Origin of the sequence: Shewanella zhangzhouensis (assembly GCF_019457615.1) — a bacterium.
Classification (GTDB): Bacteria; Pseudomonadota; Gammaproteobacteria; order Enterobacterales; family Shewanellaceae; genus Shewanella; species Shewanella zhangzhouensis.
This window is the reverse complement of sequence record NZ_CP080414.1, coordinates 277501-335171: the sequence shown is the minus strand read 5'-3', so window position 1 is coordinate 335171 and position 57671 is coordinate 277501. Positions and strand designations below refer to the sequence as shown.

Here is a 57671-nt window from a genome sequence, read left to right as displayed (position 1 = left end):
TTTAACTCCATCATGTTCCCCACCATCTTCACCCTGGCCATCCGAGGCCTCGGCCCCTTAACCAGCCGGGGTTCGGGTTTGCTGTGTCAGGCCATTGTGGGCGGTGCCATACTGCCGCTGCTGCAGGGCGTGGTTGCCGACAGCAGCTCGGTGCAGTTCAGTTTTATCATCCCCATGGTGGCGTATTTGTATATCGGCTGGTATGCCCTGCGTGGCAGCAAAGCCTGTGAAAAAGCCAAGATTGTAGAGGCCCAGTCATGAAAAAAATCCTGTGTTTTGGTGAGGCGCTGATTGATTTTCTCAACATAGGCGCCGGCCATCAGGGACCCCTTACCCTCCCGGAGTTCCGTCAGTATCCGGGCGGCGCACCGGCCAATGCCGCCGTTGCCGTTGCCAGACTTGGTGGCCACGCCTGCTTTGCCGGTCAGGTAGGCCAGGACCCCTTCGGGGAGTTTCTGGCGGCCGCGCTGCAGGAATACGGCGTGGATACCCGCTTCCTGCTCAAGCATCCCGAGGCTAAAACCGCGCTGGCCTTTGTGATGCTGGATGCCGATGGCGACCGCAGTTTTTCATTCCATCGCCATGAAACCGCCGATGTGATTCTGACTCAGGAACAGGTAAGCGATGACTGGTTCAGCGGCGACACCATAGTGCATTTTTGCAGTAACACCCTGACCACGCCGCAGATAGCCCAATGCACCCGTCATGTGCTGAATCAGGCCAGAAGCGCCGGCAACCTCATCAGTTTTGATGTGAACCTGCGCCATAACCTGTGGCCCCAGGGTGCGGCCGACCGCGCCCTGGTGAATGAACTGGTAAAACAGGCCGATGTGGTTAAGTTTTCCCGTGATGAGCTGGAGTATCTGGCCGGTGGCGACTCGGATACTTACATCCGTGAATGCCTCGCCAGCCAGTGTCAGCTATTACTGGTAACCGACGGCGCCAACCGTATCGACTATTTCACCGCCGGGCATCAGGGGCACCTGCAGCCACCCAAGGTTAAGGTGGTGGATACCACAGCCGGTGGCGATGCCTTTATCGGCGGCTTCCTCTATGGTCTGGGTTGTATGGAGAATGCCAATGCCGTCTTCGCCGACACCCGGGAGCTGGAGTCCCTGCTGCTGTTTGCCACCCACTGCGGGGCTTACGCCGTGACCCAGCCCGGCGCCTTCCCGGCCCTGCCAGGACTGACCGATATCCAGACACAGGTGACCCAGCATGGGCACTCGATTGCTGCCTTTAACCCCGTTTTATTCCGGAGCCAGGTATGAACTTTTTCTCCCAGACGTTTCTTCTCGAGCATTGCCAGAGCATTTTGGATTTCTACACCGACCGGGTAGTGGACCCCAGCGGCGGCTATCACCAGAACTTTCTGGATGACGGCAGCCTGTTCGATACCCACTTCAAGCAGCTGGTGAGCAGCACCCGTATTCTGGTGAACTATGCCACCGCCGGTATCCTGTTTGCCCGTCAGGATTATCTGGATATCGCCAAACATGGCCTGGAGTATCTGGAGCAGGTGCACTGGCAGGCATCCAGCCAGACCTACGCCTGGACACTGGATAATCACAAGCCGCTGGACATGACCCAGCAGGCCTATGGATATGCCTTTGTGCTGCTGGCCTATGCCGCGGCCCGCAAGGCAGGGCTGGTTGAGAACGACAGCAAGCTGCAGCAGGTATACGACTTGCTGGAACAGCGTTTCTGGCAGGCCGAATATGGCCTTTATGCCGATGAAATCAGCCCAGAGGGCGTGCTCAGTCCATACCGTGGCCAGAATGCCAATATGCACCTGTGTGAAGCCATGCTGGCGGCCTTTGAAGCCACGGGCAAGAGCCAATATCTGGAGCGTGCTACCCTGCTGGCACAGAATATTGCCGTGCGTCAGGCGTCACTGACTGATGATCTGGTGTGGGAGCACTACACCCCCGAGTTCAAACCGGACTGGGATTACAACAGGGACGACCCCAAGAATCTCTATCGCCCCTGGGGCTTTCAGCCCGGGCATCAGACCGAATGGGCCAAATTGCTGCTGATCCTCAATCGCCATGCACCTCAGGCCTGGCAGATTGAACGCGCATCCTCTTTGTTTGACCGCGCCTATCAGCAAGCCTGGGACAGTCAGGATGGTGGCCTGGTTTACGGGTTTGATCCCGAAGGCAACTGGTGTGACGATGACAAATACTTTTGGGTACAGGCCGAAAGCTTTGCCGCTGCCGCCATGCTGCATCAGGTGACCGGCGAAGATAAGTACCTGACCCAATACGATGCCCTGTGGCAGTACAGCTGGGCCCACATGGTGGACCATGAGTACGGTGCCTGGTTCCGGGTACTGAAAAAGGACAACAGCAAGTATTCCAATCAGAAAAGCGCCGCCGGAGCCAAGTGTGACTACCACACCCTGGGCGCCTGCTTCGAAGTCCTGCGCGTGCTCGGCCACCCGGCACTGAAATAAACCGACCAGGAGGCCCGTGGATGCGGGCCTTTGCTTACCTGACTCCATGAGGATGTGATGAAAAAGATTGCCGCACTGCTGCTGACCGCGTCCCTGGCAGCATGCAACCAGCAACCCAGCCAGGTGCAAAGCCACGAGCAAAGCCCGCAACCCACAGCGCTGCCAAACGAGCTCCAACCGGGCGAGGCGCCGGACCCTGTCGCCTACGTCGACCCCTTTATCGGCACCGATGGCAAGGGTAAAACCTTCCCCGGCGCCACCGTGCCCCACGGCATGGTGCAGCTCAGTCCCGACAATGGCCGTACCGGCTGGGACTGGATAGCAGGCTACTTCTACCCCGACAACATCATTGCCGGCTTCAGCCATACCCATTTGTCCGGCACTGGCGCCGGGGATCTCTATGACATCTCCTTTATGCCCCTGACCCGGCCTTTCAAGCGGGTGCAAACCGAGGGCGGTCCGGCGGATGGCACCCTAGTGTCCCATTTCAGCCACGACGAAGAGCAGGCCAGCCCCGGTTATTACCGGGTCAGATTGCAGGACTACGACATCAAGGTGGAGCTGACCGCTGCTGCGCGCTCCGGCCTGCAAAGGTACAGTTTCCCGGCCTCGGCCAATGAAGGCGTGGTGCGGCTCGATTTGGGTTATAGCCGTAACTGGGACAAAACCGTCGCGACCCATGTGGAGATAATCGATGCCTACAGCATTGGCGGGTATCGTAAATCCACCGGCTGGGCCGAGGATCAACGGGTGTATTTTTACAGCCGCTTCTCCCAACCCATCGCCAGTCAGCAGCTGTTTGTAGATGGCAAACTGTCTGTTGATGATAAGCCGGGAGTTCAAACCCGGGCCTCTGCTGAAAATCTGGCGCTGGAACTGAACTTCGATTTCGGCGAAAGCCAATCAAAGGACAGGTCTTTGCTGGTGCACACCGCCATCAGCTCGGTGAGCATAGACAATGCCAGGGCAAACCTTGAGGCCGACGGCAAGCTGCTGGACTTCCCGGGCACCCTGGCGGCCGCAAAAGATGCCTGGCGCGGCGAGCTTTCCAGAGTCAGGGTGTCTGCCTCCGAGGATAACCTCAGGCAGTTTTACACCGCCATGTACCATGCCTCCCTCGCCCCCCGACTCTTCTCGGATACCGATGGCCGCTACAAGGGGCCGGATGGCGCAATCCATAAAGCCGAAGGCCATCCACGCTACGAATTCTTCTCCCTGTGGGATACCTTCCGGGCGCTGCACCCCTGGAAAACCCTTGTCGACCAGGCCCGCACCCGGGAAATGATGGACAGCATGATGGACCATTACAGGGTGGCGGGACGTTTACCCGTGTGGATTTTCCAGGGCAATGAAACCGACATGATGATGGGGTATCACTCGGTGCCGGTATTGGTCGATGCCTATCTGAAGGGCCTTACCGATATTGATGGCGAAGACTTGCTCAATGCCGCCCTGCAGAGCGCACGGCAAGACGCATTTGGCCTGGCGAGTTACCAGCAGCAGGGGTACGTCCCCTACACAGAGCGCAAGTGGAATGTGGCCCTGACGCTGGAATACGCCTTCGATGACTGGGCTATTGCCCGCCTCGCCAAAGCCTTGGGTAAAGACGATATTTATCAGGAATTTGCCACTCGGTCACAGAACTATCGCCGCCATTTTGACTCCCAAACCGGCTTTATGCGCGCCCTGGATGCCGATGGGCAATTCCGTCTCCCCTTCGACCCCAACGCCTATCACCCGGAAGACTACTGTGAGGCCAATGCCTGGCAATACAGCTTCTTTGTGCCACACGATGTGGCGGGTATGGTCGGGATGATGGGCGGCAAGGCCAGTGTCAGTGCCAAACTGGATGCCATGTTCAGTACCGGCCAGGCCGTGGAGGAGTTTCCCGAGTGGATCTCCGGCTATATCGGCCAGTATGTCCACGGCAACGAGCCCAGCCACCACGTGCCCTACCTCTATCAATATCTGGGCGAAGCACATAAAACCCAGCGTCTGGTGCGGCAGATAATGCACGAGCTTTACACCACAGCGCCCGATGGTCTGGCGGGTAACGAAGATGCCGGGCAGATGTCGGCTTGGTACCTGTTCAGTGCGCTGGGCTTTTACCCCGTGGACCCGGTATCCGGTGAATATGTGCTCGGCAGCCCCGAGGTCGACAGCGCCGATATCCACCTTGAAAATGGTAACGTCTTTAAAATTCGCACCATTAATCAAGGATCTGAGCATGTTTACGTCAAACAGGTTACCTTGAACGGCAAGCCATTGAACGGATATATTTTACGACATTCAGATATTCTGGCCGGTGGTGAACTGGTCTTTACCATGAGCCCTCAGCCATGACAGCCAAGCCCAAGTCCTCAGCCATGAACAAATTCCTGTTTGGTCTGCTCCTGACCAGCTGCTCTGCCCTGGGTGGCAACAGCCAGTACGTGAATCCCTTTATCGGTACCTCAAACTTCGGCGCCACCCACCCGGGCGCCCAGTACCCCAATGCCCTGGCTTCGGTGTCGCCCTTCAACGTGGCCCATGGCGGCGAGCAAAACAAGTTTGAAAAAGATGCCGCCTGGAACTCGCGGGTGTATATCCACGAGAACCGTTACCTGACGGGATTCAGCCATTTGAATTTAAGCGGCGTTGGCTGCCCCGATGCGGGCGTATTGCTGCTGATGCCCACCACGGGGCCGCTCGAACTGGATGCCCGGGAGTACGGCAGCAGCTACAGCAATGAGCAAGCCAGTCCCGGCTACTACAGCGCTCGGCTGGACAAATACGCCGTCAAGGCGGAGGTCACCAGCAGCCTGCGCACCGGCTTAAGCCGTTTCACCTTTCCGGCGGGCCAATCCCATGTACTGCTCAACTTGGGGCTGGGATTGACCAACGAAACCGGCGCCAGCCTTAAGTGGGTGTCGGAGCAGGAAGTCGAAGGCAGCCGTATGCTGGGGACCTTCTGCTACCACGACGAAGATGTGCGGCCGGTGTTTTTTGTGGCCCGTTTCAGCAAGGCGCCTAAAACCTTTGGGGTGTGGAAAAAAATGCCCCGTTACCAGAATGTGGAAGCCGACTGGATTGGTTACAACGACAGCATCAAGCCTTACCCAGGTTATCGCCAGACCATGTCCGGCGATGATATCGGCGCCTGGCTGAGCTTTGATACCCGCGAGCAGGAGGCCATAGAGGTCAAGCTGGGCATCTCCTTTGTCAGCATCGAAAACGCCAGGGAAAATCTCGATACCGAGCAGCCCGGGTTTGAGTTCGACAAGCTGAAGGCACAGGCGCAACAGGCCTGGGACGGCCTGCTGGACAGAGTCGAGGTTAAAGGCAGTGATGAGCAAAAGACCTTGTTCTACACCGCCTTGTACCACAGCCTTATCCACCCCAATATCCTGCAGGATGCCAACGGCGATTACCCCTTGATGGGCCAACAGGGCGTTGGCAACAGCAAACAAAACCGCTACACGGTGTACTCACTCTGGGACACCCACAGAAATGTGCATCCCCTGCTGAGCCTGCTCTACCCCGAGCTGCAGGCAGACATGGTGCGCTCGGCGGTGGCCATGGCCAAAGAGAGTGGCTGGCTGCCCAAGTGGGAGCTCTATGGCATGGAGACCCAGGTGATGGTTGGCGATCCTGCCACGGCCATGATTGCCGACAGCTATCTGCGCGGTATCAGGGAATTCGATGTCGAGGCCGCCTATGGAGCCATGGTAAGGGCAGCCGAGCAGCGCGAGCACAACCTGCTGAGGCCGGAAAACCCGGATTATCTGGCGCTCGGCTATGTGCCCGTGGACGATGAAGGCCCCTACGATGGCAGCGTGGCCACCAGCCTGGAATACTACCTGGCCGACTTCAACCTGGCACAGCTGGCATTGGCGCTGGGTAAACAGGCCGACCACGATAAGTATCTCGCCAGGGCGCTGAACTACCGCAAGCTGTTTGATGCCGACACTGGCATGCTCAGACCGAAAAACCGCAAGGGTGAGTGGCTGACTCCCTTCGACCCTGAACTTGGGCGCAACTTCGAACCCGCGCCGGGCTATATCGAAGGCAACGCCTGGAACTATCGCTTTTATGTGCCCCACGATACCCCCGGGCTGATAGAGCTGCTCGGTGGGCCGGATGCCTTTTTACGCCAACTGGATGCCACCTTCGATACCGGCAACTTCGATATGGCCAATGAGCCCGATATCACCTATCCCTTCCTGTATAACTACGTCGAAGGCCAGAGCTGGCGCACCTCCCAGCGCGTCAGAGAGCTGATTGCGGCGCATTTTGGCACTCACCCAGGTGGCCTGCCCGGCAATGATGACACAGGCACCATGTCTACCTGGCTGGCCTTTTCCATGTTGGGGATTTACCCGGTGAGCCCCGGCATTATGGACTATGCGCTGTTTCGCCCAAGCTTCAGCAAGGTCAGGATCAAGCTGGATCCCGACTACTATCCCGGCAAGGAGTTTGTGATTGAACATCGTGCCAGCGAGTCTCGGTCGGATAAAGCCGAAGCCTTCCTATTGAATGGCCGCAGCCTCAACAGACCGTTTTTGAACCATCAGGACATAGTCAAAGGCGGCGTGCTCAGGGTGGAGTAGCCCGATAAGAAGACAAAAAAATAGCCGCCCTTGGGCGGCTATTTTTATTGTCAGGTTAATTCACCCTGGTCACTGTCAGACTGGGTGCCTTGGGGTCTGGGCCTGCTACCGTGAAGCGGTATGTGCCCGCCTCGGCCACATTGAGCTTGAGGTTGGCGCCCTTGGCCGCCAGCGGCTCGGCCAGATCCAGCGCCACATCGGCAACATCGCCCGACAGGGCACCGAAATCCACAGTGCTCCAATCTGAGCTCGCCACCTTAAACTCAACCGTACCGGCGCCGAGGCTGACGTCGGTGCTGTAGACACCCCCGCCCTGATGCATCAGGGGGTTGTCTGTGCCCCAGCCATTCATGCCGCCGCGCAGGTACACCTGGGTGCCGGCAAAAATGTCGGTCTTGTACACGGTCAGCAAAGGCTCGCTGCGGTTCGACAGGTCGAATATAAAGCTGTAACTGGTGTCCTCATCAAAGTTCATGCTGAGGTTGCCACCCTTCACGGCCAGGAATTTCTCCACGCCCAGGGTCACGCTGCCATCGGCCTCACCGCTGCCAAAGTCCACTGTGCTCCAGTCGCTGGAGGCAAGCTTAAAGCCCTTGCTGCCGGCGGTGAGCTGTACATCGACCCGGTAAACGCCGCCACCCAGATAGGTCATGGCGTTGTCGGTGCTCCAGCCGTTCATATCACCGCGCAGGTACACCTGGGTGCCGGGGAACGGCTCCTCGTTGTACACGGTCAGCTGCGGGTTATCCTTGTCACTGGCATCGAGGGAGAACACATAGGTTGCCGCCAGTGCTGCGCTGAATTTAAGGTTGGCACCCTTGGCCGCCAGTTGCTCGGCCACGCCCTCTTCCACATCGGCAACGTCCGCAGACACACCACCAAAGTCCACCGTGTTCCAGTCTTCCGACGCCAGCTTGAACTCATAGTCGCCGGGCGCCAGGGTGATAGCCACCCGGTATTCGCCGTTGCCAACGTATTGCAGCGCATTGCCTGTGCCCCAGCCATTCAGGCTGCCACGGACATACACAGTGGTGCTGCCATAGGGCACCACATCGGGAGCGCCCACAGTGGCATTGGCCGACAGACCTTCGCCCTGCGCCGAGCCCTGGGCCTTAACAAACACGGCCGTGGTGTAGGCAGGCACGGTGAAGGTGCCCTCGCTATCGCCTGCGCTGAAGCTGGCGCCGCGCACCATGGCATCGATGGAAGTCGCCAGCAGCGGATGCAGGCTGAAGCCCGAGGCCGTAGGTACGGTATGGGACTGGCTGCTTGCCGTGCCATTGACCATCACCACAATGGCATCAACTGCGGGGTCGAGATCCGTAAGACCGGCACCATCATCCAGGCTCATCACAATCACACCCTGGGTTTGGCGCTTGCCCACGTTGTGGAAGCCAACCCGGGCGATGATGTCCTCGGCGGTGGTCAGACGGAACAGCTTGCTCTGATGACGGATTTGCAGAAACTCGCCAAACACCTCGGCGGCAAAGCCAATCTCGCTGGCCGAGGCCGCGGTATTGGGGTTGGCCGAAATACCGGAGATGGTATTCCAGTTGCCCTGATTGTCCTGTGCCAGCGGCAGACCCACGTTCCAGTTGTTGCCCGACTGGGTAAAGTCCACATAGTTGAACCAGTCACCGGAGTCGTAGCTGTTACGGTCCATGGACTTGGATCGCAGCATGTCACCGCCCAGCTGCAGGAAGGGAATACCCTGACTCAAGAGCGGTACAGTGGCAGCAATATTCTGGGTCCTAACCCTGTCTTCCAGGCTCATGCCCACGGGGAGGCTGTATTGCAGCTTGTCCCACAGGGTCTCGTTATCGTGCTTGGACACATAGTTGATGATGTCGGCCGGATCGATGGCATAGGCCGTGGGCTGGGAGTTCCAGCTGAAGCTGCTGCCCTTGGCCGAGTTGCCGTTGAAGTCCTTGAGCACATAGTCCTTGAGGTTACCGGCCATGGACAGTCTCAGGGTGTCCTGATCCCGCAGCACTTCGTCCTTGAGTTCAGTCTGGAACAGACTACCACCACGGATGGCCTCACGAATTCTGTCGTTGAAGCTGCCCACCTCGGTGCCGGCCAGATTGGCCTGGGTGGCCTGCTCGAACAGGCGGTTGTCGGCCACCTCGCCGAAGTTCCAGCCCTCACCGTAGAAGTAGGTGTCAGGATCCACAGCACGCACCGCATCCCGCGCCGCCAGCATGGCCGACTTGGGGATATGGCCCATGATGTCGAAACGGAAGCCGTCGAAACCGAAGTCCAGCGCCAGCGACACCAGGGTGTCGTTCATCAGCTTGGCCATCATGGCGTTTTCGGTGGCGGTGTTTTCGCAACAGGTAGAGCGCTGCATGGCACCGGTCACAGGGTCGTAGCGGTGATAATAGCCGGGCACTACCTTGTCGAGCACTGAGTTGTCATACAAGCCGGATGAGCTGGTGTGGTTGTAGACCACGTCGAGCACGGTGCGAAGACCAATGCCGTGCAGCGCCATGTTCATGGCTCTCAGCTCTTTCACTCTGGCCACACCATCGGGGCTGGAGGCATAGCTGCCCTCGGGTGCCAGGAAGTGCTGTGGGTCGTAGCCCCAGTTGAAGCCATCCAGACCACGCATGGCATTCACCAGTGCCTGGGCATCGGCGGAGCCGGGCAGGCTGTCTTCCAGCAGGCTCTGGATAGTGGCGCCCTTGTCCTTGGTCTTACAGGCATCGGCACTGTCGTTTATCTTGCTGCACAGCGTGCCCAAAGTGTCGGTCAGCTCTACCCGCTCATCTTCCAGCTCGTTCACCGTGGCCATGTCGGTCACAGGCAGCACATGGAAGTGGGTCAGGCCCTTTTGTGCCAGTGAACGCAGATGCTCCACAGGGGCCGAACCCTCTTCGGTGAAGGCCAGATACTTGCCGCGGTTGGCGGCGCTGGTGCTCTCGTCACGAATGCTGAAGTCGCGGACATGGCCCTCGTACACCACTATGTCTTCGGGGTCTGCCACCTCGGGCACCGCATGGCCATCCCAACCCTCGGGCATGGTGTCGGTGTCACTGAGGTTAACAAACTGGCTGAAACGGCCATTGGCAGACACGTTCACCGAGTATGGGTCGGTACTCTCGACGGTTTCGAGCTTTTTGCTGACCGGATGATACAGGGTCAGTTCATAGCGGTAATAGCGGCGGTCCAGCCCGGTGCCGGTGAACGACCAGATACCGGTGGCCGGGTCTTCGGTCATGGCCTCGCTACGGGTCAGGTTTTTCGCATCGTCATACACCTTGAGGGTCACGGCCTGAGCCGTGGGGGCCCAGAGTCTCGCGGTAACCGCATCGCCATCGTAGCTGATCCCAAGGTTTGCCTCATTGGCATCGGCATCGCCGGAGGTGTAGAGGTCATCCAGGGCCCGCGCTTGTTGTACAAAGGTGGCGTAAAGGGGCTTTCCGTCGGCATCGAAGGCGGCCATTGCCAGCTGCGCCTTGGCCAAAGATTTGGCTTCTTCGGCGCTGACATCCAAATGATAGGCCTGCCAGGACGCCAGCTCAGGCGCTCTCGCCTGCTGGGCCTCGGTCAGTTCAGTGGCAGTCAGTACATGGCTGCCGCCACTGATGCCGCTGTCATCTATGGTCAGGTCGGCCTTGGCGGAATAGTGCAGCCGCACCTCGGCCACGCCTTCTTCGGTTTGATCCCACAAGAGCGTCTGACGGTCGAGCCAGTGGGCACTCATATTGCTGAACACCGCAGGCTGTGGGCCCAGATTGAGGATGGGATACTCAAATACCGACGGCGTGCCATGGAGGGTAAAGTTCATCCGCACGAACTTTTCGTCATCCTGCTTGAGGGGCATCTTGAAGTCGCCGTCACCCAGGGCCTTGCCGCTGCCCTCGGTGCCCACGTGGATGATGAAGTTACCGCACTCGCCGTAGCCTTCCTTGAGGTTAAGGATCCAGTAGGCGCCGTAGTTGGGGTCTATACCATCAAACTCATGGCCATTGGCCCAGTCGCTGCTGTCGAATGGCGGCGCATAGGCGTCACAGGTGTCGTTGTTCCAGGTGTGCAACCGATAGCCGTCGTAAACAGGATCGTTGGGGCTGTTATCGGCATCCTTGGGACGGTTGTAGTAGATCACCGCCTCGTTGGCCTTGGGGAAATACACAGGGTCAGGCAAGGTGGGATCGGCGCCCACCACACACTGCTCGTTTTTGGCATCGGGCACTGTGGGTGGCGGACACTGGATGGGTGGCGGCGCCACACACTGGGTGCCGGTGGCGTCGGGCACCATGGGCACATTACATGTCAGCAGCACCTCGCCGGGCTCGGATGAATCGCTGCCACAGCCCCACAGCACACTGGCAGCCAAGGCCAGTGCAAACAGTCGGGCAAGTTTAGAGATACTCAGCATGAGTCGTCCCTCGGTAAAAGTGAGTTGATGACCTTGTCGCACCGCCTTGGGGTTACATGGCATAGGTCACCCCCAGGAAGAATTGGCGGCCGAAATACTGCAGGGTGCCTGTCTTGGCCTCGGTGCCGAAGTAGCTCTTGGTGGGCTCGTCGGTGAGGTTGTTGACCTGGAACAGTACCCCGAGATTGTCGTTAATCTGATAGGAGGCCTGATAGTCAATCACGGTTTCGGCATCGTAATTCACCACCTGACTGTTGATGGCCACCTGCTCAGACACGAAGGACGAGCGATAACGGGCGCTGATACGGGTTTCAAAACCCTCGTAGCCATAGAACAGGGTCAGGTTGGCAACGTGCTTCGACAGACCTTCCAGGGTTTGCGGCACACTGTCGCCCCCCAGACTGGTGAGTTTTTGCACCTCACTGTCGGTGTAGGAGTAGCTGGTGTTCACCCCCAGGCCATCGAAGGGACTGGGCAATGACGCAAACACCTGGGTGTAGGCCAGTTCCAGACCGCGGATATAGCCGCCTTCGGTGTTGTTGACCGCCGTGGTGTAGGTGCCGTTGGTGGTGGCTTTCTGCTCACCGCTGTCGGGATCCACTATGTAATCGGGCACGTTGAAGCCGTGGCCGCGGAAGTCAAAGTCGGCGATGGCCACAGTGTCGATAAAGGAGTCGATGTCCTTGTAGAACAGCGCTGCCACCAGCGCGCCTTCTTCGAAGTAGTACTCGTAAGACAGGTCATACTGGGTGGCGTAGAAGGGCATCAGGAAGGGGTTATTGGTACTGGAGCCGTTAATCTCGCCGTCATCGTTAACCGAGGCACTGACATCCCCCGCCAGGCGGTTGATGGGTGGCCGCGCCATCACCTTGGCCGCAGCAAAACGCAGCTGGCTGTCGTCGGTGAGCTTGAGGCTCAGGTTCATGGATGGCAGATAGTCGGTATAGGTCACTCCCACGACTGTTGGGGCATAGAGGTCGTTGACTATGCCGTTTTCATCGACAATGTACTGGGCACCCTGGGCCGGATCGCCGCCCACGTTTTGCAGCATGGTGGCCGACTGATCCGTATCCACAACGCGCAGGCCTATGTTACCGGTCAGCGGCAAGCCACCGATTTCGGTGTCTATGTTGAACATCAGGTAGCTCGCCAGCACCTTCTCATACACTTCGCCGCTTTGCAGCACAGACCAGGAATAGTTGGTGGTGTAACCCATGGGGTCAAGCACCCCATCGGCATTACCCCAGGTTTGCACCGGCTGAGGAATACCATCGGGGAACCAGGCGTTGAGCGCCTTGTCGAGGTCGATGGCCAGATAAGAGGGGAAGTAGCTGAAGTCGCCGCTCCAATCCACTACTGTCACCATATCCTGGGTCAGTCGCAGTGGTGGCTCGGTGCTGGAGAAGCCGCCGTCGTTGCCATACTCAAACACCGAACGGTCGTTGCTGTAGGTTCGGTCTGACCAACGCACGCCAAACTCCACCGACGACAGCCAGTCGCTGTCGAGATCGTATTTGAAGTCCAGGCGATAGGCTTTTACTTCATCTTCGTTTTCATAGGGATAGATACCGTATTTACTCACCATCACCCGGTTGATGTCCGAGAAGGCATCGGCCTGATTGAAGCCCAGATCCGGCAGATCCAGCCCATTGAGCAGGTAGCTGATGGAGACGTTTTCATCGAACAGCGGCTTGTCGGCATTGGCATCCACGGCTACGTTCGACCACAACAGGCCGTTACGGAAATCGCTCTTGGCGGAGGAATAAGACACGTCCGCCGCCACATTCAGGCGGTCGGTAATCTGCCAGTCGGCGTTCACCCCAAAGCTGTTGACCTGGTCAAAGTCCTGGTTGTCATCGTTCACCAGCTCCACCCGGGTGTAGCTTTGGGACGTGCGGTTAAAGGTGCCGCCTATCACTGAGTTACCATCCAGTACGGGATTGGCCACGGCAGTGGTGGGGCCGCCGAGTTTTACCCGGAAACCACGGGCAAAGGCTTCGCTGTCAAAGCGCGACAGGAAGGCATCGGCCTTCAGCTTGAAGTTACTCACCGGCGCCCACTCAATGGCGCCCATATAGCCGTTACGCACCTCGAGCCCGCCCAAGTGCTGCATCTCGAAGCCTTCGCTGATGTATTCGTTGGCGGGATTGGCCTCTGGGCCATTGGTGTCGTCGGCCAGGCCGTCCACATCCTTGTTGTCGCTGTAGGCCAGACCAATAAACTGGGTGGCGACACTGGGCTGCTCGAGGCGGGCATAACCCAGTGCCACGCCCAGGGTTTCATCGAGGAACTTGCCCTGATAGGAAAAACTCAGTCTGTGGCCAAACTCCTCGGCGCCATACACTTCGCTGGCCCTGTCGTTGTACATGCCACGGGCATTGACGGTGACATTTTGATCCTTGTCCGCAGCCAGAGGGCTGGCGGTGGCCAGCTCCACAGTACCGGCCAGACCGCCTTCAATCAGCGATGCTTTTGGCGACTTGTACACGGCTGCCGAGTTGATGAGCTCAGAAGGATATTGGTCGAATTCGATGCTGCGTGAGCCACTGGTGGAGACCTGCTCACGGCCATTGAGGGTAGAAAACACAAAACCGCCGGACATACCGCGGATATTGATTTCTGCTGCCTGGCCACCGGTGCGCACCGCCGAGATCCCGGGCAGGCGCGTGAGGGCGTCGGCCATGGACACATCGGGCAAGGCGCCCAGATCATCGGCAGACAGCTGCTCGGAAACGGTATCGCCAAAGCGTTTGGCATTGAGTGAGTCGATAAGACTGCGGCGGTAACCCGTGACTTCGATGCGTTCCACATCATCCGGATTGAGTTTGGCCTGATTGTCGGTCTCTTTCTCTGAGGCTTCAGCGGCTTGCGTTGGCTCGCTCTGCTGCGGCTCGGCGGCAAATGCCGCTGAATGCAGCATGGCCAAAGGCAAACCGGCAGCCGCCAACGCCAGAGTCAGGACACTGGGTTTGAGCTTGAACATGCGTTTTTCTCCCTGGTCTTACGACACTTGTTGTGGCCAACACCCGCCTGTACCTCAGACACCAAGGAGTATTGGATCCTGTGGCTCCATACTAAGCTTGGTCAAATTATCAGCTCAATCTTATGCATACGTATTCACAACATGCGCGCAACATTTGCAACAATCAGCAACGTCAGGGGAAAGCGAAAAAACACAGTAAAAACAAAGCCGCTAGCGATGAAAGAGCGCGCGCGGCCTGGAAGGGAGAAGGAGCTGGGAAGGGTAAAGGGGCTCGTGAGAGAGCGGCGTCAGGCCAGCAAACGGGCCAGCTCGCTGTGGCAGCGGATCTCCAGATGGGGCTGGATACCCTGCTCAATGACTTTTGCATCTGGGTTGTACCAGCAGGTGCGCAGCCCGGCGTTAAGGCCCCCCAGAATGTCGCTCGACAGGGTATCGCCCACCATCAGCACCCGCTCGCGGGCCGGATTGCCCATGGCATCCAGCGCATGGTCGAAAATGGCCCGGTCGGGTTTGGCAAGGCCCACCTCTTCGGAAATCACCAAGAGTTCAAAATGGTCGGCAAAGCCGGTGCGCTCGAGACGAATCCGCTGCAACTCGGTAAAGCCGTTGGTGATGATGCCAAGGCGGTAACGCCCCTTGAGGCTTTCGAGCAGCTCAGGCACCTCGGGCAAGGGGGCGCAAATGTCGGCCATGGCCGATAAAAATCCCGAGTTCAGCTCTGCCGGGGCCATACCCAGGCGCTCGCCCCACTGGGAAAATCGCTGCTCCTGCAGGGTTTTGGCACTGATGCGCCCCTCCTGGTATTCGACCCACAAGGGCTTGTTGACCTGTTGATACTCCTGATAATGGGCCGCATCAAAGTCAACGCCGAAGCGCTGGAACAGGCGCTTGAGTCCGGCAAAGGCATCGAAATGAAACAGGGTTTCATCGGCATCAAATAGTACCCAGTCAAAACCGAGCGGCTGGCAGTTGGACATCTCACTTCCTGTTAATAACGGCATCAGGGACGCCGATTGTACGCCCAAACACCCCCTTGCCCAAACCCCGCCCGGGACTTTTTCGCCCCTGCTCTGCTTCGGCGGCCTTTAACGCCTTTCCACCGGGTCGTCACTGCCGACTATTTCATCCCCCTGCGATCGCAGGCGGCGGAAGTAATCTTTGGCTGCGGCCCGCACCCGAGGGGCAAGCAGCAGTGCCGCCGTCATGGTGGGAATGGCCATCAGGCCGTAGGCACCATCGATGATATTGACTATGTCGGTGAGGCTATTGGTGGCGGCGAACAAAATCGCCAGTAAATACAAATACAAATACCAGCGCTCGCGCCTTGCACCAAAGAGGAAGGCAAAGCACTGACTGCCGTAAAAGGCCTGGGTGAAGATGGTGGTAATGGCAAAAAAGCACACGCAAATCAGCAGCAGATAAGGGCCAACACCGGGAATGGTTTCGGCAAAGGCGGCGCTGGAAAGGCTGATGCCGTTGGCACCGCCCTGCTCCCACACGCCGGAAATCAGAATAATCAGCGCCGTTGCCGTACACACCAACAGAGTATCGATGGCGGGGCCGAGCATGGCCACCAGCCCTTCTTTCACCGGCTCTGAGGTTTTGGCATTGCCATGCACCATCACCTCGGTGCCAATGCCTGCCTCGTTGGAAAAGGCCGCCCGCTTAACGCCGGTGAGCATGGTGCCCAAAATCCCGCCCGCCACCGACTGCACCGAAAAGGCATCTTCCACAATGCGCCACAGGTGCATTGGCACTTCGCCGAGATGGCTGAAAATCACATAGAAGGCGCAGCCCACGTACAGCAGGATCATCGCCGGTACCACCCGAATCGCCACGGCGGCAATGCGCTTGATCCCCCCCAAAATCACCAGTGCCACCAGGGTCATGATGGCGAGACCCATCCCCAGCTCCAGGGCAAAATGCTCGCCACTGCCCACGGCAACGCCCGTGTCGCCGGGGGAGAGAAACAGATATTCCTTGAGGATTTGTACCAGCTGATTGGTGTTGAACAGCGGGAAGTTACCCACCAGCCCCACCAAACAAAAGAACACCGCCAGCGGCTTCCATTTTTGTCCAAGCCCATGGGTGATGATGTACATGGGGCCGCCGCGCACCCGGCCGGTTTCATCTGTGCCGCGATACATAATCGCCAGGGTGCAGGTAAAAAACTTGGTGGCCATACCCACCAGCGCGCTTATCCACATCCAGAAAATGGCACCGGGGCCGCCCGCCACTATCGCCAGCGCCACCCCGCCGATGTTGCCCATGCCCACGGTGCCGGCCATGGCGCTCGACAGGGCCCCGGCATGGCTGATATTGCCTGCGGCATCGGCCTCGGGATACTTACCGCGCACTATATCGATGGCGTGTTTAAGGTAGCGAAAAGGCGCGAGACCCGAATAAATCAGGAAAAACAACCCGCCACCCACCAGTAGGAACAGCATGTGCGGCCCCCAGGCAAAGGCGGCAAACTGGGCGGCTAAGGAAGCAAAATCAAACGGCGTTTGTTCGTTCATAGTGTTGCTATTATGTTACGCATGATGGTGCTAACTTATCAGGCACGATTCAAGGTTGAAAGTCCGGCCTTTTAACGGCGGCAAACCAGGCAATAACGTCAAAGGGAGAGGAGCAAATGGAAAAGGCAAAAATTCTGGTCATTGACGACGACCCTGTGTGTATTGGCGTGCTCCTGTCGCTGCTGGCGGAACGCTATGAGGTAACCGCGGCCAATTCAGGCACCACCGCACTCGAACTCTTGTCGGTAATGCGCCCCAATATTGTTCTGCTGGATATCACCATGCCCAACATCAACGGCTATCAGGTAATCCGCCAACTCAAGTCTGATACGGCAACCGCTGACATTCCTGTCATTGTGATAAGTTCACTGACAGAAGCCTCGGATCAGGAATTCGCTTTCAAGCTGGGAGCCACCGACTATCTGCCCAAACCCATCATGCCAAACGCCATTTACGGTTTACTGGACAAATACTTAAGCCACTAAGACGCAAACAGGGCAGCCAACAAAAGCAACCAGCACGGCGCCAAACAGTCGCCCAACGCGCGGCTTTGGCTTTGCTCCAAATCGTGTTTTGACAGTGTGTGCCAAACGCTCACCGGCAGCGGCAGCTAAATGGCAGGCGTTCAGCTTTCCTTCAGCCGGGACAGGCTAAAACACTGCCCAAATCACTGATACATGCATACCCAATGCTGCCCTGGCAGCCGATTTTTGAGTTCCGGAGATCGAATGACAACCCAACGTAAATGGCCGCAATTGCTGCTTATCCTCATCGCCCTGGCGCTGCTTATCCCCGGCCTGAGCCTGCCCATGTTGAGCCTCGACGGCCAGGCCGACAAATCCCAGTTTGCCCAAACCACCATAGAACTCATGACCGACGATGGCGAAGTGCGCGGCATTCTGGGCTCAGTATCGGCCTTTTTGGGCTTTAACCAGCTGGAGGGTCAGGTCGAGATTTACCAGAAAAGCCGCAGCATCTTAGGCACCATCAGCGACCTGTTTGACAGCGGCAACCTGCTGGTTGGCATACTCATAGGCACCTTTTCGGTGGTGATCCCTACCCTGAAACTATTATCCCAGGCCGTGCTGCTGTTTGTGTCAGGCACTCTCGCCCGGGGGCTTAAAGGCTTTATCGATGCCATCGGCAAGTGGAGCATGGCCGATGTGTTTGTGGTGGCCATTATCGTCAGCTACCTCGCCGGTAACGCCAAAGGGCAGATGGGCGAGCTCATCATCATGCACGCCCAGTTCGAACCCGGCTTCTGGTATTTCACAGGCTACTGCCTGTTCGCCATCGCCTCGAATGTGATGATGGGCCGAAGGCTAAAAGCGGCGTAAAGAAATGCGGCAGGGTCAACCCCTGCCCTGGCTGTTGGAACCTTGGATCCTGATGGCGTCCGGCGACGGGATTTCCTGATAGTGCTGTTCACCAAGGAGCTAAGCTTTTAGAACGTCTCTCGACAGCTAAGGTATTGATAGCCAAACTTCGTTTGGCAAAGATCGTGGGTCTTCAACCCACACCCGAGGAAAGGGGGCCGTTTCGACTGGCCCCCTTATCCAATCCCCTTGCGACCCCAAACGAAGCCGAGCACTTTGGCCTTATGGGCTGAAAACGAGCACCGAGACCGACTCGCGTCCTGCTCGACGGTCTCTGCCTCAGCGTCCATGCCTCGGCTTGCCCGTTTCACTCAGCCCAACAGCCAAAGCGGCTTCGATGGGGAATAGGCGTATTCCTCGGCTCATGAGTTTTAAGTGTGCTAATTGGCAGGAAAAGGGATTTCCAGATAGTGGCTACCGGACTCAAGCCACTGGGTGATTTGCTTCAGCACCTGAGACTCGGGCAACTTTTCTGTCCCCTTGAGCGCACACTCCCACAACACCAATACCCGCCGCCCAAGCTCGCGGCACTTTTCGATGTTCTCAAGATCCCGCTGCCGATTGCCAATCAGCTTCTCCCGCCACCACTCTGGCCCACGGCCTTTAGTGGAGGAAGATGCAGGGAATTGAAAGAAGCGACATTGGTGCATATGCCAGAAGCAGCCGTTTACAAAGATCACGGCTTGGCTTTTGTAGGTAAATAGGGGGAAAACCAGATCCGGTTTTCCCGGTAAACGTTTGTCGTGCAGCCGATAGCGAAACCCCAATGCATGGAGTCGCTTCCTCAACCACATCTCGGGGTGGGTATCCTCACCCCGAATGCGTGACATTTGTTGGCTTTTGCTAAAAATGCTCATCCAACCAAGTATGACTCAGACAAAAATGTTGAATGAAAAATCTAGATTTTTAACGACAACATCTTACTTTCTTAATCTAATGATTTCCTCAATTCAGACTCAGAAATCCTTTGAGCGTGAACACCATCATGACAAACATTGCAGAGAGTGATGAGATTGTCTTCGGTATTTTCTCCGCCTTTGGCGTGATGTTCCAGGTGGTGGAGTTCCAACATACTGCGTTTATCCGCTGGGTGAGCTTTGGACAAATTCCAGCCACATTGTTTACATGAGAACTTATCCCGTTCTAAGACTTTAACTCGCACAGGGTCAGGTATTCGTCGATCATGAGCTTCAGCCTGTTCATCCGAAGCCAGCACATATACCCCAACTGGTAAGTGTGAAGCGCCTGAATTCTTTGTAAGAATCTGCCATCCGTCCTCAGTTCTTAATTCTCTGACACGTCTAGCCCATTCAGACTTGTTGGATGCCAAATATTGAAGCTCTTCACCGGAGACCTGTTTGCCGACATTCTCCTTCAGAAATTTTAAAATCTTATCCTTAACTGCAATTTTTTCTTTTCTAATTCTGTTCGCGGTATTCCAGCGATACGCTGCGTCTCGATCTTGTGTATCTTCAAGTAGAAAATAATTGTCAGGCCGAATTCTGTTACTATCTATGCCTTGAATATCCCCCTCCTCAGCAATTATGTCTTTCAATGACTTACCGCTGAGAATTGGCCATCCCGCTTCGACTCTGAGCTCCCTAATCCGTCTAGGATATTCACTTATTCCTGCCACTATCGCGAGTTCTGAACCGGCGATTAGTGTTTGAGGATAGCGCCTCATATAGAACAAAATACGCTCTCTCGCCGAGTTAGCATCATCGTCTTTAATCAACGAACTACCGAGATCTCTAAAGGTCTCCGAGATAGGTAATAACGCCAACACTTGCTCACGTAGCTTTCCTTCGACTATTACACTCTTAAAATTTGTTAAGAGTGTAATAGCTCTATCTCTTAACATTTCAGCATCCCTACGTTTAGAGCGCCTCGCCATTTATACCACCTTATATGTCTTTAAATGCCTAGCAACGTGAATACATCTAAACTTTTACTATAAAAGACAGACAATTACCATTAATCAGCAGAGTTATAGGTCTTAGCACACGAAGTGCAAACACAGCTTTCTGCCAGTAATGTATAACCAGACAAAACAACTGTATAAACAGACAGCGTATTGTGCTTGGGTGCAGAGTTAAGCTGGGGTAATATGTCAGCCATTGCTTCAGGGGACATACCAAAAATGAGCGTTAAAGTTATCGATCTATTTTGTGGCGCAGGCGGCTTAAGTGCAGGCTTTTTATACGAAAACGAGTTAAATTTTGAAGGTATCCTCGCCATCGATAACAACCAACACGCTGTTGACACGTATAACGCAAACTTCCCCGGCAACCACTGCATTGCAGTAAATATTGAAGAATGGCTGTCCGAGCAAACGAGCATTCCTGCAGCCGATATAGTGATTGGTGGACCACCTTGTCAGGGTTTTAGCCTTCTTAATAAAAAACGTGAGGGTGATGCACGGCGCGCATTGTGGGAACCCTATATGGATATCGTGGTTCGCTCGGGTGCCAAGATGTTTATCATGGAAAATGTTCCAGGGCTTCTAAAAAGTGAGGAATTCCAAGATATTAAAAAAAGAGCACGTTCTGAAGGCTTCCTACTTCAGTATGATGTACTCAACACAGCTGATTACGGTGTACCTCAAACACGCAAGAGAGCTATCGTAATCGGCTATAACTCAAAGTTCTTCGACGTGTCGGCGCTGCCAGAATTTCCACCCAAACCAACTCATTCGTCGAATCCAGGCTCAGATTCTGATCTAAAAAAATGGAAAGACGTACGTTCGGTTATTTCCGATCTGAAAGATCCAGAAGGCACCGAAATTCGAAGCGTAGCATCACCATACAATCTTCATTTTGGTCGAAACCCAACACCAACGAGTCTTCTACGTTACAAGGCCGTCCCTATTGGCGGGAATCGTTTTGATTTGATGAAAAATGCACCGGAAATTACACCGAAATGTTGGCTAAATAAACCTTCAGGTGGCACCGACCTATTTGGCAGGCTTTGGTGGGATAGGCCTTCTGTGACTATTCGCACTGAGTTTTTTAAGCCAGAAAAAGGGCGGTATCTGCATCCTGAACAGCATCGTCCAATTACACATCGTGAAGCGGCTCGGATCATGACGTTCCCTGACGCCTTTAAATTCGAAGGCTCTAAAATTGAAATTGCAAAGCAAATTGGTAACGCTGTACCTGTTGAATTTGCCAAAGCAATCGCAAAATTTGCTTCAAACGCACTGAGTGGCATTTAAAGTTGGACAGCTAAAGCTATCGATTTACCGAGTCATACACCTCAATCAAGCACTTCTTCCGGTCTGCGCGTACGAATGCGGGCCGGATATTCGGCGTCGATTTCGTATAGAAGCTCCAGAAGAGTGCTCGCGGTGGTGCTTTGATGCAGCATCTGTTCGAGTTCTTCGGCAATACGCTTGCCATGGATCAATACGATGGGGTAGTCATCCTCAAGCACTTCGCGCTGGACACTCTCGGAAAAGTAACTGGTCGTGACGTATGCGCCAAGCCAGCCACGCTTCAATCTGGCGACAGTTCTCGCAATGTGGTTACCGCCAGTGGGGGAATCGAGCTTTTCACACTTGGCTTGGCCTAACACGATTAGTTCAACCTTTGAAAAGCCGCTACCTAAAACGACCTTGCCAACAAAATCGGCACCACCATCGCCAGTGCCTTGCGTGACCCAGCCTTTGCGGTAAATCCCTAATTCTTGGCCAATAACCCGCTCTGTAATTAACTCCGCCAGCGCTTCAAAGTTGTGCTTTTTATTGGCGTAAAAGTCATAAACTGCTTGCAAGGTATGGTGTTGGCTTGTTCCCGGCAATGGTCGCTGCTCGTCGGTTTTTACCACCTTTAGCTTGGAGACTCGCCTACGCAGGTTATTCAGTGCATTGCTGCCAAGCTTCATCCAAGCTTGCCAGCTTTGGGGAGCTATCGCATTTGTGTCGTGCAGCGAAAAGCCTGCATGGCGACGCTGATTTACCCAAGAAAAATCAAATATTTCATGTTCATGCGCCAATGACAGCACCGTGAAATCAAATGCATAGTTGGTGAATGAACGCTGCTTATCGTTATCCCACTGAGTGACCAACTCCACACTGTTGATGACGCCAAAACCCATAAACTTGGGAAAGCCCTTGGGATTGCCATTCACTCTGGCACGCTGAAAAAACACAATTGGCGGGGTTGTTAACCGCAGTTTGGGATCATGAGAGTGAGCCAAACGAAACGCCTCAAGCAAGGCTTTGTTACCGGGTGCGGTCGCGGGGTCTTTTCCGGGCTCTTTGTTGTCGCCAAAGTAGCGAATATGGCCGTTATCGACATCGAAGTAATCTTCCCAAGGCGTTTCGGCACTGCCTTTTTTATTGGGACTACTGGATACCAAAATAACTGGCCGGACTTTGCCTGCCTCTAGCGTACTGATAGCCGCCGACGCATTGATGCCTTTTTCAAGTTGTAGCTTTGCCGCGGCTTTGGATTCGTGGGTTAAGAAATGAAAATTGAGGTGACCGTCTTCATACATGTTCTGATCACAGGCTGGCTTTTTATACCTCAGCACATCACCTATCGAAATTTCCATCTTCACTCCATCGTACGGCATCCAGCGATAGAGCAACGCTACAGAATCATAATGAAACTTACAACGCTTTCTTCATATAAACATATACTTGAGCACATTTCACGGCGCCTACAGAATACACCCTCCCCATCGAAGCCGCCGAAGGGCGTTGGGCGAAATGGCGTGGGCGAGGCAGGAAGCCGAGCCAGCTTCAGTCGAATCAAGGATGAGCGTCTGAAGCGCTAGCCAATTTCGTCCATAAGACCGAGGGGATTTCGGCTTCGGCTGGGGTCGAAGGGGGATTGGACAAGGGGGCCTGCCGAAACGGCCCCCTTTCCTCGGGTGTGGGTTGAAGACCCACGACTTTCCGGCCGCAACAGCGGCCAATCCCGCAGGGACATGATCTCCTCAGAGAAGTAAGCACAATGCCGCAGGAACCATCATATGACACCTGGGGCCCAATGTGACTCATAGTCCGTGGCGTATTTCCCCCACTCTCCATACCCTGAACTCATCAATCAACGTTTGAGCACAAAAAGGGGAGCAACCATGGAAATTGAAATCGCTCTTGAAAATGACATCACGCGGGGCGATTGGCGCATCTACATCGCGCCAAATCCGGACAGATATCGCGGCGGCTTCATTTGGTCGATAGTCAAAGACGATGGCATCTGGGACGAAGGGTTAGCCTGGTCAACCAACGAAGCCGAAAGTGACGCCATTGCGGCAATCACTGCGATACAACACCAGTCGCACGCTTGAGCAGGCGTAAAAAGCCCACGGTCTCGGCAATCTGTGGCGATTCAGAGAGCACAAAACTGTGGGCTTAATAGTAAACGCTGGGTCAAATCAACCAGAGGCGACAGCCTAAAACGGTTAGCCTGCATAAGCACCACTCGAATAGTGCAGCTCATAACTGTGGCTGTAGATCTCAAGGATATTCCCGAAGGGATCTTCCATATAAATCATGCGGTAAGGCTTTTCACCCGGGTAATAGTAGCGTGGGGCTTTCATGCGCTTTTTCCCACCGGCGGCGACGATTTTCTCGGCCAGGCCTTCAACATCCGGGTCTTGCACACAGAAGTGGAAGATACCGGTTTTCCAGTATTCGAAGTTGTCTTCCGGGTTCTCTTGGTTTTTGAACTCGAACAGCTCAACGCCGATGCGATCGCCGGTGGACAGGTGGGCGATGCGAAAGCGCTCCCAGCCAGCACCGAAAACATCGGTACACATTTCGCCGATGGCCGAGTCGTCTTCCACAATCTCGGTGGGGGGCATGATGAGGTACCAGCCGAGTACCTCGGTGTAAAACTTCACCGCGGCCTCAAGGTCGGGCACAGAAATACCTATGTGGGAAAAGCTGCGTGGATATGTGTTCATGGCTAACCTCGTCGTTGAAAGCATCTGTTCGAAAAAGCAGGACATTGGTTGCAGCGCCGGTTGTATATCACTGGTAAGCGCTGCGGTATTGCCCGATGCGACAAAGGTTACGCCCGGAATAGCTCAATGAAAAATTATCATATATTCTTACTTCAATAATTTTTTGTTATTAAAATCGCCAGCCAATTGAGCTGTGACATGGGCCGCTCAAGCTTGGCTATTTGTCCAAAGCAGACACATTGAGAGAACCCGCCATGCTTAACCCACTGTGGCTCAGGACCTTTGTCACCCTGGTGGACACAGGCCACTTTACCCAAACGGCCAACAAACTCTTTATGACCCAGCCCGGGGTAAGCCAGCACCTGAATAAACTGGAGCAGGCCTGCGGCCACCAGCTGCTGCTTCGCAGTCGCAGCGGTATAGAGCTGACCGAGGCAGGTTCGCGGCTGTATCAGTATGCGCTGTCCCAGGCCAGGGCGGAGGCGGCGCTGCTTGGCAGTTTGGATGAAGACAATCCCTACAGCGGCATCTGCCGCCTGGCCTGCTCCGGCGCGCTGGCGCAGCTGCTCTACCCCAAGCTGCTGGCGCTGCAGGCCGAGCATCCGGGGCTTAAGGTACATATGGAGGCCGCGCCCAATGCCCGCATCATCAACGAGGTGCAGCAGGGGGACAAAGACCTTGGTATTATCACGGCGCCGCCGCCGAGGGGGCTGTTTAATGAAGCAGAGATTGGCACTCAGGCGCTGTGTTTGGTATTACCGGCAAGCGCCGGCACCATAACGAGTGCGGATACCGGTACAGATGAAGCCGCCCTGCCCTCAATAGACGAGCTCAAAGCCCTTGGGCTGATAAGCCACCCGGATGCCGCCCATTACCTGTCGCTGTTTTTTGCCCACAGCAAACATGAAGGCTACCAAGATGCCTATGCCGAAGACTTTCCGGTGAGCAGCTATATCAATCAGTTGGGGCAAATCCTGCTGCCTGTGTCCCTGGGGCTTGGCTTTACTGTGCTGCCACTGTCGGTGGCAGAACAATTCAGTGAAAGGGCCAAACTCAGGGTCTGTGTTGGCAATGAGCGGGTGTTCGAGCCCCTGTATCTTATTCACAAGCGCCAGCGGCAACTGCCCGCCCGATTTGATACCATCAGGACCCTTATTGGATCTGTGCTGACCGGGAACGCCGACCACTCCGTGCCGCAGCAGCACACCGACAGCCACTCATAAAAAACCCCATGAACCAGTCCATCAACAAGATTTTTATTATCGGCTTGCCCCGCACCGGCACCACCAGTGTGTGTGTGGCTTTGTTGGAAGCCATGCCAAAGGCCGGGCAGGCACAGCTCAAGGTAGCGCACATGGCCTTTACCAAGGCCAGCTTTGAGGCCGCCGATGCCATCGCCGATGCCCCCGTGTTCAGTGACTACAAAAAGCTGGACAAACTCTATCCCAACAGCAAGTTTGTTTACCTTGAACGCACAATCGACAGCTGGATTCCCTCGATGCAAAGGCTGCTGGAGCGGATGTTGCCAAAGCTCGACCCAAGGGCCAAAGGCGGTTTTCATCCGCAGCTCAGACGCAGTTTTAATGAGGTATTTGAGCTCGCTAAAGCGCAGGCAGGCCAAGTGGATATACTCTCTGCCCCGCACCTTGAGCAGTGTTTTACAAGGCACAGGCAGCAGGTGGAGGCCTATTTTACCGGACGTGACGATTTGCTGTGGTTAAACCCCGGTGATGCAGGCGCACTCGCGGCGCTGCACCGGTTTTTAGGCCTTGCCGACGTCGCAGAAGACGCCCCCTTTCCACACCTGAATCAGGCTGGCCGGGTGGCCGGTTTTGATGAGTTCAAACACCCAAACAAGATAGCTGCAGAATTGTCGGGCCCTGAGCGGCGCGCCTTTTTCGACTATGGGAAACAGGGATAAATACTCTCTTTCCTGTTACCTGCTTCTTTTTCCAACCCTCTGTTCCGCCGCCAGCAGGCTGTCATCGGTCGGCTGTGTCTAACTGTCAGCTGCCATCATCATCGCGGCGTTTTCGCACCACGGTCAGAAAATCCAGCGCCACGCCGCTGATGGCGTTAAAGCCACGGATGCGAAACACCAGCCGGAGCAGATCCGGCCTTGGCCTGACCTTGGGTTCTACCGCACGCGGAATAAACCAGAGCGTGACCAGGGTACGCAAGAAAGTAGACACCAAAAACACCACGAAGATAGGGCTGGCGAGCTCCCAGCCTGTGAAACTCAGGAAATCCGCTGCATGGCTGGCAATAAAGCCGCCCACCATGGAGCCCACAAACACCAGCGCCGCGCTCAGCGCCGATTGCACCGCGGCGTAGGTGGCAAAGTCGGAGCGAAACGGGCGGATATCATAGAGATAGTTGGCCGTGCTCAGGGTAAAGCCGCTCCAGGCAAAACCGGAAAAAGCCTGAATCGACAGGATGTACCCGTAGTTATCGGAGAACAGCCACAACAGCGGCAGGCTGGGGATAAGGCTTGAGGTAATCAACATCACCAGGCGATTGCCATAGAGATCGCTGAAACGCCCCCAAAATCTTAAGGTAACAAACTGGGTTATAACGGAGGCCACGCTGGCAAGCACAAACTCCAGGTAGCTGAAGTGCAGCCCTTCCAACATGTACACCGCAAAGAAGGGCGCCGAGATGGCCACCATGGCCTGCATACCGGCCACGAACAGGCTGTACTGGCGAAAGGTCGCGTCTTTCCAGGCCTCGCGAAAATTCTTCAGGGTGCGAACAAACACCCCCGGGGTACGTACCGTTCTGGGTTCGGGGTCGTGCATCTGCCACAGCAGCCAGGCCGACACCCAGCGCCCTATGGCCGCAATGGAAAACAGCAGGCTGAAGCCAAGCCAGGCCATACCGGCACTGTCACAGAGGCTCAGGATGCCTCCCCCCAGGAAAAACACCGTGAGCGATGCTCCCATGGTCAGCCGGGTACGGGCGGCAAAGAATGCGCCCCTGCGCCTTGGTGGCACCACGGCCCCCATCCAGGCCCGCCAATGGGGCTGAATAAGATTGATAAACCCATGATAGAGCGCCGCCAGGGCGATAAAAATCCACACCCCATGCTCGGGCCGAAACGCCGCCAGAGCCCCCATGGACAGCACCACCAACGCCTGCAGGGCCGCACAAAAAGCGATGAATCCCTTACGGGCAAAGTGGCTGGCCAGCCACACAGACAACAGCTGAGACAAGGCGCCGAAGAGCTGCGGCAAGCCACTGACCCAGGCCATTTGCCCAAGGGTCGCCCCCATAAAGATGGCAAAGGCATTGAAGAAGTTATCTGAGGTGGCCGTCATGGCCGACGAGGCAACCGCCTCCTGCTGTGAGCGCTTTAAGGTGTCTCTGAGCCAGCGACAACGCTCGGTGCGGCGTCCGCTGGCCGGTGAAGCTTCTTCAGCAGGGATAGGCAAAGACATAGGCTCGGCGCAGGCTCGATTGGGCGATAAGGTTGCGGGAATTATGGCCAACTGCGCCTGCAAGAGCAATTGGCCCATCAGGAAAAAGCGGCGTTAACGCCTGCCGCCCGGGGTTGGCGGCGCCTTATCCGCCTCCCCGGTTTATTGGCCCTGGCTCAGCTTCGCTTTCCGGTGCGGGCACGCAGCCACAGCCATATGCCCACCAGAATAAAGGGCACACTGAGCAGCTGACCCACAGTGAGCGGCAGTGAGGGGATGTAGCTTGCCTGCTCGGGCTTAACCACCTCCACCAGCATGCGGATAACAAACACGCCTATGAGGAAGGCGCCAAAGAGACGCCCTTCCAGCGCCAACAAGGCGCGACGCATTTGCCACAGCAGCACGGCCAGCAGCAGGTAACCCATGGCCTCGTACAGCTGTGCCGGATGCCTTGGCAGCATGTCTACCCGGGCAAAAATCACGCCCCAGGGGCCGTCGGTCACCTTGCCGTAAATTTCTGAATTCATCAGGTTGGCCAGGCGCACACACACGGCAAACACCAGGGTGGGAAGTGCCAGATAATCCAACAAATACATCAAACTAAGCTTGTTGCGCCTGGCAACCCAGAGCACACCCAGGATGGCGCCGAGGCCACCGCCGTGGCTGGCGAGGCCGCCCTTCCAGATGTAGAGGATTTCCATGGGATGGGCGAGATAAAAGTCGGGCTCATAGGCGAGACAATGCATCAAACGTGCGCCCACGATAATGCCGATAAACACGGGGAAAAAGAGCTCGTCCACCAGCGCTACATTTTGCCCGGATTCTTTGAGCATCCGCTTGAGCAGGGCTGCCCCGCCCCAAATACCACAGGCAAACAAAAGCCCGTACCAGTGCAGGCTGATGCCGCCAAAGTTAAACAGTATGGGGTCGATATTCCAGGTCATAGGCTTGGCTCTCTCAAAATGGTTTCTGTATCCAGACAGGAAAACACCGCCCTCTGCGTTATCAAACGGGCGGTGCTGTCATTCAAAAAATGCAGGCTTTGAGGCGGTCGGCCTGAGTCAGCAAACTCTGATACAGGGTGAACTGATTGGCGGCCCGGTCCAGATTGTGACCTTCACGGTGCACATGGAAGTAGAGGTCGCCATTCAAATAATCCGTTATAAAGCGCACGCCAATCATCAGGCACATGATACGGGCACCCAGCCACAGGCTTTCGCGCTCTGCCGATTCCAGCACATCCCCCAGCTCAGCCAGATAACCGCGGCAGATGGCCGCAAAAATCTCCGGCCGTACCCGCACCTTGTCCAGCGCCTTGCTGTCTTCGGCCTCGGGTGAGGTAAAGGTACGCACCATGTCGCCAAAGTCATACATCAGATGGCCTTTCATGCAGGTATCCAAATCGATGATGGCCATGGCCGAGTCGTCACGCTTATCAAAAAGCATGTTATTGATTTTGGTGTCGTTATGGCAAACCCGCAGCGGCAGCTTGGGCTCGATGGCCGCCAGCTCATCCAGCAGACTGCGCTGGCCGAGGGCAAAATCGACCCATTCGCGACAAGTGGCGAGGCGACCGGCCTTGTCGTCGGCAACCGCCTGCTCCAGCGCCGCCAAACGGCCCGGCAGGAAATGAAACTTGGGAATGACGTCGCCAATCTGGGTGGCGTCGAAGTCGCACAGGGCGCGGGCAAAATGGCCAAAGGCACGGGCGGCCTGCTCGGCCTGCGCCTCGCTGCCGACCACATCGATGCTGCTTGAATGCTTGAGATAACGAATGGCGCGCCAGAAACCGACCTCGCCCAAATCTATGCCCAGCTCGCCCTCGGCGGTGGTTTTAGGGGTGACCACTTTCAGCCCGTAGTCTTTGCCTTCTTTTTCGCCCAAGTGGCGACTGATGAGTTCGGCATTTTCCACCAGGGTCCAGGGCGTGGGAAATACACTGGTATTGAGACGCTGCAGTACCATGCTGCCCTCGTCCCAGGTCACCAGAAAGGTGTCATTGATGTGTCCATTGCCCAGAGCTGAAACCTTTGCAGCATTGCCTTCCAATCCATAGTGAGGCAGAACCCGCTGCCGGATAACTTCAATCACTCAATAACTCCATCAATCTTGATCTTACCCGGGGCACATCGTCTGCGTAGGTCACCCCGAGCCATTCCCCCTGAGCGGTTTCAACCCGGACTTTTTGCCCCTGGTCGATACCGGCTTGTACAACATCGGGAAGATAACATTCCTCCCCGGGTAATGGCGATGCCAAAAGAAAGGATATTAACGCGTCCTGCAACCAGCTGACAACGCTGTCATCAAATCCCCACAGGGTCATGGAAACCGGCACATCGGGCTCAAGTGGCCTCAGTTCGCCCTGAAAGCGCCCTGCCAGAGCAGCATCCGCTTCAATAATCTCTTTGTATTCTTCAACCCGGGCAAGATAGCCATCCTTTACCTGACAGATGCCGCGGTTTACCCCGCCGTGCTCCGACAGGGTTGAAGCGAGCGGATAAGCAACCATCAGCCAGCCGCCACGCTTGAGCCCTTCGGCCATACAGGCAAAGGCGTTATCGCCATAAAAGTCGTCGGCGGTGATCACCGCAAAAGGCCCCTTGAGTTGGTGCCGGGCGCAGTAAAGGGCGTGGGCCGTGCCCCAGGGCTTGGTACGCCCTTCGAGCAGGGCAGCAACCTTGTCGGCAGGCAGCGGCAGGTCATCAACGGCCTGAATACAAAAATGAATGCCGAAGTCGGCGGGAACCTGAGAAGCCAGCTGCGCCGCGAGCTGCGATTCCAGCTCCGGGCGTATCACCAGCACTACACGGCTGAAGCCGGCACGCACGGCACTTTGAATGGACAGCTCCAACATGGTTTCGCCCCTGGGGCCAAGCTGTGCCAGCTGCTTGTCGCCGCCAAAACGGCTGCCAAGCCCGGCGGCAAGAATCACCAATGTCAGTTCAGCCATAACCCCATGAATCTCCGGAAACTGCAATCACCAAAATAGGCCCGTGAGTGTACTGCATGGCCTTTTACAGGCGCCAGCAGAATATCAGGGAGCCAGGAACCCGGCGAATGCCTGATGCCCTTCGATGGCCGCCTGACTGCCTTTGAGGCTGAAGCCCTGACCACAGAGCTGCACGTTCCCCCTAAGGGCCAGGTCCCGCACTATGGACTGGGTGTCCAGCGGCGAAAAGCGTGCACGGCGCATCCCCTGCTCGTCAGCCACCTGCATTGGGCGATATCGGTTGCCGTTGTTAAACAGCAGGCTGGCACAATGGCGCTCGCCTTCTGCCGTGGCGAGTGACCAAATAATGCCGTTACTGGTGCTGTTGGCATGCCAGCTGAGAATAAGCGCCTCTTTATCCAATGCCAGCTCCAGGCCGGACTCGAGCCGGGTACTGGCCTGCAAAACGTCGGCCTTACTGGCGGCTTCACTGTCGCCTGCATCTTCCGGGCTACTGCTTAAGCGCATGCCGATGGCAACAACCGCGACCCCAAGCAGCACGGCTGCCGCGCCGGATAAATAGAATCGCCACCAGTTTTTAAGGTGCAGGTAGATGGCCTCCATCAGCACTTCGAGCGAACCATCACCATTGAAGGCATCACCCCAACTCCTCAGTGGCCGGGGTTCTGGCTCTAAGCCGTAGGCTTCGTTGCCCGAAAGAGGTGTATCATCGGTGATGTCATCTTCCCGTACGCCAGTGGTGGCCCTCCGCTGGGTAAATTGCTGCCAGATAGGGGTGTCCTGGTGGGGGTCTGCGTCTCGGGAGTGCCGCGCGTCGATTGTCTGCCCCGGCTCGTCAGGGGAGCGCCTGCCGGCGTCATCGATGCCGAGATTGGCTTCGATGACAAGGTGCTGCTCACGGGTTGCCGACATGCCAAACACGGCCAGTGCATCGCTCTTGTCCTGCTGAGTTGCGGAATAGTCATGAACAGCGTCTTGCCGGAAGCGCTCGTGCGGCTGCGGACTGATTGGTTTGCCGTGTCCGCTGCCAGTGTCATGGTCAGCAGGGCTGACAGTGTGCCATGGGCCGCCCACCTCGGTGTGTTCTTGGTCGGGGTCGTCCCAAGCTGAATCAAAGGCGTCATCAAGCGCCTCTCCGCCGAGGGTGGGTTCACGCCTCGGGGCCAGAGGTTCGGGCGCTGGCATGTCTGCCGACCAATACCCACCGACATAATCTTTTACGGGGCGCGATGGCAATACGCTGACCAGGAGGGTGGTAGCAAGACCCAGGGCGAAGCAAATCAGCCCCAGAGCCGCATTACCCGCCATGCTCAGCACCAACAGCCAGAATGGCAAAGGCACCAAAGCCGCCACCAGATAGCCGCGGGGCCTGTGGGCGTCGCGGCAACGGCGCATCAGCGACAGGCCAAACAGCGCTGCAAGCAGCATTCCGGGCAACCACAGCCAATGGCCGCTACCAAACAGCAACACCAAAATCCCGGGAAGGGTGTAGGTCACCAGACCAATGGCGCCGGTACGGCGACCATTGTCACAACCCACTGTGGTAAACAAACTGCCTGGCTGCAAAGCATCACCTCAGAAAACATGGCCATATAATCTTGGGCAGACTAGCCAATTTTCAGTGAAATGTCAGCGTCTGTCCTGTGTGGCTGGCGCAGAAGGCAGCAGCGGGAATATAATAGTCGGCTTATTCTTGTATTTTGACGGGCCAACATCCGGGCCCGGCGACCAGCCAGAACGGAAAAGCCAACTGATGAGCACTCGTGGAAATCTTTTTATCGTATCGGCCCCCAGCGGTGCCGGTAAGTCTTCGCTGATTTCAGCCCTGCTGAAAGATAAACCCGCCGACAAGCAGGTGTCTGTGTCTCACACCACCCGCAAGCCGCGTCCGGGCGAAGAAAACGGCGTGCATTATCATTTTGTCAGCGTGGATGAATTTAAAGCGCTGATCGCACAGGATGCTTTTTTCGAGTGGGCCGAAGTCTTTGGCAACTTTTATGGCACCTCACGCCTTACCGTACAGGAAACCCTGGAGCGCGGCATCGATGTGTTTTTGGACATTGACTGGCAAGGCGCCCAGCAGGTGAAAAAACTCATGCCCGAAGCTATGGGGATTTTTATTCTGCCCCCCAGCCGTGAAGAGCTGGAGCGCCGCCTTGTTGGCCGAGGTCAGGACAGCGATGACGTAATAGCGTCGCGCATGGCACAGGCCGTGTCTGAAATGTCCCATTACACTGAATATGAGTATGTTATCGTTAACGATAACTTTGATGAGGCCCTGGCCGATTTGCAGGCTATCATCCGCGCCGGGCGCTTAACCTGCGCTGGTCAAGCCCGCACCCACGGTGATATGCTTAAGGGTCTGTTGGCAGACTGACTGCCTTAGTGTACACTTTTGCGTCATTTTTTTACTGGACCGGTGCATTTACCGGCTAAATTTGGGAGTTCCACTACATGGCTCGCGTAACTGTAGAAGACGCCGTTAAGCAAATCGGCAACCGTTTTGACATGATCCTGGTTGCGGCGCGTCGTGCCCGTCAAATCGCCGTTCAGGGCAAAGACCCCATGGTGGAAGAGCAGAACGACAAGCCAACGGTTATCGCCCTGCGCGAAATCGAAAAAGGCCTGGTTAACGCCGGCACTCTGGACGCCGATGAGCGTCAGAGCGTGCGTGAGCGCGAAGCAGCTGAAATCGCTGCCGTTGCCGCGATTGCAGAAGGTCGTTCTCTCTAATCCAAGCCCCCGGAGGTATGCCACTTGTATCTGTTTGAAGGTTTAAAGGAATCGGCTTCCGCTTACCTCGACAGCGGCCAAGTGGCATTACTCAAACAGGCTTATCAGGTCGCCCGCGATGCCCATGAAGGGCAAATGCGCACCAGCGGCGAACCTTACATCACCCATCCGGTGGCTGTAGCCAAGATTCTGTCCGACATGCGTCTCGACCACGAGACGCTGATGGCAGCCCTGCTGCACGACACCATTGAAGATACCCACGTCACCAAGGAAGATCTCGCAGAGCTGTTTGGCAATGCGGTTGCCGATCTGGTTGAAGGTGTCTCCAAGCTCGATAAGCTCAAGTTCCGCGATAAAAAAGAAGCCCAGGCGGAAAACTTCCGCAAGATGATGATGGCCATGACCCAGGATATCCGGGTTATCCTCATCAAGCTGGCCGACCGCACCCATAACATGCGCACCCTGGGTGCACTGCGTCCGGACAAACGTCGCCGCATCGCCCGTGAAACCCTGGAAATTTACGCCCCCATCGCCAACCGTCTCGGTATTCACAATATCAAGACAGAGCTGGAGGATTTGGGCTTCCAGGCGTATTACCCCATGCGCTACCGGGTGCTCAAAGAAGTGGTCAAGGCCGCCCGCGGCAATCGCAAAGAGCTTATCCAAAACATTAAAACCGGCATCCAGGCACGACTGGAAGACACAGGCATTCATGCCAAGGTCAAAGGCCGGGAGAAAAACCTTTACTCCATCTACAACAAGATGCGCGGTAAAGAGTTACAGTTTCAGGAAGTCATGGATATCTATGCCTTCCGGGTCATAGTGGATTCCATCGATACCTGCTATCGGGTGCTGGGGGCCATGCATGGCCTGTACAAGCCACGCCCCGGTCGATTCAAAGACTATATTGCCATTCCCAAGGCCAACGGCTATCAGTCGCTGCACACTTCTCTGTTCGGTCCCCACGGTGTACCGGTGGAAATTCAAATCCGTACCGACGACATGGACCAAATGGCCGATAAAGGGGTTGCTGCCCACTGGGTATACAAAAATGGCAACGAAAACGGCAGCACCACGACCCAGGTCAGGGCCCGTAAGTGGATGCAAAGCCTGCTGGAACTCCAGCAAAGCGCCAGCTCCTCGTTCGAGTTTGTGGAAAACGTTAAAACCGAACTCTTCCCCGACGAAATTTACGTGTTTACCCCCGAAGGCCGCATTCTCGAGTTGCCGGTGGGCGCCACTGCGGTGGACTTTGCCTACGAAGTTCACACTGACGTGGGTAACACCTGTGTGGGCGCGCGGGTAAACCGCCAGGCCTATCCGCTAAGCCAACCACTGATTTCGGGTCAAACCGTCGAAATTATTACGGCAAAAGGCGCAAAGCCCAATGCCGCCTGGCTCAACTTTGTGGTTACCGGTAAGGCGCGCGCCAAAATTCGCCAGGTATTGAAAAACCTCAAGCAGGATGAAGCCATTGCACTGGGCCGTCGCTTGCTTAACCACGCGTTGGGTGAAAACAAGCTCGACGGCGTGGCGCCGGAGCTGCTGGACAAAGTTATTCAGGAAACCAAGCACAAGGATTTGAACAGCCTGCTGGCCGACATAGGTTTGGGCAATGCCATGAGCATAGTTATCGCCCAGCGTCTGACCGGTGGCACCGTGCCTGAAAAGCAAAGCGAAACCCATCTGATGCCAATCCGCGGCGCCGAAGGCATGCTGGTGTCCTTCGCCAAGTGCTGCCACCCCATCCCCGGCGATGCGGTGATTGCCCACGTGAGCCCCGGCAAAGGTCTGGTGGTACACATGGAAAACTGCGCCAATATTCGCGGCTATCAGGGCGAGCCTGACAAGTACATCCCTGTGCATTGGGACAAGGTTGACGGCGTGGAATACCAGGCCAACCTGAGGGTAGAAATCGTTAACCATCAGGGTGCGCTGGCCAAGATCACCTCTATTATCGCCAGCGAAGGTTCCAACATTCATAACCTCAGCACCGAAGAGCGTGATGGTCGGGTGTATTTGATTAACCTGCGGATTTCAGTGCGGGATCGTATTCACCTTGCCAACGTGATGCGCCGCATCCGGGTTCTGCCCGAGGTGCTGAGAACCTCCCGAAATCGTTAGTCATTTCCCTATAAGAGAGAACCCTATGGCTGAAAAAACCATTATCGCCACCGACAAGGCTCCAGCGGCTATCGGTACTTATTCCCAGGCCGTGAAGGTCGGCTCTACCGTGTATCTGTCGGGTCAGATCCCACTGGATCCCGCCACCATGACCCTGGTTGGCGACGACTTTGAAGCCCAGACAGTGCAGGTGTTTGAAAACCTCAAGGCCGTGTGTGAAGCCGCCGGTGGCAGTTTTGCCGACATCGCCAAGCTGAATATCTTCCTCACTGACCTGTCGAACTTCGCCAAGGTGAATGAGATCATGGGCCGTTACTTCAGCCAGCCCTACCCTGCCCGCGCCGCCATCGGCGTGAAAGAGCTGCCACGGGGCTCGCAGGTAGAAATGGATGGCGTGATGGAGCTCTAATCGCTTCCCCATCTGCAGGGCGCCTCGGCGCCCTTTTGTTTTTTCACGATTTACACAGGAATGAATCCATGAGCCCGGAACGCTTTGCCCGCATCAATGAGATGCTGGACAACCGTCAACCGGATCTGACCGTCTTACTCGACCAGGTCCACAAGACCAACAACATAGCTGCGGTGCTGCGCAGTGCCGACGCCGTGGGTGTCCACCAGCTGCATGCGGTGTGGCCCGAGAGCTCCATGCGGGTGTCCGGCAATACCGCCTCGGGCAGCCAGCAGTGGGTTAAAACCCTGCGCCATGCAACTGTTACCGATGCTATCACCGCCCTCAAAGCAGATGGCATGCAGGTGGTGGTGACCAATTTCTCCGCCAATGCCAAAGACTTTCGCGAGATTGACTACACCAGGCCCACCGCCATAGTCCTCGGGCACGAGAAAAACGGCGTCAGTGATGAGGCGGTGCGCCTTGCCGATGCCGAAGTGATTATTCCCATGGTGGGCATGGTGCAGTCGCTGAATGTGTCAGTGGCCTGCGCCCTGGTACTGTTTGAAGCCGAGCGCCAGCGCCGGGCAGCCGGTATGTACGGCAACCGCAAACTGGATGATGCCTACTGCCAGAAGCTGCTGTTCGAACAGGGCCACCCCATCTATGCCAAGGCCTGCCGTCGCAAGGGACTTGCCTACCCCGCCATTGATGAAACCGGCCAAATCGTCGCACCGCCCGAATGGTGGCAAAAGATGCGCGAAGCCGACCCCGAGTCCCCTCGCCCCGAACGCGGCCGCCAGCGCCGCATGTAATTCAGCTTTGCATCAGGCTAAAAATCAAAAGCGCGAGACAATAAAAAGCCACCCGAGGGTGGCTTTTGCAGTAACGGCAGTTGCCAGACATAAGGAATAAGGCAGCCACCAAATTAAGGCTGAGCTACCTCTCCTGCATCTTATCTTGGCAACAATTGAATGGGACGCTCGCTGGATTTTATCCAGCTGCGGTTGTCAGAATGGGCATAGTCCATCACATGGGTATCTACAGGAAGGTTGTCACCCAAGTTGCTCATTCCTTCAAAGTCAGCATAGTTCTTGTGTGTGTGCTCGGTAAGATATCGATCACCGACTACCTGATATAAATTGAGCACTCTGTCATGGAAAACCACGCAATCATCCGTTAACAGCGTATCCCAGGTTGAGGGCATACACTTACCATAACGACCAGTCTCCATATTGTACATGTAGCGTCGGATCACCAAGTGGCCGCTTTCGTTAATCTGCCATTTACCAGAATCTATGGTGTACTCCATAAAATTGAGTACACCATCTGTGTCCTTATCTTTGCCTTTAACAACGTCGGCGGTTCCATCGGCTTTCAGTTCAAGCCAGAAGAACTCCTGTGGATTATTGTTGCCCCACCCATAATCATAGATACCCGGCACTGAGTTGGGCTCCCAGCCCGCTACGTCTTTTTTCAAAAAGTAGCCATGATCTACAAGCTGAGTATTTTCTTGCACCACATTCACTTTATTTGGCTTTAAAAGATTCAGAAATGCATATTCTAAAGCAATATCTTTGCTTTCTTCGGTTGCTTGCACTTTCAACATACCGCGATCGTCAACAGAATATTGGCCGGCAACTTCTTCATAATGCACGCTTCCATCACTACTGAACAGAGGCAGGCTGAGTGTGGCCTCGCTGTTCTCGCCAATAGTCAGGTTCACTTTTTTACGATGAAACCCAACTTGTCTCTCTGTCGCATTTTCTATACCGACAATAGTCTGTGGCACACTGATGGAGTAACTTGCACCCACCTCTATCAGTGCTTGGGCATTAGCCAATCCAAGATCTTTAACCGCATTAAAGCTCTGAATTGGATAAATGAAGGTTGAATCGGCATACTCCCCGTTTGGATAATGCGTTAATTCAGTATCTTGTTGCAGCAATTGGGCGCTGGTTTCCTGGTTATACAACCATTTGATCAAGGTACTTTTAATAAACACTTGTCGCTGAACCTGCTTTCCATCTTTAAAATCCCAATAATGGTGTTTCAGCAGTCCATTGCCAGGATAGGTCAGTGCCAGCCCGGCTTCAGTCACACTCCAGGTTAATGCAGCGCTGTCAAACTCGCGAAACATTTGGCCTTTGCCATCTGCGGTTAACACCAGACGTTGACCATCATCAAAATAATAGCTGCTGGCCAGGATATCTTCGGCGACGGCGGCAGTTACAGCAGCAGGATCTTCAAATACCGCGGCTTGGGCCTGTTCATAAACCTGCGGGAACTTTTGCTGCACTTTGTTGAGATATTCCCTCGCCTTTGTCTCGTCATTGACCAAAGCATCTGTATCGGTAAAGCCATCAGGTAATGCCAGCTCAGGGTAAGTTGACGCATAGTCGATGACCAGCTTTATGATGGTCGCCAAGGGCAGCAGTTCCTCACCATTTTGGTGCTTCAGTGCATTATCAAAGCTTTCTTTGGTTGTGATGGTCTCATCGCCATTAGCTCTCTTCATCAGTGCATGCAATGCGGTGCTCAGGTGGGTCACATTCACACCAAGGGCTTCATCCGCAGTTAACACACCATCGGCACCTGCTGTGGTCAGCAGAGTTGATATATCACCAAGTAAAGATATCAACTTTACTTTGGAGTCAGTCTCAGGTCCGACGGCTATGATATTAAGTAGGCTATCTTCATACTCATCATCTACTTCAACCGCAATCGAATAGCGTCCCTGATTATCAGCAACGCCTGCAAATGCTTGATCTCCTACAGTGATGACCACTTTGGCATTGGCAATTGGCCCATCAGTCACAACCCCTTCCAAGGTGAGCTCCAATATTTTGGGCGTAATGGTTATCTTGACATCCTGAGATGCTGACGCCCCCTTGTTGTCGGTCACCTTAACTGTAAATACCAGTATTTGCGCATCGGTAACTGCTGGGGCCACGAAAGTAAGAGTTGAAGAGTCAGTGCTGTTTAAAGTGACTGCAGAACCCGACTTTTGACTCCACTGGTAACTTTGAATGGTACCGTCACTATCGCTGGCTTCTGCACTGATAGTAACGCTGGCTCCTTCCTGTACACTGGTATCTGATACGGCGACGGTAGGAGCCTTGTTTGCTACTTCGACGTTTTGCTCTGAATTACTGTCACCACCGCCACACGCAGATAGGACTGACACTACGAGGGTTGCGACAATTGATTTTTTATAAGTATTTAATGTCAACACAAAACGCTCCTTAAGTGCCAGTTTGAAAGCCAGCACAATGATATCTTCCGGATACCGGTCCTTATTGTTACTGGCGCGTTGCTATTAAAAGAAACATGCGCCAGTAAAAATCCCGCACGAATGTTATTCATTTTAATATTTTTTGTAAATCAAAGATTAAGATTAAGAGTCTGCTTATTAAGTTGTATAGGGTACGTCTATAAATAAAAGTAAAAGCAGTAGAGTACATTGGGTGCTTAGTGCTTATCCCTGGCCATCAGTGGCGCAATACGAATAGGAAATAGAAACTGGCGGTCCGGTTATCTTTGATGAAAACGCACAATAAAAATCCACCTGAAAACGGCTTTTGTACTGCATTATGTTACATGCCCACCTGGCAGACTAATCGGCCGTTATGACAATCGGGTTCAGCCGCGATTGTTAGCCCTTGCCCGGTGGAGTGAACGCGCCTCTGCTGCCAGAATCTGTATGATTCTTAGACCAGCGCTATTCATCAACCTCGATCACGCTAGGAATAGGTGGATGTAAAGCGAAACAGGCAACCGCTGTCTCTTGAGTTAACTCGACACTGTCATCATGCTAACCAAATGATTTTAAAGGCCTGTTGATTTGATGATTCGGGATGGGGAGAGCGCCGTCCATCCCCACATCCGGGCAGCGTGAAACCATTTGCGAGGCCGGAGAAAAATAGACATACTGGAAGTTAAACGCGCGTTTAACACCGATTTAACGCCGATAAAGATAACAAACAAGATGGAAGTAGCGATGCAAGCCACTATCAAGACTCCTGTAGAGATGCTCGACCATTGGGTGCAAACCCAGGGTGACAAGGTTTACTTGCGCCAGCCGGTAAACGGCCAATACCGTGACTTCAGTTGGCGGGATGTGAAACGCCAGATGGAGCAAATTGCCGGCTCACTCAGGCATCTTGGCCTGGTGCCCGGAGACAAGGTCGCCGTGCTGTCCAAGAACTGCGCCGAGTGGTTTATTACCGATCTGGCGTTAATGCACGGCGGTTATATCAGCGTACCCATCTACCCCACTGCCAATGCCGATACCATCCGCTACGTGCTGGAGCACAGCGGTGCCAAGGCCATTTTTATCGGTAAGCTGGACCACTGGGCCGAGCAGGAAGCCGGTGTTGGCGGCAGTATTTTGCGCATGTCTTTCCCCTACGACACCATGCCGACCCAATATGGCTGGGACCAGTTGATGACGATGGGGCAACCGCTGACAGACGCGCCGCTGCCTGCCATGGAAGATACCATGACGCTGATTTACACCTCGGGCTCCACCGGCAGCCCCAAGGGTGCCATTCAAACCTTTGGCAGCTATTGCTGGACCTGTACCGCGGTGGTGCGCGATCTCAAGACCGACGGTGACGATAGATTGCTTTCATACCTGCCACTGGCCCATATCACCGAGCGGGTTGCCATCGAAGGTTCATCTTTCTATTCCGGCAGCGCCGTGGCCTTTGTCGAGAGCCTGGATACCTTCGTCGCCGACGTGCAGCGCATGCGCCCAACCGTATTCTTCTCGGTGCCACGTCTGTGGACCCTGTTTCAGAAAAACATTATCGACAAGGTGGGCTTCGATAAGCTCAATTTCCTGCTCAAGCTGCCCCTCATCAGCTATCTGGTAAAACGCAAAATTCACAAGGGACTTGGCTTGGATAAGTGTCGCCTGCTGGGTTCGGGCTCTGCGCCAATCCCGCCATCACTCATTCAGTGGTACCACAGCATCGGGCTGAACATCTGTGAGGCCTGGGGCATGACCGAAAACTGTGCCTACTCCATCATCAATTATCCCTTTGATGAGCGCAAAATCGGCACCGTGGGTAAGCCCGTGGAAGGCTGTCTGGTGCGTCGCAGCGAAAGTGGTGAACTCATGGTCAAGAGTCCCGGACTGATGAGCGGTTACTACCAGCAGCCCGAAGCCTCGGCTGCCGCCTTCGATGAAGATGGTTTCTTCCATACCGGCGATCTCTGTGCCATCGATGAAGATGGCTGTGTCAGCATCACGGGCCGGGTGAAAGACAACTTCAAAACCGCCAAGGGTAAATACGTGGCGCCTGTGCCCATCGAGCGCAAGCTCGCTCAGGACCCTCATGTGGAGCTGATTTGTGTGATTGGCTCTGGCCTGCCTCACCCCATAGCACTGGTGCAGCTGTCAGACGGTGCCACCCTGCAAGCCCGGGAAGAGGTTCGCACTTCCATCAAGGCCACCCTGGATGCCGTGAATCCTCATCTGGAATCACACGAAACCGTGGATGCCGTGGTGGTGGTTAACGCGCCCTGGACCATTGAAAACGACGTGCTCACCCCAACGCTGAAAATCAAGCGCCATGTGCTGGAAGCCAGATACAGCGCCAAGGTCGATGGTGTGCGTGGCGCAAAGGTGGTGTGGGAAGACGAGATCTGAGTCGCCGCCACCAGCCACAAAGAGACAAGCCCGCATCAGCGGGCTTTTTTACGCCTTTCAAGCCTCAGTCAGAAGCATGATTTACGCCAAACGGTTAAGCAATTGAGCAAAGCCCCTGCAATATGTAGATGTTAAGCCGCCGAATTTGCTTGGCACAGGTCAAAAAAAAAGCGAGCTTTATCTTAACTCAACACAGGGATGGAGCTGATGCGTGACTGCAATTGATGTTGTTACCGTAACTGAGTTCCCCGCACTTAAGCGGGCCAAACACGTCACCGGAAGCCAGTACCGCTTCCACACCATGATTAAGCCAAGTGGTGCCCAGTGCAACCTCGACTGCCGCTACTGTTTTTACCTGCACAAAGAGCAGCTCCTGGGTCAACCCAAGCGACCGCGCATGGATGATGAGGTACTCGAGCAGCACATTCGGCAGTATATTCAGGCCCAAACCGGCGATCGGGTGGTATTCAGCTGGCAGGGAGGCGAACCCACTCTGATGGGGCTTCACTTCTTTCGCCGAGTCGTTGCCCTGCAACAAAAATATGCCCGTCCCGGGCTCAAAATTGAAAACGATCTACAAACCAACGGCACCCTGCTGGACGAAGACTGGTGTGCGTTTCTCAAGCAGCACAAATTCCTGGTTGGCCTGTCTATCGATGGCCCCGAACAGTTCCACGACCTGCACAGGTACAGCAAAACCGGCGGCAAGACTTTTGCTGCCGTGGTGCGTGCCGCCCGCCTGCTGCATGCCCATCAAATTCCCTTCAGCGCCCTGTGCGTGATAAACCGCGACAACGCCGAATACCCGCTGGAGGTTTATCGCTTCCTGCGCGATGAAATCACCCCCCGGCTGATTCAGTTTATTCCCGGCATGGAAAAAGCCGACTTTGTCAGCGCTGCCCCGGGCAGTTGGGATAAGGCCCGCCTGCCAAGGGAGGATGCGCCCGAGGCACTGCCGGGGAACCCCGGCTCCGCTGTGGCCGACTGGTCGGTGGCGCCGCTGCAGTGGGGGCGTTTTCTCACCCGGGTGTGGGACGAATGGCTTGCCAAGGATTATGGCAAGGTATTTGTGGATCAGTTTGAAAATGTGCTGTCGATGATCACCGGCCAAGGCTCGCAGCAATGTGTGACCAGTCAGGTGTGCGGCAAAGCCATGGCGTTGGAGCACAATGGCGATCTCTACAGCTGCGATCACTTTGTGTATCCAGAATATCGCCTTGGCAATATCCGTACCGAGCATCAGGGCGATCTCGCCTTCAGCGAACGCCAGCAAGCCTTTGGTTACGCCAAATCCGCCAATTTACCGGCCAAGTGTAAGCAATGCGCCTATCTTAAATTGTGCTGGGGCCATTGCCCCAAAGACAGATTCTTAAAAACCACAGACAACGAGCCGGGGCTGCATTACCTCTGCCAGGGTCTGACACTGTTTTATCGCCATGTGATTCAGGAATGTGATCGTTTGTCCGGCTGAACAGCTGGATTGGATTTATCAACACGCAAGGAGCAGGTAATGAAGTTAAAACATTTGGCAGCGGCCATAGGTATGGGAATAGCCTCCCACAGTTATGCCGCCGAGCAGCCCAATATCGTCGTCATCTTTGGCGACGATGTGGGTTGGCAGAACGTCAGTGCATACGGCATGGGTACCATGGGCTACCTAACACCCAACCTCGACAGCATTGGTAACTCAGGGATCCGCTTTACCGACCACTATGCCCAGCCCAGCTCCACTGCGGGACGGGCAGCCTTTATCACCGGCCAATACCCCATTCGCAGCGGTATGACCACGGTCGCCATGCCGGGCGGCGCGCTGGGCCTCAAGGCCGAGTCACCGTCATTGGCTGAGGTGTTGAAAAAAGCCGGCTACGCCACCGGACAGTTCGGTAAAAACCATTTGGGCGACCATAACTTCGCCCTGCCCACAGTACATGGTTTTGATGAGTTCTTCGGTAACCTTTACCACCTCAACACCCAGGAAGAACACGAGCAGCGCGATTATCAGAACTTCGCCAAGGCCTATTCCGGTTCGATGGAAGCCTATCACAAGAAATTTGGCACCCGCGGAGTGCTCCACTGCTACGCCACAGATAAAGCCGACAACACCAAGGATCCGCGCTTTGGCGTGGTCGGTAAGCAGCGCTGTGAGGATACGGGACCTCTGGGGCAAGAGCGGCAAAAGGAATTTGACCGCAATGAGATGCTGCCAACCGCCCTTAAGTTTATCGACAAGGCGGTAAAGGAAGACAAACCCTTCTTCGCCTGGGTTAACACCAGTCGCATGCACCTCTACACCCGCCTGAACGATAAATGGCGTTACGCCGCAGAAAACATCTCGTCTGACTACGACATGTACGGCAGCGGTATGATGCAGCACGACGATGACATCGGATTCCTGCTCAAGGAGCTGGAATCTCGAGGCCTGAAGGACAACACCATCATCGTTTACAGCACAGACAATGGCCCTGAGCATTCCTCCTGGCCCCACGGTGGCACAACCCCCTTCCGGGGCGAGAAGATGACCACCTATGAGGGTGGTGTTCGTGTGCCCACCATGGTCAGCTGGCCCGGTAAGATCCCATCGGGGCAAGTGCTTAACGGTATTCAGGGCCATCAGGATCTCTTCACGACTCTGGCCGCCGCAGCGGGCATACCCGATGTGAACCAGCGTATGCTGAAAGAGAAAAAGCAGTACATCGACGGCGTAAACAACCTCGATTATTGGACCGGCAAGAGCGCCAAGTCGGCCCGCGACCATATTCTCTACTACTTTGAAGGCCAGCTGTCAGCAGTGCGTCTCGGGCCGTGGAAGTTCCACTTTGCCATTGCCGAGCACTACTACGACAACCTGCTGCCACTTGCCAAGCCCAAGGTGTATAACCTGAGGGCTGACCCCTTCGAGAGCTACGACTCGGTCGACTCCAACGGCCATCTGGCACAGAAGGTCTCCTGGATGCTGGCACCTGTGAGTGAAATCATTCAGCAGCACGTCGAAAGCCTGGTGAAATACCCACCAACCCAGGGTGGCACTACCTTCGATATGACCAAGACCATCGAAGATGCGATGAAAAAAACCCAGCAGTAAATAGCTGGTATTCACCCACAAAAAAGCTCGCCGGATGGCGAGCTTTTTATTGCCTGCTGAGTAGAACTCAGTATTGCTGCTGTTTGGTAGCCAGCGCCGCTGTCACCTGCTTGATGGCGGTGCCACCCAGCACATCGCGCTTTGCCAGGCATTCATCCAGGCTGAGGTGCGGATACACATCATCGCCAATTACGGCGGCAAAGGATTGCAGCTCGGCCAGTGGCAGGGCTTCCAGCGCCTGTCCCTTGCTGATGGCATGCAGCACCACCTCGCCCACCACATGGTGCGCCTCACGGAAAGGCATGCCCTTGGCAACCAGATAGTCGGCAAGCTCGGTGGCGTTGGCGTAACCCGCCTGGGCCGCCTGCTTGGCGTTGTCACGGTTTACCTTCACACCTTCCAGCACCAGCGCTGCCATATCGAGACAAATACCCCAGCTGTCCAGGGTATCGAACAGGCCTTCTTTGTCTTCCTGCATGTCCTTGTTGTAGGCCAGTGGCAGCGCCTTCATGGTGGTGAGAATGCCCATCAGATTGCCGTAGACGCGGCCGGTTTTACCCCGGATAAGCTCAAGCGCATCGGGGTTTTTCTTCTGTGGCATCAGGGACGAGCCCGAAGTGACGTTATCGGCCAGCTCCACAAAAGCGGCTTCACCCGTGTTGAAGAAAATCAGATCTTCCGCCAACCGCGACAGGTGCATCATAGACAGTGACGCGGCGGCGCAGAGCTCCACCACATGGTCACGATCGGAGACCGCATCCAGACTGTTGAGGGTCGGTCCGCCAAAGCCCAACGCGGCGGCCAGTGCATGGCGGTCGATGGCATAGGCAGTGCCCGCCAGCGCCCCCGAGCCCAGCGGGCAGGTGTTAAGGCGCTTCAAAGCATCGGCAAGACGGGACAAGTCCCGCTCCAGCATTTCCACATAAGCCAGGCACCAGTGACCAAAGGTCACAGGCTGTGCCCGCTGCAGGTGGGTGTAACCGGGCATCACGGCGTCCAGCTCACGGCTTGCCAGCGCCAGCAGGGCCTGAACCACGGCGGTAAGCTTGGTTTCCAGCAGGCCGCCAGAGGCCTTGCACCAGAGCTTGAGGTCGGTGGCCACCTGGTCGTTACGGGAACGGCCGGTATGCAGTTTTTTACCGAGGTCGCCGACCTTTTCAATCAGTTTGGTTTCCACAAAGCTGTGAATGTCTTCGGCGCCGCTGCCGATGATGGCCGACTCATCCTCGCCCACTTCTTCAAGCAGCTCATAAAGGGCAGCCTTTAGGCGGCTGCATTCATCGGCATTCAAAATGCCCACGCTGGCAATGGCATCGGCCCAGGCGATGGAGCCTTCCACGTCCTGGACGAACAGTCGGTAATCTACCGGCAGTGAATCGTTAAAGAGTTGGAACAGGGCACTGGCTTGCCCCTGAAATCTGCCGCCCCACAAGGCCATAGCAATTCTCCTTCTGCCCGGGCGCGCCCGGAACTAAAAATGAATGGGGGCCAAAACAGGCCCCCTGACTGACAAGGCGGCTTACTTGGTGTTGTAAGCGCGGATACGGCTCGCCAGCGAGTAGAGACGGATAAAACCTTCGGCGTGTTTCTGATCGTACACGCTGTCCTGACCGAAGGTGGCAAAGGCTTCTGAGTAGAGGCTGTTGGGTGAACGCTTCTTCACAGGCACTGCCTGCCCCTTGTAGAGCTTAACCACTACCTCACCGTTGACCATGGTCGCCAGCGACTCGGAGGCAGCCAGCAGAGAGTCACACAGAGGGGTGAACCAACGGCCGTCGTACACCAGGTGTGCCATACGGGCGGCAACCTGCTCACGCCATTCACGGCTACTCTTGTCAAGCACCAGCTCTTCCACCGCGCGCAGGGCAGCAAACATCACGGTACCGCCGGGGGTTTCGTAGCAGCCGCGGGACTTCATGCCCACCAGGCGGTTTTCGGTAATGTCGATACGGCCAACGCCGTGGGGTGCGGCAATGGCGTTAAGCTTCATCAGCGCCTGATATGGGCTCAGGGCCTCGCCATTCACCTCGGTCACCCGGGCATTTTCAATCTTGAGGGTCACGTACTCAGGCTCGTCGGGCGCATCCAGCGGATCCACGGTCATGGTCCATACCTGCTTGGAAGGCTCGTTCCACGGGTCTTCCAGCTCACCACCTTCGTGGGAGATGTGCCAGGCGTTGGCATCACGGCTGTAAATCTTGGTGGCAGAGGCCGAGGTCTTGATGTTGCGCTCGGCGAGATACGCCAGCAGATCTTCACGGCTTTCCATGTCCCACTCACGCCATGGGGCAATCACTTTCAGGTCGGGGGCCAGCGCAGCGAAACAGCCTTCGAAACGCACCTGGTCGTTACCCTTGCCGGTACAGCCGTGGCACAGGGCATCGGCGCCCACTTTGCGGGCCACTTCTACCTGCGCCTTGGCAATGATAGGACGGGCCATGGAGGTACCCAGCAGGTAAGTGCCTTCGTAAATGGCACCAGTCGCTATGGTGGGGTAGATGTAGTCTTTAACAAATTCTTCTTTCAGGTCAACTATGTGACACTCACTCGCGCCTGAGGCAAGGGCCTTTTCGGTCAGGCCCACCAGCTCTTCTTCACCCTGACCCACGTCGGCGCAGAAGGCGACGATTTCGCAGTTATCATAGTTTTCTTTCAGCCACGGAATGATGGCCGAGGTGTCCAGACCGCCTGAATAGGCCAGTACTACTTTCTTGACGCCGGTTTTGCTGTTTTCGATTGCCATAACTGTTTCCCAAGAGGCGCGTGGGGCGCCGTTGACTCAATAGATTGAATTTATCCGAGCAGTGTGACCAACACTGCGTTTTGTGCGTGCATGCGGTTCTCGGCCTGATCCAGAATGAGGGAACCTTCACCGTCCATCACTTCATCGGTCACTTCCAGGCCGCGGTGTGCAGGCAGACAGTGCATAAAATAGCTGGCTCCGGCCTTGTCCATCAGCGCCTTGTTCACCTGATAAGGCGCAAACTTGGCCTTGATGTCAGTCAGCGCCGTGTTGTCGCCCATGGAGATCCAGGTATCAGTGTAGACGGCATCGTGGCCTTCTATCGCATTGATATCAGAAGTTAACACCAGTTTGCCACCGTGGGTCGCAGCTATTTGCTGTGCCTGCTGCACCTCAAAGCCATCGGGGAAGTGCCCTGGTGGGCAGATCACCGTCATGGTGGCCCCGAGCAAGGCGGCGCCGTACATCAGTGAGTGACTGACGTTGTTGCCATCACCGACGTAGGCCAAACGTACCTTGGACAGGTCGTCAAACTTTTCGGCCAGACTCAGAAAATCCGCCAGCCCCTGACAGGGATGGTAGAGGTCCGACAGGGCATTGATCACCGGCACCCGACCATATTTGGCAAGACCTTCCACGGTTTCGTGGGCAAAGGTACGCGCCACTATGGCATCGGCCCAGCAAGACAGGTTGGAGGCAAAGTCTTTTACCGACTCGCGCTTGCCCAGTGCACCATTTTGCTGATCCAGATACAGGCAGTGACCACCGAGCTTGTTGATACCGATGTCGAAGCTGACGCGGGTACGCAGAGAAGGCTTTTCAAACAGCATTACCACACTCTTGCCCGCCAGCGCGCGGGAGTATTTGGCCGGGTCGGCCTTGATCTCCTTTGCCAGAGTCAGCAGATCCAACATCTGCTTTTGCGTCAGTTCTTTTATCGATATCAAATGCTTCATATATTACTCCTGAGGTTGTATCTGTGTGCCCACGGCCTCACCCTTGATTAATGCCGCCATTTGGCCGCTGTCACGCCACGAGGCAACCTGTACCGGTTGTCCCAGCCACTGGGCAACTTCCAGTGCTGCTTCTACTTTGACTTTCATGCCTTTTTCGATCACGCCCAGTTTGACCAGCTCGTCTATCTCCTGGCTGTTCAAACTGGGGATTAACTTACCTTTACCGTCGAGCACGCCTGATACGTCGGACAGGAGCACCAGTTTGCCGCCAAGGAGCTTGGCCAGCACTGAGGCCGCCTGGTCGGCATTGACGTTGAGCAGCTCACCTTCATCGCTCATGGCGATGGAGCTGATAATCGGCAGCCAGCCCTGGGCGAGAATAAATTCCAGTGCCTTGGCATCTTTGGGGCTTACTTCACCGACCATGCCCAGGCGCTCATCTTTAATGACCGCAGTCACCATGTTGGCATCACACAGGCTCATACCCATGCTCAACACACCGGCTTTGGCCGCCGCGCCCTGAAGCAACTTGTTGGAGGTACCCGCCAGCGCACCGGCGATAATGGGCATCTGCTCGGCAGGGGTAACCCGCAGACCTTCCAGCTTGACGGTTTCCATGCCATTGGCTTTGAGCTGCTCGTCAACCAGGCAACCGCCACCGTGCACCAGCACAACCTGCTCGCCTTTTTCCAGCAGCTGTCTGGCCGTGTCCATCAGCCTGGCCATGCCCATTTCGCACTGCAGCAGGGCACCGCCCACTTTGAGAACCAATACTTTGTTAGTTACTGACATTCCGATGCTCCCGCCTTAAACGCCAAAATGAATTTTTATGCATTGAAGTGCCTGACTGGCAGCGCCCTTCATCAAATTGTCGATGGCACTGGCAACCACCAGGTAGCCGCTGTCTTCGTCAAACTTCCAACCCAGGTGACAATTGGGGGTGAATACCACATCGTCCACCTTGGGGAACTGGCCTTCTTTCACCGTCACTATGGGGCTCTGGTCATACACGCTGTAGGCCTTGGCAACATCTTCACGGCGGGTACCCGGCTTTAACTGCACCGTGATGGTGGCCAGAATGCCGCGCTTAAAATTGCCCAGATGCGGTGTGAAAATCACTTCCTGACCCAGCTGGGTGGCAATTTCCGGTTGATGTCTGTGGCCCAGCACGCCATAGGGCGTCAGGCTTACTTCACAAAAGCTGGTGTGCAGCTGTGCCTTGCGGCCAGCGCCGGTCACACCGCTGACGGCGTTAATCACCGGACGCGCGTCGGTCAGCATGGCTTTGAGGGGTTTCAAAGCAGTGAGCGAGGCAGTTGGATAGCAGCCCGGCACGGCAATCATACGGGTCGCCGCCACGGCATCGGCATTCCACTCGGCGAGGCCATACACAGCCTTGGCCAGCACTTCGGGATGGCTGTGCTCAAATCCGTACCACTTGGGATACTGAGCCGTATCGGCAAAGCGGTAGGCACCGCTCAAATCAAACACGGCCAGGCCTTTTTCATAGAAATAGGCGGCAAGTTCCAGTGACACTGAATGTTCGGTGGCAAGGGCAACCGCGTCTGCCTCAGCAACTATGGCGTCTTTGGCTTCAGCGGTCAGGGGTGACAGACAATATTTCAGATGGCTGTACACCGGATACAGAGAGGACAGAGGCTTACCTTTGTCGGCACTGCCTTCAGACACATAAAGGCCCTGGACTTGCAGGTGCGGCTCAGCATCAATAAGGGCTGTGAGCTGCGCGCCTGTGTAGCCGCTGGCACCAATAATGGCGATCTTTTTCATGATTTCCTGACTCATTAAAATTTGTTCAAACAGATAGTTGGATTGAATTACCTGAAATAGGGTTAGCAGCCCGGCATGACGCCCTGTGCAATCAGCTATCGTCGCAGGAAGTGAGGATGTGCAAACACTGTCTTGAAGTTAATGTTTAATTCAACCATATACTCATTCATCTCGAGGCCTTGGCTATGGTGCTGGTCCCAGCTGTTTGCTAGACTAACACAACTCTTTAATTATGCAATATGCATGAATATCTATTTCAAGGAATTTTGTGGTGAAAGTCATTCCAGATCTCAAGAGTCGTTTCTCCTCGCTCATTTATGCACCATCTATCAGTGCAACCGAACCACAACTGGATATGAGTAACCATTCAGTTATCGCCCTGCTGAACGACTGGTTTTCGGATCTGGGATTTGACTGTCAAGTAACAAAGGTAGCAGGCACCCGCGACAAACGGAATTTGCTGGCCAAAATCGGCAGCGGTGAAGGCGGCCTGCTGTTGGCAGGACATACTGACACAGTACCCTTTGATGAAGGTCGCTGGAGCCAGGATCCTTTTGTGCTGACCGAAAAGGACAATCGTTGGTACGGCCTGGGCAGCTGCGATATGAAAGGTTTTTTTGCACTTATCCTCGAGGCGGTGAAGGATTTGCCCCTGAATACACTGCAAAAGCCGCTGTACATCTTTGCCAGCGCCGATGAAGAAACCACCATGGAAGGCGCCAAAGCATTTGCGGCCAATACCGGCATTCGCCCGGAATACGCCATCATTGGCGAACCCACAGGCCTTAAGCCCGTGTATATGCACAAGGGCCATCTGGCGCAGGGGATACGCATCACCGGGCGCAGCGGCCATTCATCCGATCCCGCCCGAGGCCTCAATGCCATCGAAATCATGCACAAAGTAATAGGGCAACTGCTGAAGCTCAAACAACACCTGGCCGACAATTACCGCGAAGACGCCTTCAGCGTGCCCTATCCCACCATGAACTTTGGCCATATCCACGGCGGCGATGCTGCCAACCGGATCTGTGGCTGCTGTGATTTGCATCTGGATATTCGGCCACTGCCGGGCCTGGCGCTGGACGATTTAGAGCTGATGCTGATCAACTACCTGCAGGACATTAATCGCGACTATCCCGGTGCGGTGGAGATCCGAACCCTCTATCCGGGCAGCGAAGCCTTTGCCGGGGTAAAAGACAGCGCCTGGACCCAACTGGTGGAGAGCCTCTCGGGTCAGCAGGCCGAAGTGGTGAACTACGCCACCGAAGCCCCGTACATCAATAAACTAGGCTGCCAGACGCTGGTGCTGGGGCCGGGAAGCATCAATCAGGCCCATCAGCCCGATGAATATATGGCAATGGATCAGCTAAAACCCACGGTAGAATTATTGAAACAGTTGATCCATAAGGCCTGTATTCAATAAACCTTAAACCGATATCGAAAATGCCACAATTGGACTGACCAATTGACCTTGCTCGGTTGACCCCGAACGCAGGGCTGTTTATTGTGCTTGAACGGCTTTGGCTGACAACCCGTGAATAGTAATCCCGCAAGTGGAGATACCATGACAGACGTAAAGGGTACCGAGAAAGTAACAGACATGTACGCTCAGCTCAGGGCGAACGTGGGCATGATGGGACAAATCCTGGGCGACACCATGAAAGAGCATATGGGTGAAGCCTTTCTGGATAAGGTTGAGCAAATCCGCCTGCTTGCCAAGGGCAGCCGCAGCGGCGATGACGAGGCAAGGGCAAAAATGCTGGCCCTGCTCGGACAACTGCCAGACGAAGAGCTGGTCCCCTTCGCCAAAGCCTTTAACCAGTTTCTGAACCTGGCCAACATAGCCGAGCAATTCCACACCATCAGCCGTAACTGTGACGAGCTGGTGTGTGTACCGGATCCCGTTGAGCAGCTCCTTGGCAGAATGCTTGGCAGCCAGGTCGATAAAAAGGAAATGCTCGCCACCCTCAAGGCGCTGGACATAGATCTGGTGCTGACGGCCCACCCGACTGAAATCAGCCGCCGCACCCTCATTCAAAAATACTCGGCTATCGTCGATTGCCTGCAGGACTTGGAAAACCCGCAGCTCACCGAGCGCGAGCACAAGAGCCAAACCCTCAGGTTGCGCCAATTGATTGCGCAAATCTGGCACACCAATGAAATTCGCCGTGAACGCCCTACCCCGGTTGACGAAGCCCGCTGGGGGCTGTCTACCATAGAGACGTCCCTGTGGCATGCGGTTCCCGACTTTCTGCGTCAGCTGAACGATCAGGTGGAAGAAGCCACCGGCACCCAGATCCCCACCGACATGGCACCGGTGCGTTTTTCCAGCTGGATGGGTGGCGACCGTGATGGCAACCCGTTCGTTACAGCCAAGGTCACCGCCGAGGTATTGGACCGCAATCGCCACACCGCCGCACGCCTGTATCTGAAAGATGTGGTGGAGCTGGTCGGCGAGCTGTCGATGGAAGAAGCCAACGCCGAACTCATGGCCTACAGCAATAACTCCTGCGAACCATACAGGGACGTACTGCGGAGCCTGCGCCGCAAACTGCGCAACACCATCGACTTCCTCAACGCCCGCCTCGAAGGCCACAACCCTGAAGTGGCCCGTGATGAGATTATCTGGGAACAGCAGGATTTGGAGAAACCGCTCAAATTGCTGTACCAAAGCCTGTGTGACTCGGGCATGCGCCTGATTGCCAATGGCCGTTTGCTGGATATGCTGCGCCGTCTGGCCTGTTTCGGCATCCACATGCTGAGGCTGGATATTCGTCAGGACGCCGGCCGCCACAAAGCCGCCATTGCCGAGCTGACCCGTTACCTTGGCCTTGGGGACTACTCACACTGGAGCGAGGCCGAAAAGCAAGCCTTCCTGCTGAAGGAGCTCAGTGGCCGCAGGCCGCTGATCCCAGGCAACTGGAAGCCTTCTGACGAGGTTGCTGAAGTACTGGCGACCTGCCGTCTGGTGGGCACGCAGCCGCAGCAAGCCCTGGGGTCTTATGTCATCTCCATGGCGAGCCTGCCATCGGATGTACTGGCGGTATTGCTGCTGCTCAAAGAGTCGGGCTGCAACTACCCCATCCGTGTGGTCCCCCTGTTTGAAACCCTCGATGACCTGAACAACGCCGCCGATTGTATTACCGCACTGTTGGATATCGACTGGTATCGCGGTTACACCAAGGGCATGCAGGAAGTGATGATTGGTTACTCCGACTCTGCCAAAGATGCCGGGGTGATGGCAGCGGCCTGGGCACAGTACCGAGCTCAGGAGCAATTGGTGAAGGTATGCAACAAGGCCGGCGTGAAGCTAACCCTATTCCACGGCCGCGGTGGCACCATTGGTCGCGGCGGCGGCCCTGCCCACAAGGCCATTCTGTCGCAACCACCCGGCAGCGTCGACGGTCGGATTCGGGTCACAGAGCAGGGCGAAATGATCCGCTTTAAGTTCGGTCTGCCCAAGCTCGCAGTTCAGTCACTGGCGCTCTATACCTCTGCGGTACTGGAAGCGACCCTGCTGCCACCGCCCGAGCCGAGGCAGGAATGGCGTAATGCCATGCAGCGCATTGCCGATGAATCGGTAGAGGCATATCGCGGCATAGTGCGTCAGGAGCCTGACTTTGTGCCTTACTTCCGCGCAGCAACGCCTGAGGTAGAACTGGGTAAGCTGCCACTGGGCAGTCGTCCTGCCAAACGTCGTGTCGATGGTGGTATCGAGAGCCTGCGTGCCATTCCCTGGATTTTTGCCTGGTCGCAAAACCGCTTGATGTTGCCTGCCTGGCTTGGTGCCGGTGAAGCACTGAAAGCCGCAGCCGATCGTGGTGAACTTGGCCTGCTGCGGGAAATGGAGCGGGACTGGCCCTTCTTCAACACCCGCATCTCCATGCTGGAGATGGTGTACAGCAAGGCAGAGCCGAATTTGGCCCGCTACTACGAGCAGTGTCTGGTGCCCGAGCAGCTGCATCACCTGGGGGTTACCCTGCGTGAACGTCTGGCGCTCGGTGTGGACGCCGTGTTGGCGCTGACAGGAGAAGATAGTCTGATGGCCCACACGCCCTGGAACCGTGAATCCGTTCGGCTCAGAAACCCCTATATCGACCCGCTGAACTTCCTGCAGGCGGAACTTCTCGGCCGTACCCGTCGTGAAGAAACGCCATCGGAATCGGTGCAGCTGGCACTGATGCTCACCATCGCCGGTGTGGCAGCGGGCATGAGGAACACCGGATGATCCGCCTGCTGGCGGTGTCTGCGCTGTTGTTGCTGTCTGGCTGTGTGAGCCAGTACAGCATCAGTGAGCGGGAAATGGCATCCTACCTCAATAAAGAGATTGGCCTTGAGGTGAAAGACAACTCGGGCCCACTGGGCGCCTGGGTGTCGGTAAACCAAATAGAGGTCAAGCTTGGGCACAAGGCGGACACCATGGCGGTGACGGCAACCAGTCTGGCCGAGGTGAAAACGCCGCTCATTCCGCTGCGGGCAACTCTCACCACCACCTTTGAAGCCAAGCCCTGGTACGACAAACAAGCCCACGGTGTGTACCTGAGGGACTTGCAATTGGTGGATGTGAGTGCCAATCCCTCAGAGCTGAAACGCCTGTTGCAGGACCTGGCGCCGGAGCTGATGCGGGTGGTCAGAGGCTTCCTCGAGAGCCAACCTGTTTACGTGCTGGATACCGAAGATGCGACTCAGGCGAAACTGGCCGAAATGACCGAGCGGATCACGGTGAAACCCGGCAAACTGGTGCTGGAATTCACGCCCTGATAGCAGCCTCAACCACAAATAAAACGCGGCCCTTAAGCCGCGTTTTTATTTGGTTAAATCATTACTTGGGATAACGACTGATGGAGCTGTAATCCACAATCACGGCTTCACCATTAAGTTCACGGCGCAGCATGTCATAGGCCACCGCAGCACTGACCTTACGCACCATGTCCCGGGATCGCCGCGGCAACTTCACCATCTGGCTGTATACCCCGCCCTTGGTGGCAAGTGCAATCGCTACAGTACCCACTGGCTTTTCCTCTGTGCCACCATCCGGGCCAGCAATGCCACTGGTCGCCAGCGCGTAGTCACTGTCCAAAATAGCGCGGGCGCCCCTGGCCATCTCCTCAACAGTTTGGATAGATACGGCACCGTAGTCATCCAATGTCTGGGGCGATACCCCAAGCACCCTGACCTTGGACTCATTACTGTAAGTCACCAACCCCTGATGCAAATAAGAAGAGCTGCCGGGAAAGCCAACCAACTGACTGGTGATAAGGCCACCGGTGCATGACTCAGCCACACTGAGGCTCATACCTGAGTTGTGCAGTCTGGCGTGGATCTCCTCCTCCAGCGAGGTACGGTTTTCCGCAACCACCACATTACCCAGCCGCGCGGCTATTTCGTCGGTCACGGTCTCCAGCGCCTTAATTGCCTCGATGCCACGGGCAAACACCTTAATTTCGATATAAGGCATAAAGGAGCGGTAGCCCAGGGTAATACCCGCAGGCAAGGTCATGGCCTCGAGCTCATCCGCTAATGAGGATTCACCACGGCCCAGGGTCAGCAACTTGCGTAGCGCAACCTGACTGCCGGCATCGAAGGTCTGTTTCACAAAGGTAAGGAACTGCTCTTCTACCATTTGCTTGAATTCAAACGGCACACCTGGGGTGAAGAACAGCCAGGCGCGATTGAGTTTGACCCTGAAGCCACAGGCAGTCCCGACCGGGTTATCCACCATTACAGCTGATTCGGGCAGCCAAGCCTGCTTGATATTGCTTTTTGGCATTTCACGGCCGTGACGGGTGAACCAATCGTGTAAACGTTCGGCCCACTCTGCGTTCTCTACCAGGGATTCTCCCTTGGCTTTGGCCATGGCTTCTGCTGACATATCATCAGAGGTTGGTCCAAGGCCACCATTCACCAGGATCACATCAGCATGGAGACTACGCTCCTGAAACACCGCCACCAGATCCTCAAGCCGGTCACCCACAGTGACCCGGCGCTGTACCTCAATACCGTTTTCCATCATCAGATTGGCAAACCAGGCGGCATTGGTATCCACTATCTGTCCTGCCAGCACCTCTTCACCGGTGCAAATCATCTCAAGCTTCATGCCCGCTCCTTCGATATAAGTTGGCTATAAGGTAGGGAAGCGGAGAAGTCATAGCAATAGCCCGGTAGGGTATCTGAAGTATTAAATTAGCGGAGGCTGTAAAGCTTTGTGGAAACCGTAATCATCGCTGCAGAATTGTGCGACGCAGAAAGCAAAAAGGCCACCCTATCGGGTGGCCTCTTCGACTTATTAGGCGCTTGGCAATGACCTACTCTCACATGGGGAGACCCCACACTACCATCGGCGCGATTGCGTTTCACTTCTGAGTTCGGAATGGGATCAGGTGGTTCCACAATGCTATTGTCACCAAGCAAATTCGTTATGCCCCCGCTTCTCAGCAAGAACATGCAATTTAGAAAGCTGTTTGAGTTATCACTTCAATCAAGTCTGGTTTCTTCAAGACTATCTACACCATCTGAAACCCATCTGGGTTGTATGGTTAAGCCGCACGAGTCATTAGTACAGGTTAGCTCAACGCCTCACAACGCTTACACACCCTGCCTATCAACGTCCTGGTCTCGGACGGCTCTTCAGTGGACTCAAGGTCCAAGGGAAGACTCATCTTGGGGCTCGCTTCCCGCTTAGATGCTTTCAGCGGTTATCGATTCCGAACGTAGCTACCGGGCAATGCCATTGGCATGACAACCCGAACACCAGCGGTTCGTTCACTCCGGTCCTCTCGTACTAGGAGCAACCCCCCTCAATCTTCCAACGCCCACGGCAGATAGGGACCGAACTGTCTCACGACGTTCTGAACCCAGCTCGCGTACCACTTTAAATGGCGAACAGCCATACCCTTGGGACCGACTTCAGCCCCAGGATGTGATGAGCCGACATCGAGGTGCCAAACACCGCCGTCGATATGAACTCTTGGGCGGTATCAGCCTGTTATCCCCGGAGTACCTTTTATCCGTTGAGCGATGGCCCTTCCATGCAGAACCACCGGATCACTATGACCTACTTTCGTACCTGCTCGACGTGTCTGTCTCGCAGTTAAGCTGGCTTGTGCCATTACACTAACCACACGATGTCCGACCGTGTTTAGCCAACCTTCGTGCTCCTCCGTTACTCTTTGGGAGGAGACCGCCCCAGTCAAACTACCCACCAGGCACTGTCCCTAGTCCAGATTCATGGACCGAGGTTAGAACACCAACACTACAAGGGTGGTATTTCAAGGTTGACTCCACGAGAACTGGCGTTCCCGCTTCAAAGTCTCCCACCTATCCTACACATGTAGGGTCAATGTTCAGTGCCAAGCTATAGTAAAGGTTCACGGGGTCTTTCCGTCTAGCCGCGGGTATACGGCATCTTCACCGCAATTTCAACTTCACTGAGTCTCGGCTGGAGACAGCGTGGCCATCATTACGCCATTCGTGCAGGTCGGAACTTACCCGACAAGGAATTTCGCTACCTTAGGACCGTTATAGTTACGGCCGCCGTTTACCGGGGCTTCGATCATGAGCTTCTCTTGCGATAACCCAATCAATTAACCTTCCGGCACCGGGCAGGCGTCACACCGTAT

General features: G+C 55.6%; 42 protein-coding genes and 2 rRNA genes (2 of these 44 only partly in view). 22 read left to right on the top strand and 22 right to left on the bottom strand.

The window, feature by feature from the left end; genetic code table 11:
• The 5 genes in view from K0H63_RS01540 to K0H63_RS01520 are tightly spaced (at most 57 nt apart) and all read left to right on the top strand, a layout consistent with a single transcriptional unit that may run on beyond the window.
• Positions 1-261 carry the final stretch of a sugar MFS transporter gene (locus tag K0H63_RS01540; RefSeq protein ID WP_220066425.1) on the top strand. 978 nt of this gene lie to the left of the window's left edge, so 261 of the gene's 1239 nt are visible here — the last part of the coding sequence; its start codon lies off the left edge, out of view; its stop codon occupies positions 259-261.
• The gene (locus K0H63_RS01535; RefSeq protein ID WP_220066424.1) at positions 258-1271 is read left to right on the top strand and encodes a carbohydrate kinase family protein; all 1014 of its coding nucleotides are present in this window, start codon (positions 258-260) and stop codon (positions 1269-1271) included. Before K0H63_RS01540 ends, K0H63_RS01535 begins: the two co-directional genes overlap by 4 nt.
• Positions 1268-2455 (top strand): AGE family epimerase/isomerase, encoded by a 1188-nt coding sequence (locus tag K0H63_RS01530; RefSeq protein WP_220066423.1) that lies wholly within the window; start codon positions 1268-1270, stop codon positions 2453-2455. The genes K0H63_RS01535 and K0H63_RS01530 overlap by 4 nt, the downstream gene beginning before the upstream one ends.
• A gap of 57 nt (positions 2456-2512) precedes the next feature.
• Entirely contained in the window at positions 2513-4798 is a 2286-nt protein-coding gene (locus K0H63_RS01525; protein ID WP_220066422.1) for a GH92 family glycosyl hydrolase, read from the top strand.
• Positions 4799-4821: 23 nt separating this feature from the next.
• Positions 4822-7044, top strand: coding sequence for a GH92 family glycosyl hydrolase (locus K0H63_RS01520; RefSeq protein ID WP_220067773.1), 2223 nt, complete (start codon positions 4822-4824; stop codon positions 7042-7044).
• Between the two features lie 55 nt (positions 7045-7099).
• On the opposite strand, the gene K0H63_RS01515 is transcribed toward K0H63_RS01520, so the two are convergent.
• The 4 genes from K0H63_RS01515 to K0H63_RS01500 form a co-directional block, all read right to left on the bottom strand.
• A complete protein-coding gene (locus tag K0H63_RS01515; protein ID WP_220066421.1) occupies positions 7100-11425 on the bottom strand; it encodes an alpha-1,6-glucosidase domain-containing protein in 4326 nt (1441 codons plus the stop codon).
• Positions 11426-11477: 52 nt separating this feature from the next.
• Positions 11478-14408, bottom strand: coding sequence for a TonB-dependent receptor (locus tag K0H63_RS01510; RefSeq protein WP_220066420.1), 2931 nt, complete (start codon positions 14406-14408; stop codon positions 11478-11480).
• Positions 14409-14695: 287 nt separating this feature from the next.
• Complete coding sequence (gene yjjG, locus K0H63_RS01505) at positions 14696-15385, bottom strand: pyrimidine 5'-nucleotidase (protein WP_220066419.1); 690 nt, start codon at positions 15383-15385, stop codon at positions 14696-14698.
• 108 nt (positions 15386-15493) lie between these two features.
• A complete protein-coding gene (locus K0H63_RS01500; protein ID WP_220066418.1) occupies positions 15494-16927 on the bottom strand; it encodes an alanine/glycine:cation symporter family protein in 1434 nt (477 codons plus the stop codon).
• A 116-nt stretch (positions 16928-17043) separates the two neighbouring features.
• Between K0H63_RS01500 and K0H63_RS01495 the strand changes: the two genes are divergently transcribed.
• Together K0H63_RS01495 and K0H63_RS01490 are read left to right on the top strand one after the other, a co-directional pair.
• Positions 17044-17412 (top strand): response regulator, encoded by a 369-nt coding sequence (locus K0H63_RS01495; protein ID WP_220066417.1) that lies wholly within the window; start codon positions 17044-17046, stop codon positions 17410-17412.
• A 243-nt stretch (positions 17413-17655) separates the two neighbouring features.
• Positions 17656-18264 (top strand): paraquat-inducible protein A, encoded by a 609-nt coding sequence (locus K0H63_RS01490; protein ID WP_220066416.1) that lies wholly within the window; start codon positions 17656-17658, stop codon positions 18262-18264.
• A gap of 419 nt (positions 18265-18683) precedes the next feature.
• Here K0H63_RS01490 and K0H63_RS01485 read toward each other — a convergent pair whose 3' ends face one another.
• Positions 18684-19133, bottom strand: a complete 450-nt coding sequence (locus K0H63_RS01485) for a very short patch repair endonuclease (protein WP_258405630.1) — start codon at positions 19131-19133, stop codon at positions 18684-18686.
• Between the two features lie 98 nt (positions 19134-19231).
• Positions 19232-20164, bottom strand: a complete 933-nt coding sequence (locus K0H63_RS01480) for an HNH endonuclease (protein ID WP_220066414.1) — start codon at positions 20162-20164, stop codon at positions 19232-19234.
• Positions 20165-20443: 279 nt separating this feature from the next.
• Here K0H63_RS01480 and K0H63_RS01475 point away from each other — a divergent pair, with 279 nt between their 5' ends.
• Positions 20444-21517, top strand: coding sequence for a DNA cytosine methyltransferase (locus K0H63_RS01475; RefSeq protein ID WP_220066413.1), 1074 nt, complete (start codon positions 20444-20446; stop codon positions 21515-21517).
• A 41-nt stretch (positions 21518-21558) separates the two neighbouring features.
• Here K0H63_RS01475 and K0H63_RS01470 read toward each other — a convergent pair whose 3' ends face one another.
• On the bottom strand, positions 21559-22857 hold the full coding sequence (locus tag K0H63_RS01470; RefSeq protein ID WP_220066412.1) for a restriction endonuclease: 1299 nt from the start codon (positions 22855-22857) through the stop codon (positions 21559-21561).
• A 528-nt stretch (positions 22858-23385) separates the two neighbouring features.
• Here K0H63_RS01470 and K0H63_RS01465 point away from each other — a divergent pair.
• The gene (locus tag K0H63_RS01465; RefSeq protein WP_220066411.1) at positions 23386-23598 is read left to right on the top strand and encodes a hypothetical protein; all 213 of its coding nucleotides are present in this window, start codon (positions 23386-23388) and stop codon (positions 23596-23598) included.
• A 114-nt stretch (positions 23599-23712) separates the two neighbouring features.
• Here K0H63_RS01465 and K0H63_RS01460 read toward each other — a convergent pair whose 3' ends face one another.
• Positions 23713-24216, bottom strand: coding sequence for a lactoylglutathione lyase family protein (locus K0H63_RS01460; protein WP_220066410.1), 504 nt, complete (start codon positions 24214-24216; stop codon positions 23713-23715).
• Positions 24217-24470: 254 nt separating this feature from the next.
• Between K0H63_RS01460 and K0H63_RS01455 the strand changes: the two genes are divergently transcribed.
• A complete protein-coding gene (locus tag K0H63_RS01455; RefSeq protein WP_220066409.1) occupies positions 24471-25439 on the top strand; it encodes a LysR family transcriptional regulator in 969 nt (322 codons plus the stop codon).
• A gap of 8 nt (positions 25440-25447) precedes the next feature.
• Positions 25448-26137: a sulfotransferase family protein gene (locus K0H63_RS01450; protein WP_220066408.1), complete on the top strand. Its 690-nt coding sequence runs from the start codon at positions 25448-25450 to the stop codon at positions 26135-26137.
• 85 nt (positions 26138-26222) lie between these two features.
• Here the strand turns inward: K0H63_RS01450 and K0H63_RS01445 are convergent, their stop codons facing one another.
• The 5 genes from K0H63_RS01445 to K0H63_RS01425 all read right to left on the bottom strand — a co-directional run bounded on the left by K0H63_RS01445 (position 26223) and on the right by K0H63_RS01425 (position 32148).
• On the bottom strand, positions 26223-27653 hold the full coding sequence (locus tag K0H63_RS01445; protein WP_220067772.1) for an MFS transporter: 1431 nt from the start codon (positions 27651-27653) through the stop codon (positions 26223-26225).
• A gap of 155 nt (positions 27654-27808) precedes the next feature.
• On the bottom strand, positions 27809-28576 hold the full coding sequence (lgt, locus tag K0H63_RS01440; RefSeq protein WP_220066407.1) for a prolipoprotein diacylglyceryl transferase: 768 nt from the start codon (positions 28574-28576) through the stop codon (positions 27809-27811).
• Positions 28577-28658: 82 nt separating this feature from the next.
• Positions 28659-29723, bottom strand: a complete 1065-nt coding sequence (locus K0H63_RS01435; protein WP_220066406.1) for a phosphotransferase enzyme family protein — start codon at positions 29721-29723, stop codon at positions 28659-28661.
• Complete coding sequence (locus tag K0H63_RS01430; protein ID WP_220066405.1) at positions 29716-30582, bottom strand: NTP transferase domain-containing protein; 867 nt, start codon at positions 30580-30582, stop codon at positions 29716-29718. Before K0H63_RS01430 ends, K0H63_RS01435 begins: the two co-directional genes overlap by 8 nt.
• Positions 30583-30666: 84 nt before the next feature.
• Complete coding sequence (locus tag K0H63_RS01425) at positions 30667-32148, bottom strand: hypothetical protein (protein ID WP_220066404.1); 1482 nt, start codon at positions 32146-32148, stop codon at positions 30667-30669.
• Between the two features lie 187 nt (positions 32149-32335).
• Between K0H63_RS01425 and gmk the strand changes: the two genes are divergently transcribed.
• The 5 genes from gmk (at position 32336) to trmH (ending at position 36642) form a co-directional block, all read left to right on the top strand.
• Entirely contained in the window at positions 32336-32959 is a 624-nt protein-coding gene (gene gmk / locus K0H63_RS01420) for a guanylate kinase (RefSeq protein WP_220066403.1), read from the top strand.
• A 77-nt stretch (positions 32960-33036) separates the two neighbouring features.
• On the top strand, positions 33037-33315 hold the full coding sequence (rpoZ, locus tag K0H63_RS01415) for a DNA-directed RNA polymerase subunit omega (RefSeq protein ID WP_011758386.1): 279 nt from the start codon (positions 33037-33039) through the stop codon (positions 33313-33315).
• Between the two features lie 24 nt (positions 33316-33339).
• On the top strand, positions 33340-35439 hold the full coding sequence (gene spoT / locus K0H63_RS01410; RefSeq protein WP_220066402.1) for a bifunctional GTP diphosphokinase/guanosine-3',5'-bis pyrophosphate 3'-pyrophosphohydrolase: 2100 nt from the start codon (positions 33340-33342) through the stop codon (positions 35437-35439).
• A 25-nt stretch (positions 35440-35464) separates the two neighbouring features.
• Positions 35465-35848, top strand: coding sequence for a RidA family protein (locus tag K0H63_RS01405; RefSeq protein ID WP_220066401.1), 384 nt, complete (start codon positions 35465-35467; stop codon positions 35846-35848).
• A 68-nt stretch (positions 35849-35916) separates the two neighbouring features.
• Positions 35917-36642 carry a tRNA (guanosine(18)-2'-O)-methyltransferase TrmH gene (trmH, locus tag K0H63_RS01400; RefSeq protein WP_220066400.1) on the top strand — a complete coding sequence of 242 codons (726 nt, stop codon included), beginning with the start codon at positions 35917-35919 and terminating at the stop codon, positions 36640-36642.
• 140 nt (positions 36643-36782) lie between these two features.
• Here trmH and K0H63_RS01395 read toward each other — a convergent pair whose 3' ends face one another.
• Positions 36783-39098 carry a PKD domain-containing protein gene (locus tag K0H63_RS01395; protein ID WP_220066399.1) on the bottom strand — a complete coding sequence of 772 codons (2316 nt, stop codon included), beginning with the start codon at positions 39096-39098 and terminating at the stop codon, positions 36783-36785.
• 729 nt (positions 39099-39827) lie between these two features.
• Here K0H63_RS01395 and K0H63_RS01390 point away from each other — a divergent pair.
• From K0H63_RS01390 to K0H63_RS01380, 3 genes are all read left to right on the top strand, one after another.
• A complete protein-coding gene (locus K0H63_RS01390; protein ID WP_220066398.1) occupies positions 39828-41483 on the top strand; it encodes an AMP-binding protein in 1656 nt (551 codons plus the stop codon).
• A gap of 211 nt (positions 41484-41694) precedes the next feature.
• On the top strand, positions 41695-42954 hold the full coding sequence (locus K0H63_RS01385) for an anaerobic sulfatase maturase (protein ID WP_220066397.1): 1260 nt from the start codon (positions 41695-41697) through the stop codon (positions 42952-42954).
• Positions 42955-42993: 39 nt separating this feature from the next.
• Entirely contained in the window at positions 42994-44565 is a 1572-nt protein-coding gene (locus K0H63_RS01380; protein ID WP_220066396.1) for an arylsulfatase, read from the top strand.
• A 67-nt stretch (positions 44566-44632) separates the two neighbouring features.
• On the opposite strand, the gene argH is transcribed toward K0H63_RS01380, so the two are convergent.
• The 5 genes from argH to argC all read right to left on the bottom strand — a co-directional run bounded on the left by argH (position 44633) and on the right by argC (position 50052).
• Positions 44633-46003, bottom strand: coding sequence for an argininosuccinate lyase (gene argH, locus K0H63_RS01375; protein ID WP_220066395.1), 1371 nt, complete (start codon positions 46001-46003; stop codon positions 44633-44635).
• 81 nt (positions 46004-46084) lie between these two features.
• Complete coding sequence (locus K0H63_RS01370) at positions 46085-47308, bottom strand: argininosuccinate synthase (RefSeq protein WP_011758380.1); 1224 nt, start codon at positions 47306-47308, stop codon at positions 46085-46087.
• A gap of 50 nt (positions 47309-47358) precedes the next feature.
• Positions 47359-48264 carry an ornithine carbamoyltransferase gene (locus tag K0H63_RS01365; RefSeq protein WP_220066394.1) on the bottom strand — a complete coding sequence of 302 codons (906 nt, stop codon included), beginning with the start codon at positions 48262-48264 and terminating at the stop codon, positions 47359-47361.
• Between the two features lie 3 nt (positions 48265-48267).
• Complete coding sequence (gene argB, locus K0H63_RS01360) at positions 48268-49056, bottom strand: acetylglutamate kinase (RefSeq protein WP_220066393.1); 789 nt, start codon at positions 49054-49056, stop codon at positions 48268-48270.
• Positions 49057-49071: 15 nt separating this feature from the next.
• The gene (gene argC / locus K0H63_RS01355; RefSeq protein WP_220066392.1) at positions 49072-50052 is read right to left on the bottom strand and encodes an N-acetyl-gamma-glutamyl-phosphate reductase; all 981 of its coding nucleotides are present in this window, start codon (positions 50050-50052) and stop codon (positions 49072-49074) included.
• A gap of 271 nt (positions 50053-50323) precedes the next feature.
• Here argC and argE point away from each other — a divergent pair, with 271 nt between their 5' ends.
• The 3 genes from argE to K0H63_RS01340 all read left to right on the top strand — a co-directional run bounded on the left by argE (position 50324) and on the right by K0H63_RS01340 (position 54813).
• The gene (argE, locus tag K0H63_RS01350; protein WP_220066391.1) at positions 50324-51475 is read left to right on the top strand and encodes an acetylornithine deacetylase; all 1152 of its coding nucleotides are present in this window, start codon (positions 50324-50326) and stop codon (positions 51473-51475) included.
• Between the two features lie 141 nt (positions 51476-51616).
• The gene (gene ppc, locus K0H63_RS01345) at positions 51617-54280 is read left to right on the top strand and encodes a phosphoenolpyruvate carboxylase (RefSeq protein WP_220066390.1); all 2664 of its coding nucleotides are present in this window, start codon (positions 51617-51619) and stop codon (positions 54278-54280) included.
• Positions 54277-54813, top strand: coding sequence for a YceB family lipoprotein (locus tag K0H63_RS01340; RefSeq protein ID WP_220066389.1), 537 nt, complete (start codon positions 54277-54279; stop codon positions 54811-54813). Before ppc ends, K0H63_RS01340 begins: the two co-directional genes overlap by 4 nt.
• Before the next feature lie 61 nt (positions 54814-54874).
• Here K0H63_RS01340 and K0H63_RS01335 read toward each other — a convergent pair whose 3' ends face one another.
• From K0H63_RS01335 to K0H63_RS01325, 3 genes are all read right to left on the bottom strand, one after another.
• A complete protein-coding gene (locus tag K0H63_RS01335) occupies positions 54875-56149 on the bottom strand; it encodes a CinA family nicotinamide mononucleotide deamidase-related protein (protein WP_220066388.1) in 1275 nt (424 codons plus the stop codon).
• A gap of 195 nt (positions 56150-56344) precedes the next feature.
• Positions 56345-56460 (bottom strand): 5S ribosomal RNA (gene rrf / locus K0H63_RS01330).
• Positions 56461-56584: 124 nt separating this feature from the next.
• Positions 56585-57671, bottom strand: a 23S ribosomal RNA gene (locus K0H63_RS01325) (it continues 1807 nt past the right edge of the window).

What these genes read in the sequence shown, in the direction of transcription:
- argC (WP_220066392.1), bottom strand. Translation starts at nt 50,052, where the DNA reads ATGAAAAAGATCGCCATTATTGGTGCCAGCGGCTACACAGGCGCGCAG.
- yjjG (WP_220066419.1), bottom strand. Translation starts at nt 15,385, where the DNA reads ATGTCCAACTGCCAGCCGCTCGGTTTTGACTGGGTACTATTTGATGCC.
- K0H63_RS01490 (WP_220066416.1), top strand. Translation starts at nt 17,656, where the DNA reads ATGACAACCCAACGTAAATGGCCGCAATTGCTGCTTATCCTCATCGCC.
- rpoZ (WP_011758386.1), top strand. Translation starts at nt 33,037, where the DNA reads ATGGCTCGCGTAACTGTAGAAGACGCCGTTAAGCAAATCGGCAACCGT.
- gmk (WP_220066403.1), top strand. Translation starts at nt 32,336, where the DNA reads ATGAGCACTCGTGGAAATCTTTTTATCGTATCGGCCCCCAGCGGTGCC.
- K0H63_RS01520 (WP_220067773.1), top strand. Translation starts at nt 4,822, where the DNA reads ATGAACAAATTCCTGTTTGGTCTGCTCCTGACCAGCTGCTCTGCCCTG.
- K0H63_RS01525 (WP_220066422.1), top strand. Translation starts at nt 2,513, where the DNA reads ATGAAAAAGATTGCCGCACTGCTGCTGACCGCGTCCCTGGCAGCATGC.
- trmH (WP_220066400.1), top strand. Translation starts at nt 35,917, where the DNA reads ATGAGCCCGGAACGCTTTGCCCGCATCAATGAGATGCTGGACAACCGT.
- K0H63_RS01500 (WP_220066418.1), bottom strand. Translation starts at nt 16,927, where the DNA reads ATGAACGAACAAACGCCGTTTGATTTTGCTTCCTTAGCCGCCCAGTTT.
- K0H63_RS01365 (WP_220066394.1), bottom strand. Translation starts at nt 48,264, where the DNA reads ATGAAGCATTTGATATCGATAAAAGAACTGACGCAAAAGCAGATGTTG.
- K0H63_RS01480 (WP_220066414.1), bottom strand. Translation starts at nt 20,164, where the DNA reads ATGTTAAGAGATAGAGCTATTACACTCTTAACAAATTTTAAGAGTGTA.
- K0H63_RS01460 (WP_220066410.1), bottom strand. Translation starts at nt 24,216, where the DNA reads ATGAACACATATCCACGCAGCTTTTCCCACATAGGTATTTCTGTGCCC.
- argB (WP_220066393.1), bottom strand. Translation starts at nt 49,056, where the DNA reads ATGTCAGTAACTAACAAAGTATTGGTTCTCAAAGTGGGCGGTGCCCTG.
- K0H63_RS01485 (WP_258405630.1), bottom strand. Translation starts at nt 19,133, where the DNA reads ATGTCACGCATTCGGGGTGAGGATACCCACCCCGAGATGTGGTTGAGG.
- K0H63_RS01370 (WP_011758380.1), bottom strand. Translation starts at nt 47,308, where the DNA reads ATGGCAATCGAAAACAGCAAAACCGGCGTCAAGAAAGTAGTACTGGCC.
- K0H63_RS01455 (WP_220066409.1), top strand. Translation starts at nt 24,471, where the DNA reads ATGCTTAACCCACTGTGGCTCAGGACCTTTGTCACCCTGGTGGACACA.
- K0H63_RS01390 (WP_220066398.1), top strand. Translation starts at nt 39,828, where the DNA reads ATGCAAGCCACTATCAAGACTCCTGTAGAGATGCTCGACCATTGGGTG.
- ppc (WP_220066390.1), top strand. Translation starts at nt 51,617, where the DNA reads ATGACAGACGTAAAGGGTACCGAGAAAGTAACAGACATGTACGCTCAG.
- K0H63_RS01450 (WP_220066408.1), top strand. Translation starts at nt 25,448, where the DNA reads ATGAACCAGTCCATCAACAAGATTTTTATTATCGGCTTGCCCCGCACC.
- K0H63_RS01340 (WP_220066389.1), top strand. Translation starts at nt 54,277, where the DNA reads ATGATCCGCCTGCTGGCGGTGTCTGCGCTGTTGTTGCTGTCTGGCTGT.
- argH (WP_220066395.1), bottom strand. Translation starts at nt 46,003, where the DNA reads ATGGCCTTGTGGGGCGGCAGATTTCAGGGGCAAGCCAGTGCCCTGTTC.
- lgt (WP_220066407.1), bottom strand. Translation starts at nt 28,576, where the DNA reads ATGACCTGGAATATCGACCCCATACTGTTTAACTTTGGCGGCATCAGC.
- K0H63_RS01535 (WP_220066424.1), top strand. Translation starts at nt 258, where the DNA reads ATGAAAAAAATCCTGTGTTTTGGTGAGGCGCTGATTGATTTTCTCAAC.
- K0H63_RS01380 (WP_220066396.1), top strand. Translation starts at nt 42,994, where the DNA reads ATGAAGTTAAAACATTTGGCAGCGGCCATAGGTATGGGAATAGCCTCC.
- K0H63_RS01430 (WP_220066405.1), bottom strand. Translation starts at nt 30,582, where the DNA reads ATGGCTGAACTGACATTGGTGATTCTTGCCGCCGGGCTTGGCAGCCGT.
- K0H63_RS01515 (WP_220066421.1), bottom strand. Translation starts at nt 11,425, where the DNA reads ATGCTGAGTATCTCTAAACTTGCCCGACTGTTTGCACTGGCCTTGGCT.
- K0H63_RS01470 (WP_220066412.1), bottom strand. Translation starts at nt 22,857, where the DNA reads ATGGAAATTTCGATAGGTGATGTGCTGAGGTATAAAAAGCCAGCCTGT.
- K0H63_RS01530 (WP_220066423.1), top strand. Translation starts at nt 1,268, where the DNA reads ATGAACTTTTTCTCCCAGACGTTTCTTCTCGAGCATTGCCAGAGCATT.
- K0H63_RS01465 (WP_220066411.1), top strand. Translation starts at nt 23,386, where the DNA reads ATGGAAATTGAAATCGCTCTTGAAAATGACATCACGCGGGGCGATTGG.
- K0H63_RS01335 (WP_220066388.1), bottom strand. Translation starts at nt 56,149, where the DNA reads ATGAAGCTTGAGATGATTTGCACCGGTGAAGAGGTGCTGGCAGGACAG.
- K0H63_RS01405 (WP_220066401.1), top strand. Translation starts at nt 35,465, where the DNA reads ATGGCTGAAAAAACCATTATCGCCACCGACAAGGCTCCAGCGGCTATC.
- K0H63_RS01475 (WP_220066413.1), top strand. Translation starts at nt 20,444, where the DNA reads ATGAGCGTTAAAGTTATCGATCTATTTTGTGGCGCAGGCGGCTTAAGT.
- K0H63_RS01510 (WP_220066420.1), bottom strand. Translation starts at nt 14,408, where the DNA reads ATGTTCAAGCTCAAACCCAGTGTCCTGACTCTGGCGTTGGCGGCTGCC.
- K0H63_RS01445 (WP_220067772.1), bottom strand. Translation starts at nt 27,653, where the DNA reads ATGTCTTTGCCTATCCCTGCTGAAGAAGCTTCACCGGCCAGCGGACGC.
- K0H63_RS01495 (WP_220066417.1), top strand. Translation starts at nt 17,044, where the DNA reads ATGGAAAAGGCAAAAATTCTGGTCATTGACGACGACCCTGTGTGTATT.